The organism is Janthinobacterium sp. GMG1 (assembly GCF_034427795.1).
Taxonomy (GTDB): domain Bacteria; phylum Pseudomonadota; class Gammaproteobacteria; order Burkholderiales; family Burkholderiaceae_D; genus Janthinobacterium.
The window spans coordinates 1,029,110-1,071,711 of the sequence record NZ_JAXQNT010000001.1 but is presented as its reverse complement, the minus strand read 5'-3'; the positions used below and the strand labels follow the sequence as shown (position 1 = coordinate 1,071,711).

The window sequence follows — 42,602 nt, the reverse complement described above, 5'->3', positions numbered from 1 at the left end:
AGCACGGGCAAGTTCGCCAGCCTTATCTGATTTATATAATGGAGTTTCATCTCCATATACCGTTCGATGAATTGCATTTAGAACCTGCAACAATCCCCAGATAATGCGCGGCTGCCCTCCTTTGGCAAAAGCTTTCCCCTCATCCGATTCAGTCAATTCACCGATTTCCGCAAATGGCGTTCCCACGCCAGGAATATAATTTCGAAAATATCCAGCACCCCGCTTATTCGATGGAAAACTCGAAAATAGCCGCGCCACATTGCTATGACTGGCGCTATTGGCGTCGACTACAGCATTACTTATAGAAATAGGCTTCTTTGTTTTCGGGTCGAGCACGCCTGTCCTAACCCCATTCCTATCGCGCTCCAGATTATTATTGGTTCCATCAAAGAAAAGTCCAACCCTTACTGGAATACTGCACGGCGCGCTATCTTTATTAGCACATGCCTCCTTGGAAATTTCGGATTGTTCTTTCGTCGACGGTTTTAGAAAGAAATCGACGGGAAACGGCGCGGAATTGGGAGTTTCACTGATCATAATATCAAGGAATATTGGCAGGTTTTCCGGAGTGAAGAATAGGATGAGTTTTTGCCCCCCCTCCGGCATTTGACACGACAACTCTCACCTCATCATTGGGGAAGAAATGCATATAGATATCCCCAGGCTCATCGTATTTTTCCACTTCCACCATTTTTTCTTTGATAACGTCGGTACGCCCTTCAGGCATATTCCAACGCACCAAGACTTTCATTCCCGGATACCATACCCGCGGAATAGAAGCACAACAAACATCAGCCCCCCCCGCTCCCCATCTGGCCATATTGGCTCCTCCCGCGCCATCAACCGATGCGGAATAAATATACTTCCCCGTATGGTTGACAATACCCACCTGCGCCGTCGCGGTAGGACTTGGGCCAGCTTGCTCAACCTGCCTGGCCTTGAGGGCGCAGCCGCTCAACAGCAAGGCAGTGCCAAGATACATAATCCATTTCATGATTTTCCTTTTATCAAAGTAAGTAGTTGAATGAACAAGGCTAGGCAGCCGAGCGCGCCTGCCAGAAATCGTCGGGCAGCGTGTCGAGCTCGGACAGGTAATTCGCCCCCTGGCGCGTGCGCCGCAACAGGCTGGCCATCGCAGGATGCAAGGTGAAATCATCGGCCAGCATCAAGGCCAAGGCGCTGAAATGCTGACGCTGGCCCGCCGCCTCGATGCCGCTGGCGTTTGCCACAAACAAATGACGCGCCACGCGCGCGTGGCACTGGGCCGGGGTACCGGAATGAAACAGATCCGGCTGCACATCATGCAGGTTGGCAAGGATGGCGTCGGCTTCGGCGCTATCCACCAGGGCGGCGAAGGCGTCGTCGCCGAGGGGGAATTTATCAAACTCCGCAGGAACGGGACTGGGCTGCGCCTCGCCCTGCCAACTGATCAGCGAACCATCGCGCTGCAGCGACCACCAGCAGTAAATGGGGCTCAGCAAATGCGCGGACTGCGTTTCAGTCAAGGCTGCCAGCAAGGCCGGCAATGTGCGGCTATCGGCCCAGCGCACGGGCCATTCGACGGTATCTGGCGTGATGGCAATCAAATAGGGGCGCAGATGCTGCTCCAGCTGGTCGATATCGAGCGTGCTGGCGATGATGCTGAGCATGGGCTTGCCTGCACACAGCGAAAACAGGCGCTGCAGCCACTCGGCCTGCTCGCTGCTTGTCGATGGCGCCGCCATTAAATGCGGTGCGGCGCTCTTGAAGTTTTGCAGCGACGTGTGCGCATACAGCGACTGGCGCCGTAAACGGCTCGGGTAGCGCTTGGTAAAAAATTCTTCATCGCAGGCACCGTCCAGCAGCGCCAGCAAATGCAAGGGCTGGCCGCCGTTCGCCACCGCCGCTTCCGCGCACAAGGCCTGCAGTTGCTGTGCGATCTGCGCTGGAACTGCAGGGTCAGGAAGATCGATGGCAAAGTACATCATGGCTCCTTTTCTAGGCTGCCGTGGGCGCGACAAACGGGCTGCCGCTACGCAAGGCCGCCAGCAGGCACGCTTTGCAGACGCTCGCAGGCAGCGCAGGCAATGGATAAGCGAGCCGCTCCGGCCCGATAAAACTCTTCTTGCCAGCATGCACCGTGATCTTGCCCGGGCACTGCACGGTGATGTTGCCGCCCTCGATGGTGATGTTGGCGCCTCCCGCCGTCGACAGGCGGATGCTTTTCGCCGCCGCCCAGTCGATGTGCGCGGCGGCGCTGACGATATTGACTTCCTCGCGTGCCTGCACGTTGAGCACGTCGGCCTGCGCCTGCAGGTCGATGGCCTGCTTGGCGGCGATCAGTTGCAGGCCGATATTGTTCTCGCCCGCCTTGACGACGCCGGCCAGCGCGCCGATGGCCTGGCCGCTGTGCACGCGCAGCTGGCCGCCGCCGACGAATTGGGTGTCCTGGCCGCTCATCAAGGAGGTGGTTTCGCCATTGACCAGCTGGATATCCTGGCCCGCCAGCACGCCCAGGCCGGCGCGGGCGGCGATGGCGATGATGGCGTCGCTGCTGTGCGGCAGCTTGTCGTCGCCGGGGCTGGTCGGCTTGCCCGCCGCGTCGCGCCTGGCGGCGGCCGTATCGTCCTGGCTCAGCATGCCGGAGACGCTGGTCAGAAACGCCGGCAAGGGCGCCGCCTTTTCGTCGAGCACGCTGGCATTCGCCTTGGCCGGGCCCAGGTGGCTGGCATACGCGACCGTCTTGTGCGTGACGGCGGCGGCGCTGAAGGTTGCACCCAGCTTGGCTGCCTGCTTGAGCAAGACCATGCCGGGCGCATTGTCGCCGGCCGGATCGCGCGCCTGCGCGTCGTGGTTGACGAGGTAGCTGGAAATCAATAGCCCGGCGCCGGCCCGCACGGCGCCGTAAGCGTCCGTGCGCAGCTCGGCGCCCGTGCCGCGCAGGCTGCCCCGGTAATTATCGGCCGCATGGATCAGGTGGCCAAGATTGAGTTCGCTTGCCGCATGGCTGCTCTTGAGCTGGATGCGCCCCTGCTGGTCGGTATCGTCGAACAGCAACTGGTTATAGCCAGAGCCGGAGCCGGCGGCGCCGAATTCCTTGCTGCGAATACCCCATTGCGCCGCGCCGTTGCGGTGACCGGCGCTGCCGCCAGCCGCGCCATGCCAGAGCGGGCTGTTGCCGCCGGCCACGTTGCCCTGCGCCGATGGCGCATGGTCACGCGCCGGCTCGAAGACGCTGGCGTCCGCAGGCTTGTCCGTGATGCCGCCCGGCGTGGGCGCGACGCCGCCCTCGCCTTGCCCGTTGTACAGGGCGCCGACGATGATGGGCCGGTCGATATCGTTTTCCAGGAATTGCACCAGCACTTCCTGGCCGATGCGCGGCAGGAACTGGCTGCCCATGCCGCCGCCGGCCGAGCGCTGCGCCACGCGCACCCAGCAGGTGGCGCTGCCGTCAAGTTGCCAGTGGAAACGGATGCGCACCCGGCCCAGCTTGTCGCAATGGATTTCGCTGCCGCCGCTGGCGCTGGTGCCGCCGTCGGCGCCGACGACAATGGCGCTCTGGCTGCCGCAGGCCGTCGGTTTCGGGTGGTGGCGCGCGTCGCCGCCGTCATGCACGGGGCGCCATGGCGTTGCCGCGGCAAGCATCTCGATGCAGTTGGCGTAACCGCTGGCTTTCGCCTGGGCAATCGCGGCGGCAAAGTCGGCAAAGCCGTCGCCCAGGCCTGGCATGGCTTCTTCCAGCAATTCGGGCACTGGGCCGAACAGTTCTGCCAGCGCCTGCGACGCGGGCGCCGGCAGGTTGTTGATGCCGATGCTGGCCACGCGGAGCACGACATAGTCGGACGCGGCACCATCGGCCTGCGGCAACGGCCCCTGCGTCAGGGTGAACCGCGTGCCGGCGCGCAGGGTGCGTACTGTCGAGCGCGCCTGCCACAACTGGGCGCGCGCTTCGCGCGACTGCATCTGCAACGCGGCATAGTGCTGCGCCTGCGCGCCATTCGCATACCAGTACTGGCCCGGCGTATCGTAACTTTCCAGCACGGGGGCATGCTTGCCGCCGATGGCCATATTCGTCGGCACGCTGGCGGCGACCGCCTTCTTGGCCTTGTAATCGTAGCTCAGTACGCTACTCAGCCCGACGTGCAGGCTGCGCCGCGCGCACAGCGCTTGCACGCTGTCGCTCGCTTCGCCGGCCCTGGCGCCATGAAAGCGCAAGCCGCCGTCTTGCGCGCTGCTGGCGTCCTCGGGCGTGGCGCAGGGCTGGCTGCTGTCGGCGAACAAAATCAGCGCGTGCGCCTCGAAGCGCCAGGCGATGCCCTCTTCCGTCAGCAGCCGGCGCACGAAATCGAAGTCCGATTCCCGGTACTGGCAGCAATAGCTGCGCTCGCCCGCCTGCCGCATGCACTGCGCCACCTCGTCGCTCCATTGCCACAGGGCATGCGGCGCATAGGCTTGCAATACCTCGTCGACGATGGCCGTCACGCTCCGGTCTTGCCATACGCGGCTGTTACGCACTTGCGTCAACAGCCACAGCCAGGGCGTGATGCGCAAGCGGTAGCGCGCCAGGCCTCCATTGCTGCCCAGCATGGCCGCCGCGCTGATATAGCCGGAAAACTGCGTGCGCGTGCCGTCGGCCAGGCTGATATGCAGGCTGGCAGGCTGGCCCAGCAGGGAGGCCAGCGCAACATGGGCATTCGTGGACAAGACGATAATCTCGCGCGCGCCAACCTCCTGCAGCCGTTCATCGGCGGCAAAGGCTTCGACCAGCAAGCCGCTGTCCTGGCCATCGTCGCCGATGGACAATGCATACAGGCGCGTCGCGCCATTGAAGGCGGCTACCGCGCTAACGATATCTTGTGTCAAAGGATGCTCTTCATCTGGAAAGTGGCATCGCACATTGCTTATCAAAACAATGTGCAAAATAAACAAGTCCAGGCAATTATGCGCGAGTTCTCAAAAAAGCAAGATTCAATTGAACAAGTAGTGCGCGGGGAAGACAATAGTCGATGCTTCAGGCAATGGATTCGGTACAATACTCCGGCAAGCCCATTCACTCTTTCCCGTGCAGCCATGAACCAACTCGAACAACTGAAGCAATTTACTACCGTGGTGGCCGACACCGGCGACTTCCAATCGATCCAGGCTTACACGCCGCGCGATGCGACGACGAATCCGTCGCTGATCCTGAAGGCCGTGCAAAAGGATGAATACAAGCCGCTGCTGGAAAAGGCCGTGCGCGACCATCCGAATGCCTCGACCGCCGAAATCATCGACCGCCTGCTGATCGCCTTTGGCGTGGAAATCCTGCAAACCATTCCCGGCCGCGTCTCCACCGAAGTCGATGCGCGCCTGTCGTTCGATACGGAAGGTACTGTCGCCAAGGGCCGCGACCTGATCGCCCTGTATTCGAACGCCGGCATTCCACGCGAACGCGTGCTGATCAAGATCGCTTCCACCTGGGAAGGCATCCGCGCCGCCGCCATCCTGGAAAAGGAAGGCATCCGCTGCAACATGACCCTGCTGTTCTCGCTGGCCCAGGCCATCGCCTGCGCCGAAGCGGGCGCCCAGCTCATTTCGCCGTTCGTCGGCCGCATCTACGACTGGTACAAGAAATCGACGGGTATCGACTACATGGGCGCGGAAGATCCGGGCGTGCAATCGGTACGCCGCATCTACAATTACTACCGCAAGTTCGGCTACAAGACCGAGGTGATGGGCGCGAGCTTCCGCAACACGTCGCAAATCCTCGAACTGGCCGGCTGCGACCTGCTCACCATCAGCCCCGACCTGCTGCAAAAGCTGGCCGACAGCGATGCGCCGGTGGAACGCAAGCTGAGCGCCGAAGCGGCGCCGTCGACCAACATCGTGCAAATGTCGCTGAACGAAGAAGCCTTCCGCTTCATGATGAATGAAGACGCGATGGCGACGGAAAAACTGGCCGAAGGCATCCGCGCCTTCTGCGTCGATTCCGGCAAACTGAAACAGATGATCTCGGCACTGCGCTAATCACGACGTGCGTAAAAAAAGCGGCGTCCGTGCAGTGCACGGCGCCGCTTTTTTGCATGGCATCGCGGCCAGGAACAATGGCGCTACAATAAACATCCACCACCAGCCTCCCGCGCATGTTGCTTACTTCGTCCGCCATCACCATCCGCCTGGGCCGCCGCGCCCGCGCCCGCATTGCCGACAACGGCTTGCGCGCGAGCGACATCGCCATCGTGCCTGCCGCCGCGGGCGGGCCGAAAGGCTTGATCCTGCACCAGCTCGATTGCTGGCTGTTCGGCGATTTTCTGGCGCAGGCGCCGCGTCCGCGCCACTTCGTCGGCGCCTCGATCGGCGCCTGGCGCATGGCCGCCGCCGTGTTTCCCGACCCGGTGGCCGCGCAACGCCGCTTGGTGCGCGCATACGTGGGCCAGCGCTATCCAGACAAGCCCGAGGCGGCGCACGTCAGCCGCACTTGCCGCGCCCTGCTCGATGCCGTCCTCGATGGCCAGGATGCGCAGCTGCTGCGGCATGCGCAACATAGTCTGTCGGTGCTGGCCGTGCGCGGCATCGGCGCGCTGGCGCAGCCGGGCAAATGGCGCGACCGGCGCGGCTTCCTGCTGGCGGCCGCCGGCAACGCCGTGGCGCGGGCGCGTCTGGCCGCCTCGCTGGAACGAACCGTGTTCCATGCCGGACCGGACGGTGCCAGCTGGCTGCGCTCGCGCTTCGACGCCTTTCATTCCCACTTCGTGCCGCTGGCGCAGGACAACCTGCGCGACGCGCTGCTCGCTTCCGGCTCCATCCCGCTGGTGCTTGACGCCGTGACGGACATCGCCGGCGCCCCGCCCGGGCGCTACTGGGACGGCGGCCTGGTCGACTACCATCTGCACCTGCCCTACCAGCGCGAACCGGATCTGGTGCTGTACCCGCATTTTGCCAACCATGTCGTGCCGGGCTGGCTGGACAAGGCCATGCCCTGGCGCCGCGCACGCAGCGGCGATAGCGCACTCGACAACATGATCCTCGTCTCGCCCTCGCCCGCCTTCGTGGCCAGCCTGCCGAATGGCAAACTGCCGGACCGGCGCGACTTCCCGCACTACGGCCAGGATCATACGGCGCGCATGCGCGACTGGCGCCGCGCCATCGCGGAAAGCGAACGCATGGCGGCCGCCTTCGCCCGCTGGGCCGAGCAGCCCGACCTGCGCCAGGCGCTCGACCTGTAGCACGGGCGAGACTGCAACAGGCGCCAAAACAAGCGCGCTTTTCCCTCGCCTATTGGTCACTTATCAGTGCATACTATGTCGCACAGGCAACCTTCAATCCCTCTGCGACAGGAGTTCCAACCATGCACGCCCTTTCCCACCTTCGTATCGGCACGCGCCTGGCTGCAGGCTTCGCGCTGGTGCTGCTGCTGTCCGTGATTTCCACCTCGTACGCGCTGTACAGCGCCAGCGTGAACGCCGAAGCGACGCGGCAAATGATGGAAAAACCGCTCGCCAAGGAACGCCTCGTCTCGGACTGGTACGTGCTGATTTACTCGGCCATCGCGCGCACCTCGATGATCGCCAAAAGCACGGATGAAACGCTGTCAAGCGTGTTTGCCGACACCATCGCCGACAGCACGAAACAGGGCAGCGAACTGCTGAAGAAAATCGAGGCGCTGCTCGACAGCGACGAAGAAAAAGCCATCTTCAAATCCTCCATCGCCGAACGCGTCAAATACCAGGACGCCAAGACCCTGGTGATGAATGCGCGCAAGGCCGGCAACACGGCGCAGGCGGAAAGTGCCTACCGCGACAGCTTCGCGCCCGCCGCCGCCAAGTACCAGAACAATGTCAAGGCCCTGCTGTCGCAGCAGCGCCAGGCCATCGACGCCACGGCGCAAGCGATCGAGGCGGCCAACGGGCGCAGCTTCACCCTGCTGCTGACCCTGTGCGTGCTGGTGGTGGCGCTGGGCAGCGTCTGCGCCTGGCTGATCACACGCTCGATCACACAACCGTTGAAGGCCGCCGTGAAGGTCGCCGAAACGGTGGCCGACGGCGACTTGCGCACGCATTTCGGCACGCCCGCCAGCGATGAAATCGGCGACCTGATGCGCGCGCTGCACGGCATGAACGAGGCACTGCGCAAGGTAGTGTCGGAAGTGCAGACGGGTACCAATGCGATTGCCACGGCGTCGGGCGAAATCGCCGCCGGCAACCAGGATCTGTCGGCACGCACGGAGCAGCAGGCCAGTTCGCTGGAAGAGACGGCATCGTCGATGGAAGAACTGACCAGCACCGTGAAGCAGAATGCGGACAATGCGCGCCAGGCCAACCAGATGGCGGTGGCCGCCTCCGGCGTGGCCGAACGGGGCGGCAGCATCGTCAGCCAGGTGGTCGACACCATGGGCGCCATCGATACGGCATCGACGAAAATCGTCGACATCATCGGCGTCATCGACGGCATCGCCTTCCAGACGAATATCCTGGCCCTGAACGCGGCCGTCGAAGCGGCGCGCGCTGGCGAGCAGGGACGCGGCTTTGCCGTCGTCGCCACGGAAGTGCGCAGCCTGGCGCAGCGCTCGGCCGCGGCGGCGCGCGAAATCAAGACCCTGATCGGCGACTCGGTGGAGCAGGTCAACAACGGCACGCGGCTGGTGCAGCAGGCCGGCAACACCATGGGCGAAGTGGTCGACAGCGTGCGCCGGGTCACCGACATCATGGCCGAGATCACTGCCGCCAGCGCCGAGCAAAGCATGGGCATCGACCAGGTCAACCAGGCCATCGCGCAGATGGACCAGGTGACGCAGCAAAATGCGGCCCTGGTGGAAGAAGCGGCGGCAGCCGCCGAAAGCATGCAGGACCAGGCCGCGCGCCTGGCGCAAGTGGCGGCCGGCTTCCAGCTCGAACACATGGCCGCAGCGGCGCCGGTACGCACCGCTCGGTCGGCGCCCACCCGGCTGGCCAAGCCGGCGGCCAACAGCACCACCGCCAGGCAGCCAGTCATCGCGGCAAGAAGCGCGCCTGCTGCGCGCAAGCCCCAGGCGCAGGTGGCTGGCGAGCAGGATTGGGAAGAGTTTTAAGGCGGGCAACAGGGTCCGTCAAAAGGGTTTGACAGCGCCCTGGCGCGCGAGGATACTGGCTTCAGGTGGGATGGCGCTCCACCGGCAGCGATACGTGTTGCGCCTGACATCGTTCTGCGGGAGCACGAACATGAAAAGTATCCGCCGCGTCAGCGAACAGCTGCGCCTGGGCTTCCTGTCCCCCTTGCTGCTGTGCGCAGCCCTTGCCGGCTGCGCCACGGTGCCCGCCACACCGCCTCCACCCGACCTGTTCAACGATGCCAGCTTTGCCGCGCCGGCTGTGCCGGTCGACCCGCAGCAGGCGTTTGCCATGAGCGACGCCATGCGGCTTTACGTGCGTGTCGATATCGCGCGCGAGGCGCGCAGCAAGAATCCCCGCCGCGCGCTGGCCGAGGCCCTGCGCAACCGGGCCGGGCTGCAGCTGGAATATGATGCCGCCATGACGCGCACGGCGGCACAGACATTCGATGCGCGCAGCGGCAATTGCCTGTCGCTGGTCCTGATGACGGCAGCACTGGCCAAGGAGATGGGGCTGGAAGTACGTTACCAGGTGGTCCTGGGCGAAGAGAGCTGGAGCCGCAGCGGTGGCATGTATTTCGTCGCCGGCCACGTCAATCTCGCGCTGGAACGCCGCCCCCTCAGCAATGCGGTCGGCTACGATTCCGACGCCATCCTGCTCATCGACTTCCTGCCTGGCGAAGACCTCACCGGCCAGCGCACGCAGGAAGTGCGCGAGGCAACCATCGTGGCCATGTACCTCAACAATCGCGCCGCCGAAGCCATGGCCAGCGGCGAACTCGATCAAGCCTACTGGTATGCCCGCGCCGCCATCCTGCAAGACCCCACGTTTGCGGGCTCCTTCAATACCTTGGGCATCATCCAGCTGCGCCACGGCGATACCGAACCGGCGCGGCGCACGCTCGCTTACGCACTGGAACGCTCGCCATCGAACACCGTGCTGCTGTCCAACCTGGCGCAGGCACTCGACGGCCTGGGTCGCGCGGAGGAAGCGCAGCTGCTGCGGCGCAAATTGCTGGCCCTGCAGCCGGAGCCGCCCTTCCACTTTTTCAACCAGGGCCAGCGCGCCATGGAAAGCGCCAACTACCAGGAAGCGGCACGCCTGTTCAAGCGCGAGATCGCGCGTGACCCCTATTACCATGAATTCCACTTCTGGCTGGCGCAGGCGTATGCGCGCATGGGACAACCCTCGCTGGCGGACAGGCAGCTGGAACTGGCGATGGACAACAGCACCACGCGCGGCGAGCACGGGCTGTACGCAGCCAAGCTGCAGCGCCTGCGCGCCGCCAGCGCGCATTAGCGCATCAGGCAGCGTCAGTCTTCCAGGAACATCTGCTGCAGGTCATTCAGGAAGGACAATCCCAGCGCCGTCGGATGGATGACCTGGTGGTCGCGGTACAGCAAGCCTTTCGCTTCGGCCGCATTCAGCGGCTGCTCGATGGCGTTGAGGGCCAGACCCGTGCGCTCGGCGAACAGGTTCGGCGAAAAACCCTGCGTCAGGCGCAGGGTATTGAGCATGAATTCAAAACCCATTTCCTCGCGCGCCAGTTCGCGCTCTTCCTGCACGGGGCTACCGGCCAGTACCGCGTCCATGTAGGCGCGCGGCTGCTTGTAGCGGGCCTGGCGCAGCACGCGGTGCGGGAACGAGATTTTACTGTGCGCGCCCGCGCCGATGCCCAGGTAGTCGCCGAATTCCCAGTAATTGCGGTTGTGCTTTGCCTGGCGGCCCGGCTGCGCATACGCCGACACTTCATAGCGGCCATAGCCCGCCTGCGCGGCGCGCGCGGCCACCATGTCGGCGATGTCCGCGCTCTCGTCATCGTCTGGCAGCACCGGTGGATACTTGGCGAACAAGGTGTTCGGTTCCAGTGTCAGGTGGTACAGCGACAAATGCGGCGGCGCGAACGACAGCGCCGTGTCCAGGTCCTGCTGCGCTTCGGCCAGGGTTTGCGTGGGCAGCGCATACATCAGGTCGAGATTGAAATTGTCAAAGTTGGCGTGCGCGATCTCCACCGCGCGGCGCGCTTCGTCATCGTCATGGATGCGGCCCAGCGCCTGCAAATGGCGGCCATTGAAACTCTGGATGCCGATCGACAGGCGGTTGATGCCGCTGGCCCGGTAAGACTTGAATTTTTCCGCTTCGAAGGTGCCCGGATTGGCTTCCATGGTGATTTCGCAATCGGGCTCCAGGGGTAGCAAGGTGCGCACGTCCGACATCAGCCGGTCCAGGCCCGCCGCCGACATCAGGCTGGGCGTGCCGCCGCCGATGAAGATGGTGTGGATCTTGCGGCCCCAGATCAGCGGCAGCGCCATTTCCAGGTCCAGGCGCAGGGCTGCCAGGTATTCGGCTTCCGGCAAGTCGCCGCGCACCTCGTGGGAATTGAAGTCGCAATACGGGCATTTTTTCACGCACCACGGGAAATGGATGTACAGCGACAGCGGCGGCAGCGCCGTCAGGTTCAGCGCGCCCGGCTGCAGGTATTTCAGGGCCGCTCCGGCCGCGCCGGAAATGCCTTCCTGCGGCGCGGGAGCGGTATTCGGCTTGGCTGCCGACCTGGCAACGGCGCCCACCAGTTTGATCGGGATCATCGCAGTTTTTCCACCAGCGCGCGCAGGGCCTGGCCACGGTGCGACAGCGCGTTCTTTTCGTCGGACGTCAGTTCGGCCGCGCACTTGCCCAGCGCGGGAATGAAGAAATGCGGATCGTAGCCGAAGCCGCCGTTGCCGCGCGGCGCGGCGGTCATCACGCCATTCCAGCGGCCGTCGGCGATCACGGGCTGGGGGTCATCCGCATGGCGCACGTACACCAGCACGCAATAGTAGTATGCGGACTTGTCGGCATGCGCTTCCAGGTCGGCGATCAGCCTGGCGCTGTTGGCGGCATCCGATTTCGGCTCGCCCGCATAGCGGGCCGAGTACACGCCCGGTGCGCCGCCAAGCGCATTGACGCACACGCCGGAATCGTCGGCCAGCGCCGGCAAGCCCGTCAGGCGCGACGCGTGGCGCGCCTTTTGCAAGGCGTTTTCAACGAAGGTGTGGAACGGTTCGTCGCTTTCCGGCACGGCGTACTCGCCCTGGGCATGGACGGAAAAGCCGATGGTCGAGAGAAGCTCATTGAATTCCTTGAGCTTGCCGGCGTTATTGGAGGCGAGGATGAGGCGTTGGGTCATGTCAGTAGTCCGGTTGAAGTGCCGACATTGTAAACCTTTTGCGCTCCCCTCACCTTGGCCCGCCGCCGAGTTCAACGGCGGCAAGTGTGGGCTTTTTGCCCGGCGCCGCGGGCAGTGATGTGTAAATTTATGTAAAGATTAAATGCCGAGGGCTTGCTTCTGCAGGGTGATCAGGTCGGCGATGCCGCCTTGCGCCAGGTCCAGCAGGCGGTTCATGCCGGCGCGGTCGAACGCGGCGCCTTCGGCCGTGCCCTGCACTTCGATGAAGTGGCCCGCTTCCGTCATCACCACGTTCATGTCCGTGTCGCAGCCCGAGTCTTCCACGTAATCGAGGTCCAGCACCGGCATGCCCTGGTAGACGCCCACCGAAATGGCGGCGACAAAGCTTTTCACGGGAATGGCGGTGATCGCGCCGCGTGCCTGCAACTGGGAAAACGCGTCATACGCGGCTACCATGGCGCCCGTGATCGAGGCCGTGCGCGTGCCGCCGTCGGCCTGGATGACGTCGCAATCAAGGTGCAGTGTGCGTTCGCCGAACGCCTGCAAATCAAAGGCGGCGCGCAGCGAGCGGCCGATCAGGCGCTGGATTTCCTGCGTGCGGCCCGACTGCTTGCCGCGCGCCGCTTCGCGGTCCATGCGCGTGTGCGTCGAGCGCGGCAGCATGCCGTACTCGGCCGTCAACCAGCCCTGGCCCTTGCCTTTCAGGAAACCCGGCACCTTGTCTTCGATGCTGGCGGTACAGATGACCTTGGTGTCGCCGCACTCGATCAGCACCGAGCCTTCGGCATGCTTGGTGTACTGGCGGGTGATGCGGATGGCGCGCAGCGCGTCGACGGCGCGGCCGCTCGGGCGGGATTCAAATGTCATGGGTTGTCCTGTGTGATTGGGGTTGCGGCAGCGATTTTACCACCGCGCGCGCGTCTGTTTGCAGTCATGCAACAGCGCAGGACGCAATGGCGCGCGGCGCACACATGATCCCTACAATCCTGCCCCGCCAAACACAATTTTCTTTACAATGCCGTAAAACGCACACTATTCAGCAATTTTCAGGCCATCAGACCATGCGGTTCTGTTTTTGCGGCGCGGGCGGTATTGCCTGCGCTGGCTGATTAAGTGTATAAGTGACTGTATACAAGACCAAATCGGGGAATCCTTTGAGCATTTCAAGCATGACAGGCTACGCGGTTGCCACCAGCGAAGGTGCTGCAGGCACACTGACAATTGAAATCAAGAGCGTCAACTCACGCTTTCTCGACCTGCAATTCCGGATCAACGACGATCTGCGGGCCCTGGAGCCTGACTTGCGCGCCGCCGTCATGTCCGCCATCACGCGCGGCAAAGTCGAGGTACGCCTGAGCTTTGGCCGCAAGGCCGCCACAAACGGCACGCAAGCGCTGAACCTGCCCCTACTGGCAGAACTGGCGCGCCTGCAAAACGAAGTGGGCCAGCATTTTGTCTCCGCTCCCGTCATGACGGTGGCCGAACTGCTGCGCTGGCCTGGCGTCATCGAAGAAGCGCAAGTGGGACAGGAGTCCCTGCAGGCGGACGTGGGCGCGCTGACCCGCCGCACCGTGGCCGCCTTCGTCGACAGCCGCAAGCGCGAAGGCGCCGCGCTCGAAGCGGTGCTGGTGTCGCGCATCGAGGCGATGGAAGCCATCGTCAAGCGCATCACGCCATTGATTCCGCAAGTGGTGGCGGCCTTCCAGCAAAAAGCCATCGAGCGCATGCAGGACGCGCTGGGCCTGGCCAGTCAGGGCTCGAATTCGGCCCTGTCGCGCCAGGACGCCATGGAGCGCATCCGCCAGGAAGTGATTTTGTACGGCATCCGCATCGACGTGTCGGAAGAGCTGGCGCGCCTGTCGGCCCACCTGGGCGAAACGCGCCACATCCTCACCAAGGGCGGGCAAGTGGGCAAGCGCCTCGACTTCATGATGCAGGAACTGAACCGCGAAGCCAACACGCTGGGCGCCAAGGCGTCCGTCAAGGAACTGGCCGACGCCTCGATGGACTTGAAGCTGCTGATCGAGCAGATGCGCGAACAGGTGCAGAACCTGGAGTAAGCTCCCTTCAGGCCAGGCGCGCTCCGGCGCGCCCCTTGTCGCTGGCGGCGATGACGACGCAGGCGACAAACAGCACGATGCTGTATTCCACGCCGCCGGCGCCATGCTCGCCCACGAACCAGCCCTTGGCCGCATGCACGATGGCGATGCCGCCGATGCAGATCACCATCAGCCCGGCCGCCGCCCAGCGCGTGTACTTGCCGACGATGAGCAAACTGCCGCAAACGATTTCGACGACGGTAATTGCCCACACCACGGCCAGGCCGTAAATGAATCCCTTGTCTTCCAGGAACCCGGCAAAACGGGGGATGGTGCCATTGGCGATGCGCGTGATGGCGTGCGCCATGAACATCACGGCGATGGCCACGCGCAGCAGCAACATGGCCTGGGCAGAACTGAGAAACGGAAAATTCTTCATGCGCGCATCCTGTCGGTAAATAGTTATCAAGAAAAAACCATTCCAAATTAAATAACTATTTCCTCAAGATAACAAGCAAAATATGCGCAAGCCTGGCGGCAAGGCGCATCGCGGGGCTGGCTCGCCGCCTTGCCTCTTGGTAAAATACCGAATTGGGCGGCGGCCATGCAAGTGCACACGCCGCCATCACACGCATATGGAAAGATCCGCATGAGCCACCCTACCGCCTTCTCCGGCAGCCTGTTCGTGGTCGCTGCGCCATCGGGCGCAGGCAAATCGACACTGGTCAATGCATTGCTGGCGCAAGAGCCCGGCATCAAATTGTCGATCTCGACCACCACGCGCGCGCCCCGTCCGGGCGAGCAGCATGGCCGCGAGTACTATTTCACGACGGCGGAAGACTTTGTCGCGCGCGCCGACCAGGGTGAATTCCTGGAATGGGCAGAAGTGCATGGCAATTACTACGGCACTTCGCGCATCATGGTGGAACAGCAAATGCTGGCCGGCACCGATATCCTGCTGGAAATCGACTGGCAGGGCGCGCGCCAGGTGCGCAAGCAATTTCCCCGCGCGGCCGGCATTTTCATCCTGCCGCCATCGATCGATGCGCTGGAAGAACGCTTGAACAAGCGCGGCCAGGACGAGCCGCACGTGATCACGCGCCGCCTGCTGGCGGCCGGCGGCGAAATCGCACACGCTCCCGAGTTCGAGTATGTTATTATCAATGAAGAGTTTACGGTCGCTTTGTCCGAACTGAGCGCGATCGTGAGAGCGGCCCGTTGCCGGTTTGCGCAACAAGCGGCCCGCAACGCATCGCTATTCGCCCAGCTGGGCCTGCACGCAGAATAATCGTCTCTGCACGCCAGTTCACACAGCGCCCCGCACCACGCACACAATTTAGGAGTTACTATGGCCCGTATCACAATCGAAGATTGCCTGAAGCAGATCCCTAACCGTTTCCAGCTGACCCTGGCTGCGACTTATCGCGCACGTCAGTTGTTGCAAGGCCACACCCCCAAGGTCGAAGCCAAGGACAAGCCTACCGTTGTCGCACTGCGTGAAATCGCTGCCGGTAAAGTCGGCATCGAAATGCTGAAAAAGGTCCCGATGTAGTGGGAACCCGCGTGCCGGAACAGTGCTGACCCCTGGTTCTACCGTATCCTTTATTCACACTGTGAAGCAACGCGACGTTTTATGAGTCTGACCCCAGCCGACACGACTTCCGCAGCACTGCCGCCCCTGGCCTCGCGCCAGGCGGCAAAATCGCAGGGCGCTTCCGCGCCCGGCACCGGCACGTCCGGCAGCAACACCCCCGCAGTACCGCCAGCGCCCGCCTTGGGCGTGGCCTCCGTCAGCCACCTGGCCGACAAGCTGGCCGAATACCTTTCCCCTGCCGACCTGAAAAAAGTCAAGGAAGCCTACCGCTTCTCCGACGAAATGCACCTGGGCCAGATGCGCCGCTCGGGCGAGCCGTATATCTCGCACCCGATCGCCGTCGCCGAAATCTGCGCCGACTGGAAGCTCGACGCGCAAGCCATCATGGCCGCCCTGCTGCATGACGTCATGGAAGACCAGGACGTCAAGAAGGATGAATTGATCGAGCGCTTCGGCGCACCGGTGGCGCACCTGGTCGACGGCCTGTCGAAGCTGGAAAAGATCGAATTCCAGAGCCAGATCGAAGCGCAGGCGGAAAACTTCCGCAAGATGCTGCTGGCCATGGCGTCCGACGTGCGCGTGATCCTCATCAAGCTGGCCGACCGCCTGCACAATATGCGCACCCTGGACTTCATGACGGCGGCCAAAAAACGCCGCATCGCCAGCGAGACCATGGAAGTGTACGTGCCGATCGCGCACCGCCTCGGCCTGAACAACATCTACCACGAGCTGCAGGACCTGTCGTTCTCGCACCTGTATCCGATGCGCTACCGCACGCTGGCGAAAGCCGTCAAGGCGGCGCGCGGCAACCGGCGCGAAGTGGTCAACAAGATCATGGAAGCGGTGAAAAGCACCTTGTCCATGGCCGAACTCGAGGCCGACGTCACGGGCCGCGAAAAGACCCTGTACGACATCTATAAAAAGATGCGCAGCAAGCATTTGTCGTTCTCGCAAGTGCTGGACGTGTACGGCTTCCGCGTGGTGGTGGGCAGCTTTGCCGACTGTTACGTGACCCTGGGCACCCTGCACAGCCTGTACAAGCCCATGCCGGGCAAGTTCAAGGATTACATCGCGATCCGCAAGCTGAACGGCTACCAGTCGCTGCACACGACCGTCATCGGCCCGTACGGCACGCCCGTCGAATTCCAGATCCGCACGCAGGAAATGCACCGCACGGCCGAGTCCGGCGTGGCGGCGCACTGGCTGTACAAGAGCGGCGAATCGAACCCGTCCGACTTGCAGCAGCGCACGCATGCGTGGCTGCAATCCTTGCTCGACATCCAGCAGCAGACGGGCGACTCGGCCGAATTCCTCGAACACGTCAAGGTCGACCTGTTCCCCGATTCCGTCTACGTGTTTACGCCGAAGTCGAAGATCATCGCCCTGCCGCGCGGCGCCACGGCCATCGACTTCGCCTATTCGATCCACACGGGCATCGGCGACCAGACCGTGGCCGTCAAGATCAACAACGAAACCTCGCCCCTGCGCACCGAGCTGCATAATGGCGACATCGTGGAAATCATCACCGATTCCTCGTCGCGCCCCAGCCCGACCTGGCTGTCGTTCGTGCGCACCGGCAAGGCCCGTTCGGCCATCCGCCACCATTTGCGCACGATCAACCTGCCTGAATCGATCGCCCTGGGCCAGCAATTGCTGTCGCAAGCGCTGCAGACCCTGAACATCGACGCCGACCTGCAAGCGCCATTGGTCGAACGCCTGCTCAACGAGTCGAGCGCCAATTCCATGGACGAGCTGTACGCGGACATCGGCATCGGCAAGCGCATGGCCACCCTGGTGGCGCGCCACATCTTCGGCTTGATCGGCGGCGAAGCGGCCAGCATGCCGGTGGAACACAATAGCGGCAGCGAACTCGACCCGGTCACCATCTGCGGCAGCGAAGGCGTCTCCGTGCAACTGGCGCCATGCTGCTTGCCGATTCCCGGCGACCAGATCATCGGCCAGCTGCGCCGCGACCAGGGGCTGCTGGTGCACACCAGCGACTGCTCGCAAGCGAAGCGCCAGCGCGCCAAGGAACCGGATCGCTGGATCGCCGTGCGCTGGGGAACCGAACTGAACCGCCGCTTCGACTGCCGCATCAAGGTGCTGATCAACAGCGAGCGGGGCATCCTCGCCCGCGTGGCCGCCGAAATCGGCGAGTCCGACGCCAACATCATCTATGTCGGCATGGACGAAGACAAGGACAACGTCCTCGACCAGCTGCGCTTCACCGTGCAAGTCAAGGACCGCGTCCACCTGGCCGCCCTGCTGCGCAATGTGCGGCGGGTAGCGGGTGTCAATAGAATATTGCGCGAACGAAATTAAAAAACGGCTGGCCAGATTCTCTGCCCAGCCGTTTTTTCATACCGATCACATCACTTCAAGCCTCCCCCGGCGCCGGATACGTCACTTCCAGCAACTCCAGTTCCTGCTCGCCCAGCGGCGTGGTGAGGGTGATCACGTCGCCTTCGCGCGCCTTGGTGATGGTGCGGGCCATGGGCGAGACCCAGCTGATCTTGCCGTTCAGGGGATCGAATTCATCGATGCCGACGATGGTGATGGTATGCGTTTCGCCGTCGCTGGTGCGGTAAGTCACCGTGGCGCCGAAAAACACCTGGTCGTTGCCATGGTGCACGCTGGGGTCGACGATGGCGGCCAGGTCCATACGCTTGGTGAGGAAGCGGATGCGGCGGTCGATTTCGCGCAGGCGCCGCTTGCCGTAGATATAGTCGCCATTTTCCGAACGGTCGCCATTCGACGCCGCCCAGTGGACAATGCGCACCACTTCCGGACGGTCGACGTCGATCAGCTGCAGCAACTCTTCCTTGATGCGCTGGTAACCGGCCGGCGTGATGTAGTTCTTGGCGCCGGCGGGAATGGCCAGCGCCAGCGCGGCCGCTTCTTCATCGTCGTCGTTGTCGGATTCTTTTACAAAGGCTTTATTCATCTGCCTATTGTAGCCCCGCCAGGGAGCCACGGGCACACGGGATGCGGGGGCAAACGGGCTTTTTTGACGTATCATCGTGGCAATCGCGGCAAACCTGCGCCGCACACGGAGACGGATGAAAAAATTCTACAGAGTCAGGCGCTGGCTGTTCGCGCCACTGGTCTACCTGGCCGCCATCTTCCTGCTGATCGAGGAATGGCTGTGGGCGACCGGGGCGCGCCTGATGCAGGTGATCGCGCAATTTCCGCCCCTGCATGCGCTGGAAGCGTGGATCAAGCGCCTGCCGCCGTACTGGGCGCTGGCCATCTTCGTGCTGCCGGCCGTGCTGCTGTTCCCCGTCAAACTGCTGGCCCTGCTGGCCATCGCGCGCGGCCATGCATTTTCCGGCATCGGCGTGATCGTCATCGCCAAGCTGGGCGGCGCGGCCGCCGTGGCGCGCCTGTACAGCCTGACGCGCCCTACCCTGTTGAGTCTGCCATGGTTTGCGCGCTGGCATGGCCTGTTCATGGAAACCAAGGACCGCTGGATCGCCCGCCTGCGCGCCACGCGCCCCTGGCGCCGTGTCAGCCGCCTGTCGGCCGCACTGGGCCGCGCCCGCCGTGCCTGGTGGCAACGCTTGCGCAAGGGCACGCCAGGACGCCATAACTCCCGCCCGGCCAGGGTGCTGCGCCGTTTCGCCGCCTTCTGGCGCGCCCGCCGCTGATGAAGAAAGGCCACTCCATGCACGACACTCCCCGGCTGGCCCCCGCCATGCGCGCGGCGGCGCCGGAAATTTACCTGTACGACGCGGCCAGCTTGCAATTGCTGGACGCCAACGATGCCGCTTGCGACAACTTGCAGTATGCGCGCAAGCAATTGCTGGCGATGACGCCCTTCACCCTGGCGCCGCAGCTGGACGCGCAGCAACTGGCCGCCGTGCTGGCGACCTTGGACGACAGCATCGGCGCGCAGGCCTTGCTGCACGTACAGCAGCGCCGCCGCGATGGCAGCCTGTATTCGCTCAGCCTGCACCTGTCGCGCGCCAGCCGCCAGGGACGCGCCCTGCTGCTGGCCGAGGGCGAAGACTTGCGCACGCCGCAGGCGACGGCCGCCGCCCTGGCGCAAGTACAGTCGCGCTTTAACGCCATCGTCTCGAATACGCCGGGCCTCGTGTACCAGTTCTGCCTGCATGCGGATGGGCGCGCCGCCTTCCCCTACCTGAGTGATGGCTGCCAGGCCCTGCTGGGTTTGGGGCCGGCACAGCTGCACGCGCACCCGGAACTGTTTTACCAGTTGATCCTCGCTGACGACCGCGCCTCGTATCTGGAATCGATGCAAGCCTCAAAAAGCGCCTTGTGGAGCTGGAACTGGGAAGGCCGCATCTGGATCGATGCCTGGAAGGATGTCAAATGGATCAACCTGCGCTCCACGCCGCGCGCGCTGGCCGATGGCACGGTGCAGTGGGAAGGCATCATGACGAATATCACGGAAAGCCGGCTCGAGCAGATCGAAGTGCGCCAGTCGCGCGCCCGCCTGGCCGAGCTGACTGCGCACATCGACAAGGTCAAGGAACACGAACGCACGCGCCTGGCGCGCGAACTGCACGATGACCTGGGCGGCAATTTGACGGCGATCAAGATGGCGCTGGCCATGCTGGCGCGCCGCTTGCCGCCGGACGACCCGCAGTTGCAGGAAAAGGCCGACTATGTCGATGCCCTGGTCGACCGCAGCATCGACGCCGTGCACCGCATTTCGCTAGACTTGCGCCCCTCCATGCTGGACCTGGGCCTGGTCGCCGCGCTGGACTGGCAGGTGAAGGAATTCGCGCGCCAGGCCGGCATCGAATGCCAGTTCATTTCAAACCGCCAGCACATCGAACTGGAACTGGATCAGGCGACCAGCCTGTTCCGCATCGCCCAGGAGGCGCTGACGAATATCGCCAAGCATGCGCAGGCAAGCAAGGTCAGCGTGCGCCTGGCCCGGCAGCGTCAGCATATCAGCCTGTCGATCGCCGACAATGGCGTCGGCATGCGCCTCTCCGACCGCGCCAAGCCGCAATCGTTCGGCATCCGCGGCATGGCCGAACGCGCCGCTGCGCTGGGCGGCACCCTGAGCCTGATGGACGGGCCGGACGGCGGCACCATCCTGAGCATAAAAATCCGGCTGACCACGCCGCGAGAGGCGATAATAGCGGCTGCAGCCAGCGCACCAGCGCAGAGCGGATCGCCATAAGGCCACAGGGCCGCCGCAGGGCGCAGAGATTCAGATAGGAAACAACGCAGTCATGAAAGAAAAAGCCACCATCCGGGTATTCATCGCCGACGATCATGCGATCGTGCGCGAGGGCTTGAAGCAAATCCTCGCCGACACGAAAGACATCATCGTGGCCGGCGAGGCCGAAAATGGCCACGACGCCATCAAGCTGTTCCGCGGCTCGAAATGCCAGGTGTTGCTGCTCGACATCTCCCTGCCCGACCGCAGCGGCATCGAGGTGCTCAAGCAGATCAAGAAGGAAAAGCCGGAACTGGCCGTGCTGATGCTCTCCATGCACCGCGAGGATCAGTACGCCATCCGTTCGCTCAAGGCGGGCGCGGCCGGCTACCTGACAAAACAGAGCGCGCCGCGCGAGCTGGTCACGGCCATCCGCCAGGTGGCACAGGGCTTGAAATACATCAGCGCCTCGCTGGCGCAGGAACTGGCCAACACGGTGGGCGAAGACCACGAAACGGCCTTGCACGACACCCTGTCGGACCGCGAATACCAGACCCTGGTCATGATCGCCTCCGGCAAGGCCGTGGGCGCCATCGCCGAAGAACTGAAATTGTCCGTGAAAACCGTCAGCGAATACCGCGCCCGCTTGCTGGTCAAGATGAAACTCAAGAACAGTGCCGAACTGACGCATTACGCCATCCGCAACCAGCTGGTGGATTGACGGCAAAGTGGCATGCACGCTGGCATCGGGCGAATTGACAGGACTTCTCCTTGCTTCTCGCACAATAAGTTCTTTGCCAACTCGCATATCATGAGGATAATTAGAAATATCTAAAAAGGCTGTGCCTACATGTCCAGTAAATTGCCAACTTCACCAGCAAGCGCTCCCGCTGGCGCCACGACGACCGCCGCCGCTGCGGCGATGAACCCTGCCGATATCGCCCGCGAAGCGTTTCGCCGCCTGGCCACGCGCCGCATCGCCCCGACGCCAAGCGCCTACCGCGATATCTACAATGAAATCGCCGGCATCAGCGAACCGGCGGAGACGCCCGGCGCACCCGCCGCCGTACTGGCCGCCAGCGCACCCACGGAAAGCAGCGCGGAAAATGTTCTGACGCAGTTTGCCGCCAAGATGAGCGAATCGGCGGGCGAACTGGGCGACTTTGGCCGGCGCTTCCAGCGTGCCCTGAAAGCGCGCGACTGGGACAGCTATGCGCGCACCCTGGCACAACTGGCGGAAAAACAGGTCAAGAAAGGCGGCGGCATCGAATTGCCGCCCCTGCCGGACGGCGAACAGACGCGCACCCTACGTGAATTGCTCAGCCGTACCCTGGGTTTTGCCGTCGCCACCTTGCTCACGGGCACGCCCGCGCTGGTGGAAGAAGCCGAATCGCTGGGCGCGGCCATCAAGCTGGCCCACACGGAAGAGGCGCTGAACGAAGCGGCCCTGCGCCTGAAACAGCTGTGCTACCAGATCGAATTGAAAAGCGGCGACACGGCCGAGCAGCAGGAATTGCTGCTGCGCCTGTTCAAGTTGCTGCTGGACAACGTCAGCCAGTTGCTCGACGACGACAGCTGGCTGCGCGGCCAGGTCGATGCCGTGCAAAACCTGATCGCCGGCCCGCTCGACCAGCGCGCGCTGGAAGACGCCACGCGCAGCCTGAAGGAAGTCATCTACAAGCAAGGCCAGCTCAAGCACAGCCTGTCCGACGTCAAGCTGACGGTCAAGAACATGATGATGACCTTCATCGACCGCCTGGGACAAGTGGCGGCCAGCACGGGCGATTTCCATGAAAAGATCGGCGGCTATTCCGAAAAGATCAGCCAGGCGGAAAATATCAGCGAACTGAACAGCGTTCTCGACGAAGTCCTGCGCGAAACGCGCATGGTGCAGAACGAAGCCTTGCGCGCGCGCGACAAGATGGTGCTGGCGCGCCAGGAAGTGCAGGATGCGGAACAGCGCATCCACACGCTGGAAGCGAAGCTCCAGCATATGAGCGAACTGGTGCGGGAAGACCAGCTGACGGGCAGCCTGAACCGCCGCGGCCTGGACGACGTGTTCGAGCGCGAGACGGCCCGCTCCGACCGCCGCGGCACGCCGCTGTGCATCGCCATGCTGGACCTCGACGATTTCAAGCGCCTGAACGACACCTACGGCCACCTGGCCGGCGATGCGGCGCTGAAACACCTGGTCAAAATCGTCAAGGAAACCCTGCGCTCGATGGATGTCATCGCCCGCTTCGGCGGCGAGGAATTCCTCATCCTGCTGCCGGAAACGACGGTCGAGGCCGCCTCGTCGACGATGACGCGATTGCAGCGCGAGCTGACCCGGCATTTCTTCCTGCACGACAACGAAAAAGTCTTGATCACTTTTTCCGCCGGCGTGGCCCTGCGCCTGCCCAACGAAGACCAGGCCGAGCTGGTCAAACGCGCCGACCGCGCCATGTACCAGGCCAAGCAGACGGGCAAGAACCGCGTGGTGGTGGCGGACTGAACCCTGGCGCTTCGCCGCATGCCGTCCCGCCACCCGGCCGGACGGCACAATCATGGCAAAAACAATAACATCTTTCCCCCTCCGGCACGCCGCCAGCCTCCGCAACATATAAAAATAAAACTATTTTTACCCTCAAGTTTCTTTAAACCCTGTCGTCTAGCGCGCGGCCGGCGGCAAACTGAAGGGCTAAAAATTAAAATTTAAAGCACTTTTCGCCATAAATTTTCCCGCAGAGCAACCGTTACCCTAAACAACAGCGGCTTGATTGTCCCGGAACAGCGGGGCAGGCCAAAGTGACTAGCACATAGCGCAATGTAGTACCTGTTTGGAGAATTATCATGGCTGCAGTAATTAATACCAACATCTCGTCCCTGAATTCGCAACGCAATCTGTCGACCTCGCAGTCGGCCCTGAGCACCTCGCTGCAACGCCTGTCCTCCGGCATGCGCATCAACAGCGCCAAGGATGACGCCGCTGGTCTGGCAATTTCCGATCGTATGACGTCGCAAATCCGCGGCATGACCCAAGCAACCCGCAATGCAAACGACGGCGTTTCGCTGGCTCAAACGGCTGAAGGCGCGTTGGCAAGCTCGGGCGACATCCTGCAACGTATCCGCGAACTGGCCGTGCAATCGTCGAACGCCACCAACTCGTCGAGCGACCGTCAGGCGCTGCAAACCGAGGTAGGCCAGCTGGGTTCGGAACTGAACCGTATCGCCCAAACCACCTCGTTCAACGGCCAGGCGCTGCTGGACGGCACCATGGGTACGGCCAACTTCCAGGTTGGCGCAGATGCCAATCAGCTGATTTCCGCCAGCGGCGCGAACTTCCTGACCAACACCTACGGCAACAACCGTATCGCCAACGATGCATCGGCTGTCAAGAAAGATGCCGTCGGTAATGCAGTCGTCGGCAAGCTGACGATTTCCGGCTCCATCGGCACCACGACCGTCGACACGACGGCCGCCGTCGCCGAAACGGCACCAGGTGCAGGCGATGCCATCAAAGGCAGCACGGCCAAATCCGTCGCCGCCGACATCAACAGCCAAACGGCGAAAACGGGCGTCACCGCAACGGCACAAACGGACGTCAACCTGAACCTGGGCGCCGAATCGTATTCGTTCTCCATCGGCTCGGATAACGCCAAGGGCGTCACCGTATCGTTCGCCGTCAGCGGCACCGCATCGACCGCAGCCGACTATGCCGCAGGCATCAACGCCATCAATGCCCAAACGGCAAAGACCGGCGTGACCGCCCAGTACGACAGCGTCAACAAGGGCATGAAGCTGACCAATGCATCGGGCGAAAATATCGCCCTGACGCAAGGCACGACGGCCAACACCAAGTTCGACGTCGATGGCTACAAGGCCGATGGCAAGGTCCAAGCCGCAGCCCAGTCGATCATCACCGCAGCCGCCGCTGCCACGGTCAACGGCCGCGTGACTTTCGACTCGCAAAACAGCTTCTCGGTCACGGAAACCACCACTACCGGCCTGGCAATTGGTAAAGCAACGGCACAAGGTTCGACCCTGAACTCCGTGTCGACCCTGGACGTGACGACGTTTGACGGCGCGCAGCTGGCACTGAAAATTGCCGATGCAGCACTGGCAACGGTCAACGGCCAACGCGCCCAATACGGTGCTTTGCAATCGCGCTTCTCGTCGGCGATTTCCAACCTGCAATCGACCACGGAAAACCTGTCCGCATCGCGCAGCCGCATCGTCGATACCGACTTTGCATCGGAAACGGCCAACATGACCCGCGGCCAGATCCTGCAACAAGCTGGTACGGCCATGCTGGCGCAAGCGAACTCGCTGCCAAACGGCGTCCTGAGTCTGCTGCGCGGCTAATCTCCGATTAGCCAGGCAACAGCGCAGGACTCGATTCCCCTGCCGGATTTTTTCGGCAGGGGAATTTTCACTAGGAGAGCACCATGACTATCGACACGATAGCGGCCGCCTCCGCGGCCAGACTAGACAAGAGTTATGTGTCTGCGGATACGTCGCCGGCACGCCCGGCAGCACCCCGCAACGCCACGGAAAACGCTACGGTTGCACCACAGCAAGCCAGCAAGGAGCCCAGCCGCGAGCAGCTGGACAAGGCGGTATCGGAGCTGAACCAGTCGTCGCAGATGAAGACGCAAGGCCTGGAATTTTCCATCGACGAAGACAGCCAGCGCACGGTCGTCAAAGTCATCGACCAGGAAACCAAGGAAGTACTGCGCCAGATTCCTACCAAGGAAGCCCTGGAATTGTCCAAAACCTTCGATTCGGCCAAAGGTTCGCTGATCAGTCAAAGCGCATAGCGATGGCATGGCACACGGACATGCGACATCGTGGCAATACGCATCGGCATGACCACGGGGTCCGATAGCCTGGCTATCCGGCCCCGATTTTATTGCAACCAACACAACACGTCCCCGCCCCTTTCCCGCTTTTTCGCTCCCGCTGAAAACAGCGCGGTAAATCCCCCTCTCAAGTCCTGATTGATTCTGCCGATAACAGCTTATATTAGCGTTTTCCTAGGAGTATTCAGTGGCCATCACACCTACACTTTCATCCATCGGCATCGGCGCCGGCGCCAGCGGCCTGGATGTGAATGCCATCATCGACAAGCTGATGACGGCCGAAGCCGCACCGCTGGGTACTTTTGACAAGAAAACGGCCTCCTACCAGGCCAAGCTCAGTGCGATGGGCACGCTCAGTGGCGCCGTCAGCACCTTCCAGAATTCGCTGTCGGCCCTGTCGAATACCAATAACTTCCGCGCCGTCAGCGCCACGCCCGCCGATCCCCTGGTGCTGTCCGCCAGTGCCGGCGCCAAGGCCGTGGCCGGCAACTACAACATCAACGTCACGCAACTGGCCCAGTCGCAGACACTGATGTCGGGCGGCATGGCCAACAAGCTGTCGACCATCGGACTGGGCAGCAAGACAACGATTTCCTTCCAGTTGGGCGCGCTCACCGGCGGCACCTTCGGTTTGAACGGCACCGCCCTGGGCGCCACCACGGCGCAGACCGGCATCAGCAACGGCTCGCTGATACTCAACGGCACCGCCATCCCCACCGATGCCAGCACCAAGAGCGCGCGCGCCCTGGCCGACGCCATCAACGCCAAGAGCAGCACCACGGGCGTGACCGCCACAGCCCAGCCGACGTCGAGCAGCGCGACCATGTTCGCCGGCTTCGGCAGCGTCGAAACGGGCGCGGACGGCACCTATTCGCTGTCGGTGGGCGGCATCGAGATCGTTACGCAGGGCAACGGCGTGGCCGCCAACGGCGGCATCACGGCCGCCTCGCTCGACACGACGCTCGAAGGTCCGAATGCCGTCTCGAATGCGCTGGCCGCGGCCAACATCACCGTCACCGGCAAGGCCGCCGACGGCACCCTGAAATTTACGCGCGCCGACGGTTCCAACCTGAACATCGAAGAAGTGGTGACGGGCTCGGTCAAGGGCGGCATCGGCCACGCCTCGAACTCGGTCAATGACGGCTCGAACGTGACGCTGACCAGCACCATCAACTTGGCCTCGAGCAATGCCAGCCCGATCACCATCGCTGGCAGCAATCCGGCCGCCGCCGGACTGACGGCAGGCTCGGGTGGCGCCTACATGAACACCAACTTTACCCAGGACGGCACGCAGGCGACGGGCACGGTGGTGATCGACGCCACCAACAACACCTTGCAAGGCATCCGCGACGCCATCAATAACGCAGGCCTGGGCGTGACCGCCAGCATCGTTTCGGACGGCACGGACAAGCCGTTCCATCTGGTCTTGAGCTCGTCGAAGACGGGCGCCAACTCGTCCATGAAGATCTCGCTCAGCGGCAGCGACGGCCTGCCCCCGGACAGCGCCCTGAATGACTTGCTGTCCTACGATGCGAGCGGCACGCAAAACCTGAAACAGAACAGCGCCGCGCAAAACACCAACTTCAGCGTCAACGGCATCGCCATCACCAGCGCGTCCAACAGTGTCGATACGGCCATCGAAGGCGTGACCCTCGGCATTGCCAAGGTCGGCAGCACCAGCTTGTCGGTGCAGAAAGATACCTCCACCGTCAAGACCAGCATCAATACCTTCGTCAAGGCCTATAACGACCTGAATACGGCGATGGCCAAGATGACGGCCTATGATCCGGAAACCAAGAAGGGCGGCGTCCTGCTGGGGGACTCCACCGCGCAATCGATCCAGAGCCAATTGCGCAAGCAATTGGGCGCGCCCATTACCGGCTTGAACAGCAGTTTGAGCACCCTGAGCCAGGTCGGCATTTCCTTTCAGAAAGATGGCAGCCTGACCCTGGATTCCAGCAAGCTCGACAAGGCCATCAGCGCCAACTTCACCGACATCGCCGGCCTGTTTTCCGCGCTCGGCAAGGCCACCGACAGCAACGTCGCCTTTACCAGCTCGACCGCAGCAACCAAGCCGGGTAGCTATGAATTGACGATCACCACGATGGCCAGCCAAGGCTCGATCACCTCGGCCGCCGTAGTGCCGGCCACCACCACGATAGGCAGCGACACCACGTGGAGCATCACGCTGAACGATACCGAGCCCAGCGCTGCCAAGAATACGGCCCAGGTCGTCATTCCTGCCGGGACGTACACCCCGGCCCAGATGGCATCCATCATCCAGTCATCGATCAACGGCGTGAAGTCGTTTTCCGACAACGGCGCCACCGTGTCGGCTTCCGTCGATGGTGCGGGCAAACTGGTACTGGCGTCGAGCCGCTATGGTTCCGTCTCGAATATCGCCATCAGCAGCGGCACCGGCACGGCGCCAACCGACCTGTTCGGCGCATCCGCGCCCGTCAAGGGCGCGGACGTGGCTGGCACCCTGGGCGGACAACCGGTGATCGGCTCGGGCCAGACCCTGACGGGCGCCGCCGGTTCGCCGGCCGATGGCCTGAAGATTGAAGTCACGGGCGGCACCACCGGCTCGCGCGGCACCGTCAGCTTCTCGCAAGGCTATGCCTACCAGTTGAATAACCTGGCCACTTCCTTCCTCGGCACGGACGGCATGATCACCAACCGCTCCAAGGGCCTCAACGAAACCATCAAGAGCATCGCGACGCAGCGCGACAAGTTCAGTGACAAACTGAACGACATCGAAGCGCGCTACCGCGCCCAGTATTCGCGCCTGGACGTGTCCCTGAATAAATTGCAGGGCATGCAAAGCTATTTGACCCAGCAGTTGGCCGCCATCGCCGCCAACCGTTAAGCCCAATCATCAGGAGAATTAAATGTTTGGAACCCAACAACGCGGCGTCAACGCCTATGCCAAGGTCGGTCTGGAAACGGGCATCGTTTCGGCCTCGCCGCACAAGCTGATCGTGATGCTGTACGACGGCGCCCTGGTGGCCGTGCTCAGCGCGCAGATGCACATGAAATCGGGCAATGTGCCGGAAAAAGGCAAGTCCATCTCGAAAGCCATCCAGATCATCGACAATGGCTTGCGCGCCAGCCTGGACAAGGAAGCGGGAGGCCAGATCGCCGAAGGCCTCGACGCCCTGTATGAATACATGAGTGCACGCCTGCTGACGGCCAACCTGCACAACGATATTACCCTGCTGGAAGAGGTACAGCGCCTGCTCACCGACTTGCGCGAAACCTGGAACGCCATAGGCGCCACCCCCGCCGCCATGCCTGGCGCCGATCTGAAACGTATGCCCAGCCTTGCGAGCGCCTGACCCATGATGACGAATCAAGAAGTCCTGACCACTTACGAAGCCATGCAGACCCTGACGGGCCAGATGGTCACCGCCGCCACCAACGCCGACTGGGATGCGCTGGAAGCGCTGGAACAGCGCATCAGCACGCATGTGGCCGCGCTGAAGGCGAATGAAGAAAAAGTCGTGCTGGAAAGCGCTGGCCGCCAGCGCAAGGTCGCCCTGATCAAGCAGATCCTGGAAGACGACCGCAAGATCCGCGACCTGACCATGCCGTGGATGGCGCAATTGTCCAAGCTGATCAGCAGCACCGGCACGGAGCGGCGCCTGGCCAACGCCTACGGCGCGTAAGCGCCCACGGGGCAAGGTCAGCTATCATGTTGCCGAAGATGGATGCGATCGGCATGACGCCCCTGACCCCGGTCAAGGCCACGCGAACGGCCGACGCCGTCGCCGACCCGCGCCAGGCCGAGTTCCAGCGCTCGCTGCAAGGCCTGATCGGCAAATCCATGCAGGGACAGGTGCTGGCCCGCATGGGCGACGGCAGCTTCCTCGTGCGCGTGGCCGGTACGCCGGCCCGCATGCAACTGCCCGCCGGCGCCCAGCTGGGCACGGAAATCCCGCTGACCTTGATCGGCATCAATCCCCGCCCCTCTTTTCAAATCGGCAATAGCCGCGACCAGCCTGCCAGCGCCCTGCTGACGTATGCGGACGCGGAAGCCGAGCCCGACGCTGCCGAAGCGCGCGGCCCCCAGGCCGGCGCCGCCCAGGCGGGCACGCGCGCCAGCAGCACGGCCGCCACCCTGCTCAGCCGCGCGCCCCTCACGCCCGCCAATCTGCTGCCCGCCCTGGCAGGCGACACGCCCGCACCCGAACTGAGCACCACCGCGCGCGCCATCAGCAGCGTGCTCAGCCAGGCGGAAAGCGTGCCCGGCGCGCCCCTGTCCCTGGTCGGCAAGACGCCGCTGATGGCCACGCCGGGCGCCGCCCCGGCCCAGGTGGCCCAGAATTTGCGCGATGCCGTCGGCAGCAGCGGCCTGTTCTATGAATCGCATGTGGCCGAATGGGCCGAAGGCAAGCGGCCGCTCGCGTCGCTGCTGCTGGAGCCGCAAATGCAGAAGGCGGCACAGGGCGACATGGCCAGGACGGGGACCGACCTGGCCTCAGCGCAACTGATCAATTTACAGCTGCATACGCACGAACAGGCGCGCGTGCAGTGGCAGGGAGAAGCGTGGCCCGGCCAGAAGATGCAGTGGGATATCAGCCGCGATGCGCCGGAAGGACAGCAGCACGATGGCCGCGATGGCGACGAGGAAGCGACGGCCTGGCGCAGCAATGTGCGCTTCCAGTTTCCCCTGCTGGGCGACCTGGCCGCGCACGTAGTCTTGCAGGGCGGCCGCGTGGCCATCCAGTTGCAAGCGGGCAGCGAAGGCAGCGCCGGCACCTTGCGCCAGCATGCGGCGGCGCTGGAAGCGTCGCTCGATGCGGCCGGCTGGCCCTTGTCGTCGTTGACGATCGCCGGCAAGCCCGAGGCAGCCGAGCCAGCGGAAGCGGATGATGCTTGACGACACCAAGCGCAAGGTGCCGCAGACGGCCGTCGCCCTGGCTTACCAGAGCGGCACGCCGGCGCCCAAGGTGGTGGCCAAGGGCAGCGGCCTGATCGCGGACCAGATCATCAGCACGGCGCGCGAACACGGCGTCTTCGTGCACGAATCGAAGGAATTGGTGGCGCTGTTGATGGATGTCGACCTGGACCGTCAGATTCCGCCCGGCCTGTATCGGGCGATTGCGGAACTGCTGGCCTGGTTATATCATATTGAATCTGCGAATGGCGGGCCGATCCCGCCGCCGCCCGACACCAGCGTCAACCTCACCGATACATAGACAGGCATCAATGCAAGCACATATTATGGATTCCGGCCTCGAAAACTGGCATGATTTTGAAGTGGAATCGCGGCGGGAAATCATCGCCTTGCTGCGCAGCATCAGTGAAAAGAACCAGCTGATCCGCATGTTGATCCACGGTGAATCCGATGTGTGCGTCACTTCCATCCTGGAAGTCGATGCCGAGCACGATACCGTCATCCTCGACCGTTCCGTGAACGCCGACCAGAACCGGCGCATGCTGGCCGCCAAGGGCATTTCGTTTGAAACCTCGCTCGACAAGATCCGCATCCTGTTTGCCAGCGCCCTGGTGGAAGAGTGCCATTTCGGCGGCACGCCCGCCTTGAAAATTGCCATTCCAGAAACACTGATCCGCCTGCAGCGGCGCGAGTATTACCGCATGACGACGCCCGTGAGCAATCCCGTGCGCGTGGCGATCCCCCTGCCGCCCTCACTGGGTGGCGCCGACACCCTGTTCCCGCTGGCCGACATCAGCTGCGGCGGCATCGCCATCCTCGACAATAAACTGATGCTGGGCGAGACCATCGGCAGGGATTATCCCGGCTGCCGCATCGACTTGCCCGACGTCGGCATCGTCACCGCGACTTTGCAAATTCGCAATTCGCTGGACATGACCTTGCTGAACAACAAGCTGAACCGCCGCCTCGGCTGCCAGTTCGTCGACCTGCCGCGCAGCATGCTGGCGCACGTGCAGCGCTATATCACGCGTCTCGAACGCGAGCGGAATGCCAGGATGGCTGGGTTGGGCTAAGCGTCAGTTAACCCAAAACGCAAGGGCTGGGGGTCGGACCCTCAGGGTCCGACCCCAGTCTTCGTTTTGGGTTCTCAATATTTAAACCTGCATATTCATGATCTCGTGATACGCCGATACGAGCTTGTTTCTCACCTGCACCGTCGCCTGGAATTCGATGCTCGACTTTTGCATCGACACCATCACGTCCGACAGGCTGACCTTTTCGTCGCCCATGGTAAAGCGCTGGCCCAGGGCCGACGAGGCCTTTTGCGCGCCGCTCACGGAGTCGAGCGCGCTCTTGAAGGCATCGGCAAAATTCACCTTCGCCGCTGGCAGCTCGGTCTGGATCGCCGGTATTTTCGCCTCCGGCCGCGTGGCCGCCGACTTCAGTTGCGCGATCATCGCCTCGATCCTGCTGCTATCGATACCGCCTGTTTTCACTTTGCCTCCCGATTCTGGTCTGCTTCATATCTGTTCCATGCCTGTTGCACCCAGAGAACAAAACTCTGGCTTGCAAGGCAACGACGGGTACAATAACTTCCGTCACATGTTGCCAGGGTTCCACAATACCAGCGCCAACGCCAGCCGCTCGGCCGAGCAGGCGGCAAAAGCGCCTTCTATTTGGACGATTGAAGCGCGTGACAGTGGCGGATAATTCTGCATATCGCCCCTCCTCCCGAGGAAGCGACCCCCGCTCATTACCAAACATACGCGCCCTGGAAGGCAATCATGGCTGTAGCCGAAGAAATCGATGTGAACCGCATACCCCCGGAACCGGCGCCTGCCCGCTCGCCCGTGGAGTCCGTGCAAGCCTTCGCCAAGACGCCGATGGGCAAGAATTTCCTGCGCGGCCTGGGCGTGGCGGCACTGGTCGCCATCGGCGTGGCCCTGTACATGTGGAACCAGCCGCCCGAATACAAAGTCCTGTTCTCGAACTACACGGACCGCGACGGCGGCGCCATCACCGCGTCGCTGGACCAGCTGGGCATCAAGCACAAGTTTTCCGAAGGCGGCGGCGCCATTCTCGTACCGTCCGAGCAAGTCCACGACGCGCGCCTGAAACTGGCCGCGCAAGGCTTGCCGAAGGGCGGCAACGTGGGCTTCGAGCTGATGGAAAACCAGAAGCTGGGCGTGTCGCAATTCCTGGAACAGGTCAATTTCCAGCGCGCGCTGGAAGGCGAACTGGCCAAATCGATCGAATCGGTGTCCGCCGTCGACACGGCGCGCGTCCACCTGGCGCTGCCCAAACCATCCGTCTTCGTGCGGGAACAGCAAAAACCGACGGCGTCCGTGCTGCTGAACCTGCATCCGGGCCGTGGCCTCGATCAGTTGCAGGTGAGCGCCATCGTGCACCTGGTGGCTTCCAGCGTGCCGGAGTTGCTGCCGATCAATGTCACCGTGGTCGACCAGGCCGGCACCCTGCTGTCGAACCAGGAAAAGGACAAGGACCGCGCCAACGGCATCAAGAGCCTGGACCCGAACCAGCTGAAGTACGTGCAGCAATTGCAGCAAAGCGTGATCAAGCAGGTCGAATCGATCCTGCTGCCCATCGTCGGCGAAGGCAATGTACGCGCCGAAGCGACGGCCGATGTTGATTTTTCGCAAAGCGAGCAGGCCGCCGAAACCTACAAGCCGAATTCGCCGCCGGAAGCGTCCACCATCCGCAGCCAGCAAACGAGCGAATCGACGGGCGCCGGCAATGCCAACCCGTCCGGCGTGCCGGGCGCGCTGTCGAACCAGCCGCCAGGCGTGGCGACGGCCCCGTTGACGGCCGAAGCGCCTGGCGCACCGGGCGGCGCGCCGACGGCACCGACACAGAAGGAATCGACGACGAATTATGAAGTCGACAAGACCGTGCGCTACGAGCAGAAATCCATGGGTGGCTTGCGCCGCCTGTCGGTGGCCGTCGTCGTCAATTACCGCCGCAGCTTCGACAAGGATGGCAAGGTCACGGTCAAGCCAATTTCGCCTGCCGAAATGGTCCAGATCAATAATCTGGTCAAGGAAGCGATGGGCTACAACAAGGAACGCGGCGACAGCTTCAGCGTGGCCAACTCGCCCTTCGACGGCATCGACCGCGCGCCGGAAGGCAAGCTGGAGTGGTGGCGCGACCCGGCCAACTTGCCGCTGGCGAAGGAACTGGCGAAATTCCTCATCACGGCCCTGATCCTGCTGTATATCTTCATCAAGATCGTGCGTCCGATGCTGCGCCCCGTGATGCGCAAGATCGACGATTTCGGCGCCCCGCCGCCCGTCATCGAGCCGGAATTGAGCAAGGACGGCGAAGAAAACGAAGTCCTGCTGAGCGAAGCGGAGCTGGAAGAACTGGAAGAAGATACGGCCCGCGGTTATCGCGAAAACCTGGCGATGGCCAGGAAACTGGCGCAGGAAGACCCGCGCGTCGTGGCCAACGTAATCAAAGCATGGATAGGCAATAATGACTGAGACAACGGGACTGCAAAAAGCATCGATCCTGATGCTGGCACTGGGCGAGAGCGAAGCGGCCGAGGTCATGAAATTCCTCGGGCCGCGCGAAGTGCTGAAACTGGGCGCCGCCATGGCCACCATGAAGGGCATCGCGCACGAGCAGGTGGTCGAGGTGCTCGGCGACTTCCGCGCGCAGACGGAACTCAACTCCACCGTCGGCCTGGATTCGGACGAATACATCCGCCAAGTGCTCACCAAGGCGCTGGGCGACGACAAGGCGTCCGTGCTGCTGTCGCGCATCCTGGGCGGCAAAGATGCGTCCGGCATCGAATCGCTGAAGTGGATGGATTCGCAATCCGTGTCCGAGCTGATCCGCAACGAGCACCCGCAGATCATCGCCACCATCCTCGTCCATCTGGAACGCGACCAGGCGTGCGAAATCCTCGGCCACTTCACGGACCGCCTGCGCAACGACGTCGTCTTGCGCATCGCCACCCTGGACGGCGTGCAGCCAGCCGCCTTGCGCGAACTCAACGACGTGCTGACGAAACTGCTGTCCGGTAACGAAAATATCAAGAAATCGTCGCTGGGCGGCGTGCGCGCGGCGGCCGAGATCCTGAACTTCATGAGCGGCGAGCAGGAAGGCTCCGTCATGGACAATATCAAGAACTACGACAATGACATGGCGCAAAAGATCATGGACGAAATGTTCGTGTTCGACAACGTGATCGATATCGACGACCGCGGCATCCAGTTGCTGCTGCGCGAAGTGCAGTCGGAAATGCTGATCATCGCCCTGAAAGGCGCCTCGCAGGAGCTGCGCGACAAGATCTTCAAGAACATGTCGCAGCGCGCCGGCGAGATGATGCGCGAAGACCTCGAGTCGAAAGGCCCCGTGCGCCTGTCGGAAGTGGAATCGCAGCAGAAACAGATCCTGCAGATCGTGCGCCGCCTGGCGGACGAGGGGCAGATTGTCCTAGGCGGAAAAGGCGAGGATTCGTTTGTCTAACTTGATTCCCAAAGAGCAGCAAACCGCCTACCAGCGCTGGGAAATGACCTCGTTTGGCGACGAGCGTCCCAGCGTGGTGGCGGCGCGCAAGCTGCTCGAACCGGATCCCGAACCGGAATTCGATCCATTTGCCGAGCTGCACGAGGAAGAGCTGGCCCCGCCGCTCGAATACCCGACGCAGGAAGAACTCGACGCCATCCGCGAGGAAGCGCGCGCCACCGCCTTCGACGAAGGCCGCGCGGCCGGCTATGCGGAAGGCCACGCGGCCGGGCATGCCGATGGCCATGCGCAATCGTATGCAGAAGGCAAGGCGGCGTCCGCCGTGGAACTGGCGCACCTGCAAACCATCGCCGTCGACTTCGGCACGGCCGTGCAGCAGGCCGACGACCTGATCGCCAATGACGTGATGGAGCTGGCCCTGCAGCTGGCCAAGGGCATGCTCAAGACGGCCTTGCCCGTGCGCCCCGAACTGATGCTGCCGATGGTGCGCGAAGCCATCGAATACTTACCCGTGCTGCAACAACCAGCCTTGCTGATGCTCAACCCGGAAGACGCGCAAGTGGTGCGCGACGGCATCGGTGATGAGCTCGACAAGGGTGGCTGGCGTGTCATCGAAGACCCCAGCGTGGAACGCGGCGGTTGCAAGATCGACACGGCCAGCAACCAGATCGACGCGCAGACATCCACCCGCTGGCACCGCCTGACGCACGCGCTGGGCAAAGACCTGGACTGGCTGGCGCCGTGAGCGAGCCCGTCAAAGGCCCGACTGCCCATGCGGCGCGCTGGCGCGCCTACCTGAACGACTGTTCGGCCGTGGTCGGCTTTGTCGAACCGATGCAGATTTCAGGCCGCGTCACGCGCGTGGCCGGTCTGGTGATGGAAGCCGTGGGCTTGCGCCTGGCCGTCGGCGCCGCCTGCACCGTGCCGCTGCCGAATGGCGGCCGGGTCGAGGCGGAAGTGGTCGGTTTTGAGGGCGAACGCCTGTTCTTGATGCCGCAAAGCGATGTCGAGGGCATCGTGCCCGGCACGCGAGTGTTTTCCGTCGAACCGGCCATTCCCCGCCCCGGCAGCGTGGCGCACCCGCGCCGCCGCCCCAGCGACCGCGCGCGCCACCTGCCCGTGGGTCCGCAACTGCTGGGCCGCGTGCTCGACGGTGCGGGCCGCCCGCTCGACCAGCTCGGTCCGTTGCACACGACCGATAGCGCCCCCATCAATGTACGCCCCGCCAATCCGCTGGGCCGCGCCCCCATCGTCGACACGCTCGACGTGGGCGTGCGCTCGATCAACGCCATGCTGACCGTGGGCCGTGGCCAGCGCATGGGCCTGTTCGCCGGTTCCGGCGTCGGTAAAAGCGTGCTGCTGGGCATGATGGCCCGCTACACGGAAGCGGACGTGATCGTCGTCGGCCTGATCGGCGAACGGGGACGCGAAGTAAAAGAATTCATCGAACAAATCCTCGGCCCCGAAGGCCTGGCCCGTTCCGTTGTCGTGGCCGCGCCGGCCGACACGCCGCCGCTGATGCGCCTGCAGGGCGCAGCGTATGCGACGGCGATTGCCGAACACTTCCGCGACCAGGGGCAAAACGTGCTGCTGATCATGGATTCGCTGACCCGCTACGCCATGGCGCAGCGCGAAATCGCCCTGGCCATCGGCGAGCCACCGGCAACCAAGGGCTATCCGCCATCCGTCTTCGCCAAGCTGCCCGTGCTGGTGGAGCGGGCCGGCAATGGCGAGGAAGGCGGCGGCTCGATCACGGCTTTCTACACCGTGCTGACCGAGGGCGACGACCAGCAAGACCCGATCGCCGACTCGGCGCGCGCGATTCTTGACGGCCACATCGTGCTGAACCGGCGCCTGGCCGAAGCGGGTCATTATCCCGCCATCGACATCGAGCAATCGATTTCGCGCGCCGCCCACTCGATCACCACGCACGAACACCAGCAGCAGGCGCGCAAGCTGAAACAGCTGTATTCGCGTTATGAACGCAGCCGCGACCTGATCAGCGTGGGCGCCTACAGCGCCGGCACCGACCCCGTGCTGGACCAGGCCATCGCCCTGCATGAAAAGATCGAGGCGTTTTTGCAACAGCAAATCACGGAGCGGGTCAGCATGGACGAGAGCTTGGGGCAACTTACCGCTCTATTCGACTGATTAGGGCTTGCATAGCGGGAATATAATCAGCCATGGCTTCTCCTTCCCAACTTGCAACCCTGATCGACCTTGCCCAGCGCGAAACGGATGACTGCGCCAAGCGCCTGGGCGCGGCCCTGAAAGCGCTCGACGATTGCCGCCAGAAGCTCGACATGCTGTCCGGCTACCGCGACGACTACGCCAAACGCTTCGAGGCAAGCATGAGCAGCGGCATTACGCCCATGGCTTACCGCAACTTCCAGGCCTTCATGGTCAAGCTCGACAGTGCCATCCTGGGCCAGCAGCAAGTAGTCGAACATGCGCAAGCGCGCAGCGACAATGAAAAGATGCGCTGGCAACTGGCCGAACGCAAGCGCATGTCGTACACCACCCTGAACAACCGGGCGCAGGAACAGGCGCTGAAGCTGGAAAACAAGCGCGACCAGAAAGCAATGGATGAGCACGCGGCGCGACAAGCCTATTACAAACGCTAAGCAACACTGAGGCAGCATCATGCAAACCCAGCCAACACCGATTTCCCAGATTATCTCGCCCAACGCCACGCCGGGCGCCGCCAACCGCAGCCAGCCGTCCACCAGCGGCACGGCGGGCGACTTCCAGCGCACCCTGAACCGCCAGATCGAGCAGCGCCAGGTCAGCCGCAATATGGCGCAAGCGCAAATACAAACGCCGGCGCCGGCACCGGCAGCTCGTCCCGCCAGCCCCGCCGCCACGCAGGCACCCGCCCAGGCGCCAGCCAGCGAAGCGAAAGCGGCGCAAGCAGGCACCGAACAGGCGGCCAGCAGCGAACAGCCGCCCGCGCAATCGAGCGAGGCAGCGACACCAGACACCGCCGACAGCGCCCCGGCCGAGGCCAGCGTGCCTGCCGCCCCCGCCGCGACAGTCACGCCGCCAGCCGATCCGGCCGCCGAAATGCTGGCCCTCGTAGGCAGCATCCAGCTGGCCATCCAGCCACCGGCAGCCGCCGCCAAGGCCGCGCCGGAACTGCCGGCGCGCGCCAGCGTCAAGGCCGAGGGCAAGAATCCGGCAACAGGCCCCCTGCTGGCAGTGGGCCAGGGCAGCGGCAAGGCTGCCGCCACCGCCGCCGCGCAAGCCGACAGCGGCGACTTTGCCGACAGCCTGGGCCAGGCCCAGGGCAAGGCAGCCGCCACACCGGGCGCCAGCGTGCCGACCGGCAAGGCCGAACCGGGCAAGCTGGCCATCGACGCCCAGCTGGCAGCCACCGCCAAGGCGGGCGCCGCCGTGGCCGAACCGATCCTCAAGGAAACACCTGCCGACCTGAACCGCCTGGCGGCCCAGTTGCAGCCGGGCGCGCTGCAGCAGGCTGCGGCCGCCGTGGCCGTGCCGGCCGACAAGCTGACGGGCCGGGTCGGCACGCCGGCCTGGGACCAGCAGCTGGGACAGAAAGTCGTGTGGATGGCGGCTGGCGGCGACCAGAGCGCCACCCTGACCCTGAATCCGCCCGACCTGGGACCCGTGCAAGTGGTACTGACAGTCACCAATGACCAGGCCGATGCCGCCTTCATGTCGGCCCAGCCGGAAGTGCGCCAGGCGCTGGAAGCGGCCATGCCGCGCCTGCGCGAAATGATGAGCGAAGCGGGCATCGCCTTTGGCAGCGCCACCGTCTCGGCCGGCACGCCGGAACAGCAGGACCAGGGTAACCGGGAAGCATCTGGCGGACGCCGTGGCAATGGCCAGGGTGGCGGCGCATCGGGTGGCGAGATCGCCATCGCGCCGGCGACAGGCGGACGCAGCCGGCCCAGCCTGAGTGCCGTGGATACCTTTGCCTGAGGTCAATTCGTCGTCCGCAAGCCACTGGCGCGCCCCACGGCGTAACTTTTCGTCTAAAAACAGCGAGTTGAGGGCGCTTCCGCCCTCTTTTCACTGCATCCTTCTGCGCAGAATTTGCCGATAATGACATAATGGCGTCGTGATCCACTTCCATGCACTCGAGTACCATTGAAAGCAAATCCAAAAATGAAAGCAGATCCGAAAGCAGATGCAGGCCTGGCTCCCGCCGGCGCCTCGAAAAAGAAGCTTCTGATCATCGTGCTGGCCTCGGTGCTGGTGGCTGGCGGTATCGGTGGCGGTGCCGCCTGGTACTTCCTGCATGGCAAGGCCGATAAAGAAGAATCGGCACCGAGCAAGAAAAAACATGCCGCTTCCAAGGCAGGTCCGCCCGTCTTCGTGCCCATCGATGCCTTCACCGTCAATTTGCAGCCGGAAAATGGCGAGCAATACCTGCAAATCGCGTTTACCTTGCAGGCCAGCAGCCCGGAAGAAATGGACTTGATCAAGGTCAACATGCCGAAAGTGCGCAGCCGCTTGTTGCTGCTGCTGTCCGGCAAGAAGGCATCCGAACTCAATACCGTGGAAGGCAAGCAGCAACTGGCGGCCGAAATCATCAATCAGGTGAACCAGCCGTTCGAGGACAAAGGGCCGGAGCAAGACGTGACGGACGTATTATTTACCGCATTCATCATTCAATAAGCAGCCATGGCCGATAATTTCCTCTCCCAGGAAGAAGTCGATGCCCTACTCAAGGGCGTCAACGGAGACCAGGACGACGCGCAGGCGCCGGAAGATGTCACGGGAGTTCGTACCTACAACCTGGCAACCCAGGAGCGCATCGTGCGCGGCCGGATGCCGACGTTGGAAATTATCAACGAGCGTTTCGCCCGGCTGCTGCGCGTGGGCCTGTTCAACTTCCTGCGCCGCAGCGCCGAAGTGTCGGTGGGTTCCGTGCGCGTGTCGAAATACAGCGAGTTCATCCGTAATCTGGTGGTGCCGACCAATCTGAACCTGGTGCACATGAAGCCGTTGCGCGGCACGGCCCTGATGGTCTTCGATCCGGGCCTCGTGTTCCTGCTGGTCGACAACCTGTTCGGCGGCGACGGACGCTTCCATACGCGCGTCGAAGGGCGCGACTTTACGCAGACGGAGCAGCGCATCATCCTGCGCATCCTCGACATCGTCTTCGAAGCCTACACCAAGTCGTGGGAGCCGGTCTTCCCCGTCGAGTTCGAATATATCCGTTCAGAAATGAACACGCAGTTCGCCAACATCGCCACGCCGAACGAGGTGGTGGTGGCGTCCACGTTTACGGTGGAATTGGGCTCCGTTTCCGGACAAATCCACTTCTGCATGCCGTATTCGATGATCGAGCCGATCCGCGATTCGCTGACCTCGAGCCTGCAGGGCGAGGCGCTGGAAGTGGACAAGCGCTGGATCCGCCTGATGACGCAGCAGATCCAGATCGCCGAAGTCGAGCTGGTGGCCTCGCTGGGCACGGCGCGCGTGTCGTTTGATGAAATCCTGAACATGAAGGTGGGCGACATCATCCCGCTGAATATTCCCGAACTGATCGCTGCCACCGTCGACGGCGTGCCCGTGATGGATTGCACGTATGGCGTGTTGAACGGACAATATGCCTTAAAGGTTGAAAAGTTGTTGGCCAATGCCGATAACATGAATAACCACTAAATAAATACCCGGGCCGCGTTGCGGTCCGTATCTGTACAACAGGAGAAACACATGTCTGACAACCAAGACGACCAAAGCGCGGAAGACGATTGGGGCGCGGCCATTGCCGAGCAGGCCAAGGCGGAAGCCGAAGCGCTGCAGAACCAGGCCGCCAATACGGCCAGCGCGGCCAGCGCCGCCGTGTTCAAGGACTTTTCCAAGCAGGCATCGAAGTCGGAAACGCACAACGATATCGATTTCATCCTCGATATCCCGGTGCAGCTGACGGTCGAACTGGGCCGCACCAAGATCGCCATCAAGAACCTGCTGCAGCTGGCACAGGGTTCCGTGGTCGAGCTCGACGGCCTGGCCGGCGAACCGATGGACGTGCTGGTGAACGGCTGCCTGATCGCCCAGGGCGAAGTGGTGGTGGTGAATGACAAGTTCGGCATCCGCCTGACCGACATCATCACGCCTTCCGAACGCATCCGAAAATTGAATAAATGAAGCCTGGCCTGTTGATTTCCACCATGCTGCCGCTGATGGCGGCATGCAGCATTGCCCTGGCTGAAGCGCCAGCCGCGTCCGCACCAGCGGCGGCCAGCACCGCCAGCGCTTCCGTCGCGCTGGCAAGCGAGACACCGCCTGCCGCAGCGGCGCCAGCAGCCTCACCTGCCACTACAGCTGCTGCCTCGCCTGCCGCCGCCCTGCCCGCCATGCCGCCCGGCGCACCGATGACGATGGCGCCGACCAGCTCGGCCGGCAGCCTGCTGCAAACTATCTTCGCGCTCGTGTTCGTGCTGGCCCTCTTGATCGGCCTGGCCTGGTTCATGAAACGCTATGGCCCCAAGGTCATGGGCGGCAACAACAAGATGCGCGTCGTCAGCTCGCTCAACCTGGGAGGACGCGAACGCATCGTCCTCGTCGAAGTGGCCGACCAGTGGATCGTCGTCGGCGCCTCGCCCGGCCGTATCAACGCGCTGGCCACCATGCCGCGCCAGGAAGGCGATCTGCCGCAACTGGCCACGGCGCAAAACGGCCCCGCGGCCGCCAATTTTTCCGAGTGGCTGAAACAGACCATCGAAAAACGCAATGGGAAATAAGCAGCAGATGGCGTGGTCCACCTTGAAGACTCCCCTGACCTGGCTGCTGGCGGCAGCCGCCCTGGCCTTGCCGCTGTGGGCCATGGCCCAGCCGGGCATCCCGGCCTTCAACAGCACGCCGGCGCCGGGCGGGGGACAGAATTATTCCTTGCCGGTGCAGACGCTCATCCTGATGACGTCGCTCACCTTTTTGCCGGCGGCCTTGCTGATGATGACCTGCTTTACGCGCATCATCATCGTGCTGTCCTTGCTGCGCCAGGCCATCGGCACGCAATCGGCGCCGCCGAACCAGGTGCTGGTGGGGCTTGCCCTGTTCCTGACTTTGTTCGTCATGGGTCCCGTGTTCGACAAGATTTATACGGATGCCTATCTTCCTTATCAGGAAAACAAGATCACCATGCAGCAGGCGATGGACAAGGGCGTCGATCCCCTGAAAACCTTCATGCTCAAGCAGACACGCCAGGCCGACCTGGCCCTGTTTGCCAAGATGTCGCGCTCGCCGGCCCTGCAAGGCCCGGAAGACGTGCCGCTGCGCATCCTCGTGCCCGCCTTCGTCACCAGCGAGCTGAAAACGGCGTTCCAGATCGGCTTTGCCATCTTCATCCCGTTTTTGATCATCGACATGGTGGTCGCCAGCGTGCTGATGTCGATGGGTATGATGATGATGTCGCCCG

At 63.0% G+C, this 42,602-nt stretch carries 40 protein-coding genes and 1 pseudogene (1 of these 41 cut by a window edge); 31 read left to right on the top strand and 10 right to left on the bottom strand.

All coding sequences use genetic code 11. The features are described from left to right. From SJI03_RS04885 to SJI03_RS04870, 4 genes and pseudogenes are all read right to left on the bottom strand, one after another. A pseudogene (locus tag SJI03_RS04885) lies at positions 1 to 537 on the bottom strand (DUF2235 domain-containing protein); the annotation flags it as partial. A gap of 4 nt (positions 538 to 541) precedes the next feature. Continuing rightward, positions 542 to 994, bottom strand: coding sequence for a DUF3304 domain-containing protein (locus SJI03_RS04880; RefSeq protein ID WP_158301269.1), 453 nt, complete (start codon positions 992 to 994; stop codon positions 542 to 544). A 40-nt stretch (positions 995 to 1,034) separates the two neighbouring features. Then, the gene (locus tag SJI03_RS04875) at positions 1,035 to 1,967 is read right to left on the bottom strand and encodes a DUF4123 domain-containing protein (RefSeq protein WP_322426416.1); all 933 of its coding nucleotides are present in this window, start codon (positions 1,965 to 1,967) and stop codon (positions 1,035 to 1,037) included. 10 nt (positions 1,968 to 1,977) lie between these two features. Further along, the gene (locus tag SJI03_RS04870; RefSeq protein ID WP_322426415.1) at positions 1,978 to 4,842 is read right to left on the bottom strand and encodes a type VI secretion system Vgr family protein; all 2,865 of its coding nucleotides are present in this window, start codon (positions 4,840 to 4,842) and stop codon (positions 1,978 to 1,980) included. Between the two features lie 207 nt (positions 4,843 to 5,049). Between SJI03_RS04870 and tal the strand changes: the two genes are divergently transcribed. From tal to SJI03_RS04850, 4 genes are all read left to right on the top strand, one after another. After that, entirely contained in the window at positions 5,050 to 5,985 is a 936-nt protein-coding gene (tal, locus tag SJI03_RS04865; RefSeq protein ID WP_034787048.1) for a transaldolase, read from the top strand. A 116-nt stretch (positions 5,986 to 6,101) separates the two neighbouring features. After that, positions 6,102 to 7,184 (top strand): patatin-like phospholipase family protein, encoded by a 1,083-nt coding sequence (locus tag SJI03_RS04860; RefSeq protein ID WP_322426414.1) that lies wholly within the window; start codon positions 6,102 to 6,104, stop codon positions 7,182 to 7,184. Positions 7,185 to 7,306: 122 nt separating this feature from the next. Continuing rightward, on the top strand, positions 7,307 to 9,025 hold the full coding sequence (locus SJI03_RS04855; protein ID WP_322426413.1) for a methyl-accepting chemotaxis protein: 1,719 nt from the start codon (positions 7,307 to 7,309) through the stop codon (positions 9,023 to 9,025). A gap of 130 nt (positions 9,026 to 9,155) precedes the next feature. Next, complete coding sequence (locus tag SJI03_RS04850; RefSeq protein WP_322426412.1) at positions 9,156 to 10,343, top strand: tetratricopeptide repeat protein; 1,188 nt, start codon at positions 9,156 to 9,158, stop codon at positions 10,341 to 10,343. 14 nt (positions 10,344 to 10,357) lie between these two features. Here SJI03_RS04850 and hemW read toward each other — a convergent pair whose 3' ends face one another. The 3 genes from hemW to rph form a co-directional block, all read right to left on the bottom strand. After that, positions 10,358 to 11,632: a radical SAM family heme chaperone HemW gene (gene hemW / locus SJI03_RS04845; RefSeq protein ID WP_099377926.1), complete on the bottom strand. Its 1,275-nt coding sequence runs from the start codon at positions 11,630 to 11,632 to the stop codon at positions 10,358 to 10,360. Then, entirely contained in the window at positions 11,629 to 12,213 is a 585-nt protein-coding gene (rdgB, locus tag SJI03_RS04840) for an RdgB/HAM1 family non-canonical purine NTP pyrophosphatase (protein ID WP_322426411.1), read from the bottom strand. Before rdgB ends, hemW begins: the two co-directional genes overlap by 4 nt. Positions 12,214 to 12,351: 138 nt before the next feature. Further along, entirely contained in the window at positions 12,352 to 13,080 is a 729-nt protein-coding gene (gene rph, locus SJI03_RS04835; protein ID WP_289945333.1) for a ribonuclease PH, read from the bottom strand. A 302-nt stretch (positions 13,081 to 13,382) separates the two neighbouring features. Here rph and SJI03_RS04830 point away from each other — a divergent pair, with 302 nt between their 5' ends. After that, a complete protein-coding gene (locus SJI03_RS04830) occupies positions 13,383 to 14,273 on the top strand; it encodes a YicC/YloC family endoribonuclease (protein ID WP_099377928.1) in 891 nt (296 codons plus the stop codon). A 7-nt stretch (positions 14,274 to 14,280) separates the two neighbouring features. Here SJI03_RS04830 and SJI03_RS04825 read toward each other — a convergent pair whose 3' ends face one another. Beyond that, positions 14,281 to 14,691, bottom strand: coding sequence for a DoxX family protein (locus SJI03_RS04825; protein ID WP_322426410.1), 411 nt, complete (start codon positions 14,689 to 14,691; stop codon positions 14,281 to 14,283). A gap of 210 nt (positions 14,692 to 14,901) precedes the next feature. Between SJI03_RS04825 and gmk the strand changes: the two genes are divergently transcribed. The 3 genes from gmk (at position 14,902) to SJI03_RS04810 (ending at position 18,168) form a co-directional block, all read left to right on the top strand. Continuing rightward, positions 14,902 to 15,540 carry a guanylate kinase gene (gene gmk / locus SJI03_RS04820; protein ID WP_077407781.1) on the top strand — a complete coding sequence of 213 codons (639 nt, stop codon included), beginning with the start codon at positions 14,902 to 14,904 and terminating at the stop codon, positions 15,538 to 15,540. 60 nt (positions 15,541 to 15,600) lie between these two features. Then, positions 15,601 to 15,804: a DNA-directed RNA polymerase subunit omega gene (gene rpoZ / locus SJI03_RS04815; RefSeq protein ID WP_010400723.1), complete on the top strand. Its 204-nt coding sequence runs from the start codon at positions 15,601 to 15,603 to the stop codon at positions 15,802 to 15,804. 81 nt (positions 15,805 to 15,885) lie between these two features. Continuing rightward, positions 15,886 to 18,168, top strand: a complete 2,283-nt coding sequence (locus SJI03_RS04810) for a bifunctional (p)ppGpp synthetase/guanosine-3',5'-bis(diphosphate) 3'-pyrophosphohydrolase (protein ID WP_322426409.1) — start codon at positions 15,886 to 15,888, stop codon at positions 18,166 to 18,168. A gap of 55 nt (positions 18,169 to 18,223) precedes the next feature. Here SJI03_RS04810 and greB read toward each other — a convergent pair whose 3' ends face one another. After that, the gene (gene greB / locus SJI03_RS04805) at positions 18,224 to 18,790 is read right to left on the bottom strand and encodes a transcription elongation factor GreB (RefSeq protein WP_099377931.1); all 567 of its coding nucleotides are present in this window, start codon (positions 18,788 to 18,790) and stop codon (positions 18,224 to 18,226) included. A 115-nt stretch (positions 18,791 to 18,905) separates the two neighbouring features. Here greB and SJI03_RS04800 point away from each other — a divergent pair, with 115 nt between their 5' ends. From SJI03_RS04800 to SJI03_RS04745, 12 genes are all read left to right on the top strand, one after another. After that, complete coding sequence (locus SJI03_RS04800) at positions 18,906 to 19,493, top strand: hypothetical protein (RefSeq protein WP_289898645.1); 588 nt, start codon at positions 18,906 to 18,908, stop codon at positions 19,491 to 19,493. Positions 19,494 to 19,510: 17 nt separating this feature from the next. Next, positions 19,511 to 21,001: a sensor histidine kinase gene (locus SJI03_RS04795; protein WP_322426408.1), complete on the top strand. Its 1,491-nt coding sequence runs from the start codon at positions 19,511 to 19,513 to the stop codon at positions 20,999 to 21,001. A gap of 52 nt (positions 21,002 to 21,053) precedes the next feature. Next, entirely contained in the window at positions 21,054 to 21,701 is a 648-nt protein-coding gene (locus SJI03_RS04790; RefSeq protein ID WP_034753998.1) for a response regulator transcription factor, read from the top strand. 201 nt (positions 21,702 to 21,902) lie between these two features. Beyond that, on the top strand, positions 21,903 to 23,474 hold the full coding sequence (locus tag SJI03_RS04785; protein WP_322426437.1) for a GGDEF domain-containing protein: 1,572 nt from the start codon (positions 21,903 to 21,905) through the stop codon (positions 23,472 to 23,474). Between the two features lie 338 nt (positions 23,475 to 23,812). Beyond that, complete coding sequence (locus SJI03_RS04780) at positions 23,813 to 25,324, top strand: flagellin (RefSeq protein WP_322426407.1); 1,512 nt, start codon at positions 23,813 to 23,815, stop codon at positions 25,322 to 25,324. A gap of 83 nt (positions 25,325 to 25,407) precedes the next feature. Then, entirely contained in the window at positions 25,408 to 25,779 is a 372-nt protein-coding gene (locus SJI03_RS04775; protein WP_322426406.1) for a flagellar protein FlaG, read from the top strand. Between the two features lie 229 nt (positions 25,780 to 26,008). Next, positions 26,009 to 28,690: a flagellar filament capping protein FliD gene (gene fliD / locus SJI03_RS04770; RefSeq protein ID WP_322426405.1), complete on the top strand. Its 2,682-nt coding sequence runs from the start codon at positions 26,009 to 26,011 to the stop codon at positions 28,688 to 28,690. Between the two features lie 22 nt (positions 28,691 to 28,712). Further along, positions 28,713 to 29,159: a flagellar export chaperone FliS gene (gene fliS, locus SJI03_RS04765; protein ID WP_077407797.1), complete on the top strand. Its 447-nt coding sequence runs from the start codon at positions 28,713 to 28,715 to the stop codon at positions 29,157 to 29,159. Between the two features lie 3 nt (positions 29,160 to 29,162). Next, positions 29,163 to 29,489, top strand: coding sequence for a flagellar protein FliT (locus tag SJI03_RS04760; protein WP_099377935.1), 327 nt, complete (start codon positions 29,163 to 29,165; stop codon positions 29,487 to 29,489). Between the two features lie 26 nt (positions 29,490 to 29,515). Next, the gene (locus SJI03_RS04755; protein WP_322426404.1) at positions 29,516 to 30,703 is read left to right on the top strand and encodes a flagellar hook-length control protein FliK; all 1,188 of its coding nucleotides are present in this window, start codon (positions 29,516 to 29,518) and stop codon (positions 30,701 to 30,703) included. Then, positions 30,696 to 31,022: an EscU/YscU/HrcU family type III secretion system export apparatus switch protein gene (locus tag SJI03_RS04750; RefSeq protein WP_035821344.1), complete on the top strand. Its 327-nt coding sequence runs from the start codon at positions 30,696 to 30,698 to the stop codon at positions 31,020 to 31,022. Before SJI03_RS04755 ends, SJI03_RS04750 begins: the two co-directional genes overlap by 8 nt. A gap of 25 nt (positions 31,023 to 31,047) precedes the next feature. Continuing rightward, complete coding sequence (locus SJI03_RS04745) at positions 31,048 to 31,794, top strand: flagellar brake protein (protein ID WP_099377937.1); 747 nt, start codon at positions 31,048 to 31,050, stop codon at positions 31,792 to 31,794. Positions 31,795 to 31,875: 81 nt separating this feature from the next. Here SJI03_RS04745 and fliE read toward each other — a convergent pair whose 3' ends face one another. Then, positions 31,876 to 32,178, bottom strand: coding sequence for a flagellar hook-basal body complex protein FliE (fliE, locus tag SJI03_RS04740; RefSeq protein ID WP_217916886.1), 303 nt, complete (start codon positions 32,176 to 32,178; stop codon positions 31,876 to 31,878). A gap of 327 nt (positions 32,179 to 32,505) precedes the next feature. Here fliE and fliF point away from each other — a divergent pair, with 327 nt between their 5' ends. The 11 genes from fliF to fliP all read left to right on the top strand — a co-directional run. Further along, positions 32,506 to 34,221, top strand: coding sequence for a flagellar basal-body MS-ring/collar protein FliF (fliF, locus tag SJI03_RS04735; RefSeq protein WP_099377938.1), 1,716 nt, complete (start codon positions 32,506 to 32,508; stop codon positions 34,219 to 34,221). Beyond that, positions 34,214 to 35,212 (top strand): flagellar motor switch protein FliG, encoded by a 999-nt coding sequence (fliG, locus tag SJI03_RS04730; RefSeq protein ID WP_034754023.1) that lies wholly within the window; start codon positions 34,214 to 34,216, stop codon positions 35,210 to 35,212. Before fliF ends, fliG begins: the two co-directional genes overlap by 8 nt. A 43-nt stretch (positions 35,213 to 35,255) precedes the next feature. Continuing rightward, positions 35,256 to 35,957: a flagellar assembly protein FliH gene (locus SJI03_RS04725; protein WP_416208726.1), complete on the top strand. Its 702-nt coding sequence runs from the start codon at positions 35,256 to 35,258 to the stop codon at positions 35,955 to 35,957. 89 nt (positions 35,958 to 36,046) lie between these two features. Further along, positions 36,047 to 37,363 (top strand): flagellar protein export ATPase FliI, encoded by a 1,317-nt coding sequence (gene fliI, locus SJI03_RS04720; RefSeq protein WP_233516143.1) that lies wholly within the window; start codon positions 36,047 to 36,049, stop codon positions 37,361 to 37,363. A 32-nt stretch (positions 37,364 to 37,395) separates the two neighbouring features. Continuing rightward, complete coding sequence (fliJ, locus tag SJI03_RS04715; protein WP_035821358.1) at positions 37,396 to 37,836, top strand: flagellar export protein FliJ; 441 nt, start codon at positions 37,396 to 37,398, stop codon at positions 37,834 to 37,836. A 19-nt stretch (positions 37,837 to 37,855) separates the two neighbouring features. After that, a complete protein-coding gene (locus SJI03_RS04710; RefSeq protein WP_322426402.1) occupies positions 37,856 to 39,154 on the top strand; it encodes a flagellar hook-length control protein FliK in 1,299 nt (432 codons plus the stop codon). Between the two features lie 186 nt (positions 39,155 to 39,340). Further along, positions 39,341 to 39,853 (top strand): flagellar basal body-associated protein FliL, encoded by a 513-nt coding sequence (fliL, locus tag SJI03_RS04705; RefSeq protein WP_101482395.1) that lies wholly within the window; start codon positions 39,341 to 39,343, stop codon positions 39,851 to 39,853. Positions 39,854 to 39,859: 6 nt separating this feature from the next. Next, positions 39,860 to 40,846, top strand: coding sequence for a flagellar motor switch protein FliM (gene fliM / locus SJI03_RS04700; protein ID WP_034754035.1), 987 nt, complete (start codon positions 39,860 to 39,862; stop codon positions 40,844 to 40,846). Positions 40,847 to 40,897: 51 nt separating this feature from the next. Continuing rightward, positions 40,898 to 41,332, top strand: coding sequence for a flagellar motor switch protein FliN (fliN, locus tag SJI03_RS04695; RefSeq protein ID WP_034754038.1), 435 nt, complete (start codon positions 40,898 to 40,900; stop codon positions 41,330 to 41,332). Beyond that, the gene (gene fliO, locus SJI03_RS04690; protein ID WP_322426401.1) at positions 41,329 to 41,928 is read left to right on the top strand and encodes a flagellar biosynthetic protein FliO; all 600 of its coding nucleotides are present in this window, start codon (positions 41,329 to 41,331) and stop codon (positions 41,926 to 41,928) included. Before fliN ends, fliO begins: the two co-directional genes overlap by 4 nt. A 7-nt stretch (positions 41,929 to 41,935) precedes the next feature. Beyond that, positions 41,936 to 42,602: the 5' portion of a flagellar type III secretion system pore protein FliP gene (fliP, locus tag SJI03_RS04685; protein WP_369812289.1), read on the top strand. The gene runs 92 nt beyond the window's last position; the window shows 667 of its 759 coding nt (coding positions 1-667); the start codon lies at positions 41,936 to 41,938; its stop codon lies beyond the right edge, outside the window.

Excerpts from the sequence above, each read along its gene's own strand:
- SJI03_RS04880 (WP_158301269.1), bottom strand. The coding sequence starts at position 994 with ATGAAATGGATTATGTATCTTGGCACTGCCTTGCTGTTGAGCGGCTGC.
- SJI03_RS04875 (WP_322426416.1), bottom strand. The coding sequence starts at position 1,967 with ATGATGTACTTTGCCATCGATCTTCCTGACCCTGCAGTTCCAGCGCAG.
- tal (WP_034787048.1), top strand. The coding sequence starts at position 5,050 with ATGAACCAACTCGAACAACTGAAGCAATTTACTACCGTGGTGGCCGAC.
- SJI03_RS04860 (WP_322426414.1), top strand. The coding sequence starts at position 6,102 with ATGTTGCTTACTTCGTCCGCCATCACCATCCGCCTGGGCCGCCGCGCC.
- SJI03_RS04855 (WP_322426413.1), top strand. The coding sequence starts at position 7,307 with ATGCACGCCCTTTCCCACCTTCGTATCGGCACGCGCCTGGCTGCAGGC.
- SJI03_RS04850 (WP_322426412.1), top strand. The coding sequence starts at position 9,156 with ATGAAAAGTATCCGCCGCGTCAGCGAACAGCTGCGCCTGGGCTTCCTG.
- hemW (WP_099377926.1), bottom strand. The coding sequence starts at position 11,632 with ATGATCCCGATCAAACTGGTGGGCGCCGTTGCCAGGTCGGCAGCCAAG.
- rdgB (WP_322426411.1), bottom strand. The coding sequence starts at position 12,213 with ATGACCCAACGCCTCATCCTCGCCTCCAATAACGCCGGCAAGCTCAAG.
- rph (WP_289945333.1), bottom strand. The coding sequence starts at position 13,080 with ATGACATTTGAATCCCGCCCGAGCGGCCGCGCCGTCGACGCGCTGCGC.
- SJI03_RS04830 (WP_099377928.1), top strand. The coding sequence starts at position 13,383 with ATGACAGGCTACGCGGTTGCCACCAGCGAAGGTGCTGCAGGCACACTG.
- SJI03_RS04825 (WP_322426410.1), bottom strand. The coding sequence starts at position 14,691 with ATGAAGAATTTTCCGTTTCTCAGTTCTGCCCAGGCCATGTTGCTGCTG.
- gmk (WP_077407781.1), top strand. The coding sequence starts at position 14,902 with ATGAGCCACCCTACCGCCTTCTCCGGCAGCCTGTTCGTGGTCGCTGCG.
- rpoZ (WP_010400723.1), top strand. The coding sequence starts at position 15,601 with ATGGCCCGTATCACAATCGAAGATTGCCTGAAGCAGATCCCTAACCGT.
- SJI03_RS04810 (WP_322426409.1), top strand. The coding sequence starts at position 15,886 with ATGAGTCTGACCCCAGCCGACACGACTTCCGCAGCACTGCCGCCCCTG.
- greB (WP_099377931.1), bottom strand. The coding sequence starts at position 18,790 with ATGAATAAAGCCTTTGTAAAAGAATCCGACAACGACGACGATGAAGAA.
- SJI03_RS04800 (WP_289898645.1), top strand. The coding sequence starts at position 18,906 with ATGAAAAAATTCTACAGAGTCAGGCGCTGGCTGTTCGCGCCACTGGTC.
- SJI03_RS04795 (WP_322426408.1), top strand. The coding sequence starts at position 19,511 with ATGCACGACACTCCCCGGCTGGCCCCCGCCATGCGCGCGGCGGCGCCG.
- SJI03_RS04790 (WP_034753998.1), top strand. The coding sequence starts at position 21,054 with ATGAAAGAAAAAGCCACCATCCGGGTATTCATCGCCGACGATCATGCG.
- SJI03_RS04785 (WP_322426437.1), top strand. The coding sequence starts at position 21,903 with ATGAACCCTGCCGATATCGCCCGCGAAGCGTTTCGCCGCCTGGCCACG.
- SJI03_RS04780 (WP_322426407.1), top strand. The coding sequence starts at position 23,813 with ATGGCTGCAGTAATTAATACCAACATCTCGTCCCTGAATTCGCAACGC.
- SJI03_RS04775 (WP_322426406.1), top strand. The coding sequence starts at position 25,408 with ATGACTATCGACACGATAGCGGCCGCCTCCGCGGCCAGACTAGACAAG.
- fliS (WP_077407797.1), top strand. The coding sequence starts at position 28,713 with ATGTTTGGAACCCAACAACGCGGCGTCAACGCCTATGCCAAGGTCGGT.
- SJI03_RS04760 (WP_099377935.1), top strand. The coding sequence starts at position 29,163 with ATGATGACGAATCAAGAAGTCCTGACCACTTACGAAGCCATGCAGACC.
- SJI03_RS04755 (WP_322426404.1), top strand. The coding sequence starts at position 29,516 with ATGTTGCCGAAGATGGATGCGATCGGCATGACGCCCCTGACCCCGGTC.
- SJI03_RS04750 (WP_035821344.1), top strand. The coding sequence starts at position 30,696 with ATGCTTGACGACACCAAGCGCAAGGTGCCGCAGACGGCCGTCGCCCTG.
- SJI03_RS04745 (WP_099377937.1), top strand. The coding sequence starts at position 31,048 with ATGGATTCCGGCCTCGAAAACTGGCATGATTTTGAAGTGGAATCGCGG.
- fliE (WP_217916886.1), bottom strand. The coding sequence starts at position 32,178 with ATGATCGCGCAACTGAAGTCGGCGGCCACGCGGCCGGAGGCGAAAATA.
- fliF (WP_099377938.1), top strand. The coding sequence starts at position 32,506 with ATGGCTGTAGCCGAAGAAATCGATGTGAACCGCATACCCCCGGAACCG.
- fliG (WP_034754023.1), top strand. The coding sequence starts at position 34,214 with ATGACTGAGACAACGGGACTGCAAAAAGCATCGATCCTGATGCTGGCA.
- SJI03_RS04725 (WP_416208726.1), top strand. The coding sequence starts at position 35,256 with ATGACCTCGTTTGGCGACGAGCGTCCCAGCGTGGTGGCGGCGCGCAAG.
- fliI (WP_233516143.1), top strand. The coding sequence starts at position 36,047 with ATGCAGATTTCAGGCCGCGTCACGCGCGTGGCCGGTCTGGTGATGGAA.
- fliJ (WP_035821358.1), top strand. The coding sequence starts at position 37,396 with ATGGCTTCTCCTTCCCAACTTGCAACCCTGATCGACCTTGCCCAGCGC.
- SJI03_RS04710 (WP_322426402.1), top strand. The coding sequence starts at position 37,856 with ATGCAAACCCAGCCAACACCGATTTCCCAGATTATCTCGCCCAACGCC.
- fliL (WP_101482395.1), top strand. The coding sequence starts at position 39,341 with ATGAAAGCAGATCCGAAAGCAGATGCAGGCCTGGCTCCCGCCGGCGCC.
- fliM (WP_034754035.1), top strand. The coding sequence starts at position 39,860 with ATGGCCGATAATTTCCTCTCCCAGGAAGAAGTCGATGCCCTACTCAAG.
- fliN (WP_034754038.1), top strand. The coding sequence starts at position 40,898 with ATGTCTGACAACCAAGACGACCAAAGCGCGGAAGACGATTGGGGCGCG.
- fliO (WP_322426401.1), top strand. The coding sequence starts at position 41,329 with ATGAAGCCTGGCCTGTTGATTTCCACCATGCTGCCGCTGATGGCGGCA.